This window comes from Streptococcus sp. DD13, assembly GCF_001578875.1.
In the GTDB taxonomy this organism is placed as follows: Bacteria; Bacillota; Bacilli; order Lactobacillales; family Streptococcaceae; genus Streptococcus.
The window spans coordinates 1,132,059-1,188,574 of record NZ_KQ969506.1 but is presented as its reverse complement, the minus strand read 5'-3'; the positions used below and the strand labels follow the sequence as shown (position 1 = coordinate 1,188,574).

Annotated in this window: 48 protein-coding genes; 32 read left to right on the top strand and 16 right to left on the bottom strand. The window is 45.4% G+C overall.

Going from position 1 to position 56,516, the window contains the following annotated elements:
• The 3 genes from STRDD13_RS05515 to STRDD13_RS05505 all read left to right on the top strand — a co-directional run.
• Positions 1-959 (top strand): glutamine synthetase family protein (locus STRDD13_RS05515; protein ID WP_067102852.1); only part of this gene is annotated, 959 nt, incomplete at its 5' end.
• A gap of 240 nt (positions 960-1,199) precedes the next feature.
• The gene (locus tag STRDD13_RS08855; protein WP_156471252.1) at positions 1,200-2,093 is read left to right on the top strand and encodes a spermidine synthase family protein; all 894 of its coding nucleotides are present in this window, start codon (positions 1,200-1,202) and stop codon (positions 2,091-2,093) included.
• An 829-nt stretch (positions 2,094-2,922) separates the two neighbouring features.
• A complete protein-coding gene (locus tag STRDD13_RS05505) occupies positions 2,923-3,378 on the top strand; it encodes a hypothetical protein (RefSeq protein WP_067102848.1) in 456 nt (151 codons plus the stop codon).
• Between the two features lie 216 nt (positions 3,379-3,594).
• Here the strand turns inward: STRDD13_RS05505 and rnjA are convergent, their stop codons facing one another.
• Together rnjA and STRDD13_RS05495 are read right to left on the bottom strand one after the other, a co-directional pair.
• Positions 3,595-5,274: a ribonuclease J1 gene (rnjA, locus tag STRDD13_RS05500; RefSeq protein ID WP_067102846.1), complete on the bottom strand. Its 1,680-nt coding sequence runs from the start codon at positions 5,272-5,274 to the stop codon at positions 3,595-3,597.
• Positions 5,275-5,277: 3 nt separating this feature from the next.
• On the bottom strand, positions 5,278-5,508 hold the full coding sequence (locus STRDD13_RS05495; protein WP_067102844.1) for a DNA-dependent RNA polymerase subunit epsilon: 231 nt from the start codon (positions 5,506-5,508) through the stop codon (positions 5,278-5,280).
• Between the two features lie 274 nt (positions 5,509-5,782).
• Here STRDD13_RS05495 and tsaB point away from each other — a divergent pair, with 274 nt between their 5' ends.
• Genes tsaB through STRDD13_RS05470 form a run of 5 tightly spaced genes read left to right on the top strand, consistent with a single transcriptional unit; the run spans position 5,783 to position 8,933 of the window.
• Positions 5,783-6,469: a tRNA (adenosine(37)-N6)-threonylcarbamoyltransferase complex dimerization subunit type 1 TsaB gene (tsaB, locus tag STRDD13_RS05490; protein WP_067102842.1), complete on the top strand. Its 687-nt coding sequence runs from the start codon at positions 5,783-5,785 to the stop codon at positions 6,467-6,469.
• Positions 6,470-6,474: 5 nt separating this feature from the next.
• Positions 6,475-6,906, top strand: a complete 432-nt coding sequence (rimI, locus tag STRDD13_RS05485) for a ribosomal protein S18-alanine N-acetyltransferase (RefSeq protein ID WP_231852562.1) — start codon at positions 6,475-6,477, stop codon at positions 6,904-6,906.
• The gene (gene tsaD, locus STRDD13_RS05480) at positions 6,896-7,909 is read left to right on the top strand and encodes a tRNA (adenosine(37)-N6)-threonylcarbamoyltransferase complex transferase subunit TsaD (RefSeq protein WP_067102839.1); all 1,014 of its coding nucleotides are present in this window, start codon (positions 6,896-6,898) and stop codon (positions 7,907-7,909) included. The genes rimI and tsaD overlap by 11 nt, the downstream gene beginning before the upstream one ends.
• A 12-nt stretch (positions 7,910-7,921) precedes the next feature.
• The gene (locus STRDD13_RS05475) at positions 7,922-8,620 is read left to right on the top strand and encodes an AzlC family ABC transporter permease (RefSeq protein WP_067102837.1); all 699 of its coding nucleotides are present in this window, start codon (positions 7,922-7,924) and stop codon (positions 8,618-8,620) included.
• Positions 8,607-8,933 carry an AzlD domain-containing protein gene (locus tag STRDD13_RS05470; RefSeq protein WP_067102835.1) on the top strand — a complete coding sequence of 109 codons (327 nt, stop codon included), beginning with the start codon at positions 8,607-8,609 and terminating at the stop codon, positions 8,931-8,933. Before STRDD13_RS05475 ends, STRDD13_RS05470 begins: the two co-directional genes overlap by 14 nt.
• Positions 8,934-9,087: 154 nt before the next feature.
• Here the strand turns inward: STRDD13_RS05470 and STRDD13_RS05465 are convergent, their stop codons facing one another.
• Positions 9,088-10,272 (bottom strand): aminoacetone oxidase, encoded by a 1,185-nt coding sequence (locus STRDD13_RS05465; RefSeq protein WP_067102833.1) that lies wholly within the window; start codon positions 10,270-10,272, stop codon positions 9,088-9,090.
• 205 nt (positions 10,273-10,477) lie between these two features.
• On the opposite strand from STRDD13_RS05465, the gene STRDD13_RS05460 reads away from it, so the two are divergent.
• The gene (locus STRDD13_RS05460) at positions 10,478-10,972 is read left to right on the top strand and encodes a DUF536 domain-containing protein (RefSeq protein ID WP_067102831.1); all 495 of its coding nucleotides are present in this window, start codon (positions 10,478-10,480) and stop codon (positions 10,970-10,972) included.
• Positions 10,973-11,230: 258 nt separating this feature from the next.
• Here the strand turns inward: STRDD13_RS05460 and STRDD13_RS05455 are convergent, their stop codons facing one another.
• The 3 genes from STRDD13_RS05455 to STRDD13_RS05445 all read right to left on the bottom strand — a co-directional run bounded on the left by STRDD13_RS05455 (position 11,231) and on the right by STRDD13_RS05445 (position 14,814).
• Positions 11,231-12,016: an L-threonylcarbamoyladenylate synthase gene (locus tag STRDD13_RS05455; protein ID WP_067102829.1), complete on the bottom strand. Its 786-nt coding sequence runs from the start codon at positions 12,014-12,016 to the stop codon at positions 11,231-11,233.
• Between the two features lie 121 nt (positions 12,017-12,137).
• Positions 12,138-12,437, bottom strand: coding sequence for a YbaB/EbfC family nucleoid-associated protein (locus tag STRDD13_RS05450; RefSeq protein WP_067102827.1), 300 nt, complete (start codon positions 12,435-12,437; stop codon positions 12,138-12,140).
• Between the two features lie 94 nt (positions 12,438-12,531).
• Positions 12,532-14,814 carry a Xaa-Pro dipeptidyl-peptidase gene (locus STRDD13_RS05445; protein ID WP_067102825.1) on the bottom strand — a complete coding sequence of 761 codons (2,283 nt, stop codon included), beginning with the start codon at positions 14,812-14,814 and terminating at the stop codon, positions 12,532-12,534.
• A gap of 97 nt (positions 14,815-14,911) precedes the next feature.
• Here STRDD13_RS05445 and gla point away from each other — a divergent pair, with 97 nt between their 5' ends.
• From gla to STRDD13_RS05425, 4 genes are all read left to right on the top strand, one after another.
• A complete protein-coding gene (gla, locus tag STRDD13_RS05440; protein ID WP_067102824.1) occupies positions 14,912-15,760 on the top strand; it encodes an aquaglyceroporin Gla in 849 nt (282 codons plus the stop codon).
• Positions 15,761-16,055: 295 nt separating this feature from the next.
• On the top strand, positions 16,056-16,784 hold the full coding sequence (locus STRDD13_RS05435) for a CppA N-terminal domain-containing protein (protein WP_067102822.1): 729 nt from the start codon (positions 16,056-16,058) through the stop codon (positions 16,782-16,784).
• Entirely contained in the window at positions 16,775-17,725 is a 951-nt protein-coding gene (locus tag STRDD13_RS05430; protein ID WP_067102820.1) for a serine hydrolase domain-containing protein, read from the top strand. The genes STRDD13_RS05435 and STRDD13_RS05430 overlap by 10 nt, the downstream gene beginning before the upstream one ends.
• Before the next feature lie 151 nt (positions 17,726-17,876).
• Positions 17,877-18,707: a LysM peptidoglycan-binding domain-containing protein gene (locus tag STRDD13_RS05425; RefSeq protein WP_067102818.1), complete on the top strand. Its 831-nt coding sequence runs from the start codon at positions 17,877-17,879 to the stop codon at positions 18,705-18,707.
• A gap of 154 nt (positions 18,708-18,861) precedes the next feature.
• Here STRDD13_RS05425 and pflB read toward each other — a convergent pair whose 3' ends face one another.
• The gene (gene pflB, locus STRDD13_RS05420; protein WP_067102816.1) at positions 18,862-21,198 is read right to left on the bottom strand and encodes a formate C-acetyltransferase; all 2,337 of its coding nucleotides are present in this window, start codon (positions 21,196-21,198) and stop codon (positions 18,862-18,864) included.
• Between the two features lie 248 nt (positions 21,199-21,446).
• Here pflB and dinB point away from each other — a divergent pair, with 248 nt between their 5' ends.
• The gene (gene dinB / locus STRDD13_RS05415) at positions 21,447-22,547 is read left to right on the top strand and encodes a DNA polymerase IV (RefSeq protein WP_067102814.1); all 1,101 of its coding nucleotides are present in this window, start codon (positions 21,447-21,449) and stop codon (positions 22,545-22,547) included.
• A gap of 72 nt (positions 22,548-22,619) precedes the next feature.
• On the opposite strand, the gene recD2 is transcribed toward dinB, so the two are convergent.
• The 3 genes from recD2 to rnhC all read right to left on the bottom strand — a co-directional run bounded on the left by recD2 (position 22,620) and on the right by rnhC (position 26,791).
• Positions 22,620-25,139, bottom strand: coding sequence for an SF1B family DNA helicase RecD2 (gene recD2 / locus STRDD13_RS05410; protein ID WP_067102812.1), 2,520 nt, complete (start codon positions 25,137-25,139; stop codon positions 22,620-22,622).
• Between the two features lie 86 nt (positions 25,140-25,225).
• On the bottom strand, positions 25,226-25,900 hold the full coding sequence (gene lepB / locus STRDD13_RS05405) for a signal peptidase I (RefSeq protein ID WP_067102810.1): 675 nt from the start codon (positions 25,898-25,900) through the stop codon (positions 25,226-25,228).
• Entirely contained in the window at positions 25,901-26,791 is an 891-nt protein-coding gene (rnhC, locus tag STRDD13_RS05400; protein WP_067102808.1) for a ribonuclease HIII, read from the bottom strand.
• Positions 26,792-26,990: 199 nt separating this feature from the next.
• Here rnhC and zapA point away from each other — a divergent pair, with 199 nt between their 5' ends.
• The 9 genes from zapA (at position 26,991) to STRDD13_RS05355 (ending at position 35,827) form a co-directional block, all read left to right on the top strand.
• Positions 26,991-27,311 carry a cell division protein ZapA gene (gene zapA / locus STRDD13_RS05395; RefSeq protein ID WP_067102806.1) on the top strand — a complete coding sequence of 107 codons (321 nt, stop codon included), beginning with the start codon at positions 26,991-26,993 and terminating at the stop codon, positions 27,309-27,311.
• The gene (locus STRDD13_RS05390; protein ID WP_067102804.1) at positions 27,308-27,853 is read left to right on the top strand and encodes a CvpA family protein; all 546 of its coding nucleotides are present in this window, start codon (positions 27,308-27,310) and stop codon (positions 27,851-27,853) included. Before zapA ends, STRDD13_RS05390 begins: the two co-directional genes overlap by 4 nt.
• A 117-nt stretch (positions 27,854-27,970) precedes the next feature.
• Positions 27,971-30,304, top strand: coding sequence for an endonuclease MutS2 (locus STRDD13_RS05385; protein WP_067102802.1), 2,334 nt, complete (start codon positions 27,971-27,973; stop codon positions 30,302-30,304).
• Positions 30,305-30,801: 497 nt separating this feature from the next.
• On the top strand, positions 30,802-31,170 hold the full coding sequence (gene trxA / locus STRDD13_RS05380) for a thioredoxin (protein ID WP_082781184.1): 369 nt from the start codon (positions 30,802-30,804) through the stop codon (positions 31,168-31,170).
• Between the two features lie 53 nt (positions 31,171-31,223).
• Entirely contained in the window at positions 31,224-32,171 is a 948-nt protein-coding gene (msrB, locus tag STRDD13_RS05375; RefSeq protein ID WP_067102798.1) for a peptide-methionine (R)-S-oxide reductase MsrB, read from the top strand.
• 118 nt (positions 32,172-32,289) lie between these two features.
• The gene (locus STRDD13_RS05370; RefSeq protein ID WP_067102796.1) at positions 32,290-33,138 is read left to right on the top strand and encodes a mechanosensitive ion channel family protein; all 849 of its coding nucleotides are present in this window, start codon (positions 32,290-32,292) and stop codon (positions 33,136-33,138) included.
• Between the two features lie 148 nt (positions 33,139-33,286).
• A complete protein-coding gene (locus tag STRDD13_RS05365) occupies positions 33,287-34,231 on the top strand; it encodes a dihydroorotate oxidase (RefSeq protein WP_067102794.1) in 945 nt (314 codons plus the stop codon).
• A gap of 131 nt (positions 34,232-34,362) precedes the next feature.
• On the top strand, positions 34,363-35,175 hold the full coding sequence (locus tag STRDD13_RS05360) for a Cof-type HAD-IIB family hydrolase (RefSeq protein ID WP_067102792.1): 813 nt from the start codon (positions 34,363-34,365) through the stop codon (positions 35,173-35,175).
• Positions 35,176-35,221: 46 nt separating this feature from the next.
• On the top strand, positions 35,222-35,827 hold the full coding sequence (locus STRDD13_RS05355) for an NUDIX hydrolase (RefSeq protein ID WP_067102790.1): 606 nt from the start codon (positions 35,222-35,224) through the stop codon (positions 35,825-35,827).
• Between the two features lie 21 nt (positions 35,828-35,848).
• Here the strand turns inward: STRDD13_RS05355 and STRDD13_RS05350 are convergent, their stop codons facing one another.
• Entirely contained in the window at positions 35,849-36,400 is a 552-nt protein-coding gene (locus STRDD13_RS05350; protein WP_067102788.1) for a TetR/AcrR family transcriptional regulator, read from the bottom strand.
• Positions 36,401-36,531: 131 nt separating this feature from the next.
• Between STRDD13_RS05350 and STRDD13_RS05345 the strand changes: the two genes are divergently transcribed.
• From STRDD13_RS05345 to STRDD13_RS05335, 3 genes are all read left to right on the top strand, one after another.
• Positions 36,532-39,111: a YhgE/Pip domain-containing protein gene (locus tag STRDD13_RS05345; protein ID WP_067102786.1), complete on the top strand. Its 2,580-nt coding sequence runs from the start codon at positions 36,532-36,534 to the stop codon at positions 39,109-39,111.
• Positions 39,112-39,329: 218 nt separating this feature from the next.
• On the top strand, positions 39,330-41,729 hold the full coding sequence (locus STRDD13_RS05340; RefSeq protein ID WP_067102784.1) for a Cna B-type domain-containing protein: 2,400 nt from the start codon (positions 39,330-39,332) through the stop codon (positions 41,727-41,729).
• A gap of 159 nt (positions 41,730-41,888) precedes the next feature.
• The gene (locus STRDD13_RS05335) at positions 41,889-43,736 is read left to right on the top strand and encodes a GbpC/Spa domain-containing protein (protein ID WP_067102782.1); all 1,848 of its coding nucleotides are present in this window, start codon (positions 41,889-41,891) and stop codon (positions 43,734-43,736) included.
• 304 nt (positions 43,737-44,040) lie between these two features.
• On the opposite strand, the gene STRDD13_RS05330 is transcribed toward STRDD13_RS05335, so the two are convergent.
• Positions 44,041-45,411 (bottom strand): MATE family efflux transporter, encoded by a 1,371-nt coding sequence (locus STRDD13_RS05330; protein WP_067102780.1) that lies wholly within the window; start codon positions 45,409-45,411, stop codon positions 44,041-44,043.
• A gap of 124 nt (positions 45,412-45,535) precedes the next feature.
• Between STRDD13_RS05330 and pcp the strand changes: the two genes are divergently transcribed.
• Entirely contained in the window at positions 45,536-46,177 is a 642-nt protein-coding gene (gene pcp, locus STRDD13_RS05325) for a pyroglutamyl-peptidase I (protein WP_067103211.1), read from the top strand.
• A 127-nt stretch (positions 46,178-46,304) separates the two neighbouring features.
• On the opposite strand, the gene STRDD13_RS05320 is transcribed toward pcp, so the two are convergent.
• The gene (locus tag STRDD13_RS05320) at positions 46,305-46,997 is read right to left on the bottom strand and encodes a hypothetical protein (protein ID WP_067102778.1); all 693 of its coding nucleotides are present in this window, start codon (positions 46,995-46,997) and stop codon (positions 46,305-46,307) included.
• A 373-nt stretch (positions 46,998-47,370) separates the two neighbouring features.
• Between STRDD13_RS05320 and STRDD13_RS05315 the strand changes: the two genes are divergently transcribed.
• Positions 47,371-48,129: a DeoR/GlpR family DNA-binding transcription regulator gene (locus STRDD13_RS05315; protein WP_067102776.1), complete on the top strand. Its 759-nt coding sequence runs from the start codon at positions 47,371-47,373 to the stop codon at positions 48,127-48,129.
• 570 nt (positions 48,130-48,699) lie between these two features.
• On the opposite strand, the gene treR is transcribed toward STRDD13_RS05315, so the two are convergent.
• Positions 48,700-49,407 carry a trehalose operon repressor gene (gene treR / locus STRDD13_RS05310; protein ID WP_067102774.1) on the bottom strand — a complete coding sequence of 236 codons (708 nt, stop codon included), beginning with the start codon at positions 49,405-49,407 and terminating at the stop codon, positions 48,700-48,702.
• A 183-nt stretch (positions 49,408-49,590) separates the two neighbouring features.
• Here treR and treP point away from each other — a divergent pair, with 183 nt between their 5' ends.
• The 3 genes from treP (at position 49,591) to STRDD13_RS05295 (ending at position 54,253) form a co-directional block, all read left to right on the top strand.
• A complete protein-coding gene (treP, locus tag STRDD13_RS05305; RefSeq protein ID WP_067102772.1) occupies positions 49,591-51,567 on the top strand; it encodes a PTS system trehalose-specific EIIBC component in 1,977 nt (658 codons plus the stop codon).
• Positions 51,568-51,630: 63 nt separating this feature from the next.
• Entirely contained in the window at positions 51,631-53,253 is a 1,623-nt protein-coding gene (gene treC, locus STRDD13_RS05300; protein WP_067102770.1) for an alpha,alpha-phosphotrehalase, read from the top strand.
• Positions 53,254-53,731: 478 nt separating this feature from the next.
• Positions 53,732-54,253, top strand: a complete 522-nt coding sequence (locus STRDD13_RS05295; RefSeq protein WP_067103209.1) for a ClbS/DfsB family four-helix bundle protein — start codon at positions 53,732-53,734, stop codon at positions 54,251-54,253.
• Positions 54,254-54,402: 149 nt separating this feature from the next.
• Here STRDD13_RS05295 and rpmG read toward each other — a convergent pair whose 3' ends face one another.
• Together rpmG and rpmF are read right to left on the bottom strand one after the other, a co-directional pair.
• A complete protein-coding gene (gene rpmG / locus STRDD13_RS05290) occupies positions 54,403-54,552 on the bottom strand; it encodes a 50S ribosomal protein L33 (protein ID WP_001265622.1) in 150 nt (49 codons plus the stop codon).
• A gap of 15 nt (positions 54,553-54,567) precedes the next feature.
• On the bottom strand, positions 54,568-54,750 hold the full coding sequence (gene rpmF / locus STRDD13_RS05285) for a 50S ribosomal protein L32 (RefSeq protein ID WP_067102768.1): 183 nt from the start codon (positions 54,748-54,750) through the stop codon (positions 54,568-54,570).
• A 250-nt stretch (positions 54,751-55,000) separates the two neighbouring features.
• Between rpmF and hisS the strand changes: the two genes are divergently transcribed.
• On the top strand, positions 55,001-56,284 hold the full coding sequence (gene hisS / locus STRDD13_RS05280; RefSeq protein WP_067102766.1) for a histidine--tRNA ligase: 1,284 nt from the start codon (positions 55,001-55,003) through the stop codon (positions 56,282-56,284).
• Positions 56,285-56,516 lie beyond the last annotated feature (232 nt).

Below are 56,516 nucleotides of genomic sequence, written 5' to 3'. Positions count from 1 at the left end.
ACCTTGGACCAGAACCAGAGTTTTTCCTCTTTAAGATGGACGAGGAAGGCCACCCAACCCTTGAGGTCAATGACCAAGGTGGGTACTTTGACTTGGCTCCAACAGATTTAGCGGACAATACTCGGCGTGAAATCGTAAATGTCCTAACGGAAATGGGATTTGAAGTGGAAGCTTCTCACCACGAGGTAGCGGTGGGTCAGCATGAAATCGACTTTAAGTATGCAGAAGTGTTAAAAGCTTGTGACAATATCCAAATCTTTAAGCTTGTAGTAAAAACCATTGCTCGTAAGCACGGTCTTTATGCGACCTTTATGGCCAAACCAAAATATGGCATTGCTGGTAGCGGAATGCACTGCAACATGTCTCTCTTTAATGAAAATGGGAATGCCTTTTTTGATGCGAATGATCCACGAGGAATGCAGTTATCACAAGATGCCTACTATTTCCTCGGAGGCTTGATGAAACATGCTTATAACTATACAGCCATCATCAACCCAACAGTGAATTCCTATAAGCGTCTAGTCCCTGGCTTTGAAGCGCCTGTTTATATTGCTTGGGCAGGAAGCAACCGGTCACCCCTGGTTCGTGTCCCTGCTTCACGTGGGATGGGAACGCGTCTTGAATTGCGGTCCGTTGATCCGACTGCCAACCCTTACCTGGCCCTAGCTGTGTTGCTAGAAGCAGGATTGGACGGTATTATCAATAAAATCGAAGCTCCTGCACCTGTGGAAACCAATATTTATGGAATGAGTGCGGAAGAGCGGAAAGCAGCAGGAATTATTGATCTACCATCAACCCTTCACAATGCTGTAAAGGCTTTGAGCGAGGATGAGGTGGTGAAAGCTGCGCTTGGAGACCATATTTATACCAACTTTGTCGAAGCAAAACGGATCGAATGGGCTTCTTATGCAAGTTTTGTTTCTCAATGGGAAATTGAAAACTATCTGCATCTCTATTAAGAATGCATGGCCCATCCTTTGCAAGTGAAGCCAAGTGCCGATCGCAAGTAAGGGAATACGAATGTACAGTAGAAAAAAGGGGGCTAAAGCCCTCTTTTTTTATTGGGATGCTGGATTTTAAGATGCGAGAGGATGCTGAAGAATGGCATGAAAGAGGGGTTTGTAAGTTCTGAAAGCGATTGACAAAGAGGAGTTAATAAGATAAAATAGGAATACCTAGAAAAAAGGAGAATTATGAAAATGGATAAACAAAGACTATCGTTTTTGATCACTGCTTTGGTTGGCTTTATCGCGTCACTATTGCCTTGGTCAACTCTTTCAGGTGGATCTTATTACACAGGGTCATATAGAGATCTTTTTGGTTTTGATCGTGATGGAAAATTAACTGTTTTTCTTTTCTTGTTCATCGCGATTATCGCCTTAATTGGCTATATTTCAACTCAAATGGCCGCTAGCTTATTGGTGACAGAGTTCCTCTTGGGACTTGTTATCGTTGTGATTGCGTTTCTGGATATTATTAGTGTGAATAATCTGATGGGATATGCTGCTGGCTTGAGTGTTGGATATGGTCTATGGATTACATTGGTTGCGGCGATTGCTGTTGTGGTGATTCCGTTTGCGCTTCCACCACGTTTGTCAGGGGCTGGTTTTAGCCAATTCTTTGAAAACGTAGCGAAATTGTTTAAAAATCCAAACCCACGTCCGGTGATTCCTCAAGCAGCTTACCCAGGTCAAGCTCCACAGTTTCCAGGCCAAGTACCTCAAGGTCAAGCACCTTATACACAACCTGTACAACCCCAAGCTCAAGCCTATGCACAACCCCAAGCTCAGGCTCCACAATTCCCGGGCCAAGCACCTCAAGCTCAGGCTTACACACAACCAGTACAGCCCCAAGCTCAAGCCTATGCACAACCTCAGGCTCAGGCTCCACAATTTCCAGGCCAAGCACCTCAAGGTCAAACGCCTTATACACAACCAGTACAACCCCAAGAGCCAGTTGCTCCAGTCTTTCCTAACGTAGGGGGACCTGTTCAACCAGTTGCGCCACAGTTCCCAGGTCAAGCAACGACAGAACCAACATCTGAAGGATCAGGCAACCCTGCTTCAGCAGATAGTCAATCTCCTCAAGTATAAAGGATGAAAAAGTCTGAAACAATCGTTTTCAGACTTTTTTGTATAGGAGGAAGAAGTATAAGGAGCTTGGTGGCAGGATTCGGATAGGAAAGAATTTGAAAAGGGCATATTGGACTAAGTCTCATCGGTCTGAATAAGCTGTAAAGTCCTCCCCCAGGGTTCTTAGATGGATCTGAAAAATTCCTTCGAAAAAACGATGGAAAAGGGTGTTCGATCATGTTGACAAGGGGGACAAAGACTGTTATAGTTAAGGAAAATGGCCCATAAGAGGAGTAAAATGTAAAACAACAACGTGTTTTTATTGTTCTTTTGTCCATTTTGGGAGCCTTAACCGTTTGCCTGGAATGGGTACAGATTTATTTAGGAGAATTTGCCCCCCATTTAGGAGTCTCATCTATATCTCATTAAAAGGAATCTGGACAGACGGAAATATTACCGCTGACGCACAGCGTCTTGTTTCAGGGGCTTTCCTTTATTTTCTTACGAGGGGATTTGGTCTGATTGGGATGACCACACTCTTGTTCTATGTTCTAGTAGGAGCTAAAAGGCGAGTGCTACTACTCTAGTAGTTGTAGCGGTTGGTCAGGAATTTTTTTCTGCCAGCTGCGTCGATGCAGATGCAAGAGTTTCCCTCTTATTAGGGGCCTGCATATTGGGAGTTTTATGGTTCTTTATCCCTGTTTTCAATCGCAAACAGACGACTCGAGGAGATGGAGGAGCTGTACATATAGAGGATAATTCCAGGAGTCCTTTATTGGAATCTTCTGGTCGTGGTAGAAGTGGATCGTTTTGAGTGAAAAGGTTTGTTGTTTATTAGGAGGAGATGAAAATGGAAAAACGACGGTTTCTAACGATTATTTGTGGTATTTCTGGACTGGTGTCGGTCTTTTTACCTTGGATTAGTATTGATGCGTTTCAGTTGACGATGAATGTCAATGGATTTGGTAGGGGGGATACGCCTACGGATGCTTTTGTGAGCCTGATTTTATTTGGCTTAATTGTGGCTCTTTCTCTTATCGGAGAACGGAAGGAAGAATTTTCCCCGGTATTTTCTTATTCCATTTGTGGGCTTGCGGTCTTGTCCTTTATATTTGGGCTGGTTGAGTTTTTTGCAGTGCATGGAAAGGTTGCAACGGTGGACGCTCAGTTACGAGCTGTCAGTGAGGCTGCCTACAAAGGTGGCTCAGTTGGCTATGGAGTGTATATCAGTTTAGTTGCCTCTCTGGTAGTGGTTATCCTACTTGGACTTCCGATTGTCCATCATTTTCAAAGGAAGCATCAATAAATTGAAAAAAAGAGAGCGGGACAAAAATCGGTCATTCGATAGAATTCGATTTCGTCGTCCCAGCTCCGCACAGTTGAGTAGGGCTGTAAAAGCTGATGAAATCAGCGTGGTAGAGCCCACTTAACCACTGCGTCTTGCTCGACAATTCAAAAACAAACAAGAGGCTAGGACTTTTGTCCCAGCCTCTTTTGATTTCTATGAATGGTTGTGGTCTTGTTACTCGTCTGGTGTCAAGATCATTGGGATAATGATTGGTTCCCGCTCAGTCCGTTCATAAAGGAAGGGACGTAGAGCATTTACAATCGCTCCGTTGACAGACTGGATATTGGCCTCTTTGTTTTTGAGGGCAATCCGAATGGCGTTAAAGAGGATACGCTGGCTTTCCCGGATTAGTTCCCCGGATTCACGCATGTAGATGAATCCACGGCTCAAGATATCTGGTCCTGCTAAAATCATCTTCGACTGGAAGTCAACGGTTGCAACGGCTAGGACCACTCCGTCTTCGGACAAATCACGACGGTCTTTGAGGACTGCAGCTCCAATTTCTCCGATACGATTTCCGTCTACATAGATATCCTGAGCATTAAAATGTCCAGCTCTCCGTGCAGAGTTAGCGGTCAGTCCTAAGACATCCCCATTTTCCAGGATAAAAATATTTTCCTTAGGGACACCGGTATCCACTGCTAGTCCAGCGTGGATCTTCTGCATCCGGTATTCTCCGTGAACAGGCATGAAGTATTTTGGTTTAATTAAGCGCAACATGAGTTTTTGCTCTTGCTGACCACCGTGTCCAGAGGTATGGATGTTGTTCACTTTTCCGTGGATAACTTCTGCACCAGCCTCTGTCAGGATGTTGATCAACTGGTTGACACCTGTTGTATTTCCGGGGATGGGGCTGGAAGAAAAGATGACCGTATCCCCTGGTTGCAGTTGTACTTGACGGTGAGTCCCATGGGCGATCCGTGAGAGAGCAGCCATGGGTTCCCCTTGACTACCTGTACACAAAATCATCATTTCACCTGCAGGATATTCTTTGATTTCAGAAGGTTCAATAAAGGTTCCTTCTGGAACTTTGATGTAGCCTAGCTCGATTCCGTTGACGATTGCCTTTTCCATGGACCGACCAAAGACGGCAATTTTCCGTCCGGTCCGAACGGCAGCTTCTGCAGCTTGTTGCAGACGGAAGATATTGGAAGCAAAGGAGGCAAAAATAATCCGTCCTGTGATACCTTCGATAATCTTCATAATGGACTGACCAACAATTTTTTCGGAATTAGTGAAGGTTGGAACTTCTGCATTGGTCGAGTCAGATAAGAGACAGAGAACGCCTTCTTCTCCAAGGGCAGCCATTCGATGCAAATCTGCAGGTTCTCCAACAGGGGTGAAGTCAAACTTGAAGTCCCCAGTACAGACAATTTTTCCTTGAGGGGTGTCGATAACGACCCCTAAAGGCTCAGGGATGGAGTGGGTTGTCCTGAAAAAGGAGACACTCAAGTGCTTAAAGGTCAAAACGGTATTGGCATTGATCTCGTGTAAGGTTGCGTCCCGGAGCAGACCGTGTTCTTCTAATTTTCCGCGGATTAATGCTAGGGCAAGGGGACCTGCGTAGATAGGGATATTCGCTTGCTTGAGCAGGAAGGGAATCCCTCCGATATGATCTTCGTGACCGTGGGTGATGACCAGTCCTTTGACCCGATCGATATTTTCAACAATATAAGAGTAGTCTGGGATCACGTAGTCAATCCCTAATAGATCATCTTCGGGGAATTTAATACCGGCATCTACAATGATAATTTCATTCTTGTATTCGATCCCGTATGTGTTTTTCCCGATCTCTCCCAAACCACCGATGGCGTATACGCCGACTTCTTCAGGTTTTAGATTGATAGATGACATGGATTAAAACTCCGTAATTTTAAAATCAGAATGCTCTTTTTCGTAGTTTAAATGATTCTCCGAAAGCAACTCAATAAACTCGATGTTGTAAGAAGTGTTTTGCTCGACCAGCGAGCGAACAGCGATCCGTCCGTCAAGCTCATTTGCGGCGTCTACGTCAACATAGAGCGATTTGGTTTGTTCACGCTTTGGATTTCGCTCTTTGGTTTCCTGATAAAAAACTTTATAAATCATGGCTTTCCTTTCTTTTGCAGACAGACAACTCAAAGTCACATAGTGACAGGGTCATTTATGTAAAGAGATATGGAATTTTTTAGAGTTGTCATTTTCTTTTGAAACGTTGCAATTATTCATATTATATCATAAAAGACTAGTTAGGTAAAAGGGATGGGAGAATTAAGAAGGAAATGTCCGTTTTTTTCAAGATGTTTCAGAAAAGTTGGGAGGCCTTGGATTGAAAAAATGATGAAGATAGCTTACAATAAATAGAGAAAACGAGGAATGAAGAATGAAAATACTTTCCATGGATACGTCCAATCAGGCCTTGAGTGTGGCTTTGGTTGATGGACTAAGCTTGATTGCAGAATTTACCTTGACAGTGCGAAAAAACCATAGTATTAGTCTCATGCCAACGATTGATTTTATGGTCAAGTCTGCCGGTTGGACCCCGAGGGATATTGATCGGATTGTGGTGGCTAAGGGGCCGGGTTCCTATACTGGCCTTCGGGTAGCCGTTGCGACAGCGAAAACGTTGGCCTATAGCTTAGGGTGTGAAATAGTGGGGATCTCCAGCTTGCGCTCTCTTGTCCCAGAAGGATTGGGAGGTACGGTTGTTCCTGTCATCAATGCCCGTCGCAATCATGTCTATGCTGGTTTTTATGTGGACGGTGACCCAGTTCGGGAAGACACCTATATTGACTTTGAAGACTTGTTGCAGGACTTATCTTTGGTAGAGGGGGAGATTTATCTCGTAGGAGAAATTGCGGCCTTTCAGGAACAAATTGAGGCAAGTCCCCTTCACCTCCATGCAATTGAGACCCTCCCGTCAGCTCTGGATTTAGCAATGTTGGGGCAAACCTTACCGACAGAGGACGTTTTGAGTTTTGAGCCCAGTTATTTGAAGCGTGTCGAAGCCGAGGAAAAGTGGTTGGAAAGCCATGAAGAAGGGACCCAACCCTATATTCAACGCCTATGATTGAAATGAGAGAAATAAATGGTCTAGAAGAAGAACAGGTCTCATCTATAGAAGAGCTATTGCGGCTTGTGTATGGGGCGTCTTCTTGGACCAGACAACAAATTCAGTCGAATCTTTCTCTGGAGAGCAGTCGCTACCTTGGGGCTTGGCGAGAGGGGAAATTGGTGGCCCTCTTGGTGCTTCATTTGATGGGGCAAGAACAGGAAATTCTTCAGTTAGTGGTGGATCCGGACTGTAGAAGGCAGGGGTTGGCTCGGTTGCTCTTAGAACAGTTGGAACAATATGGGCCCCAGACCTTTCTGGAAGTTCGTCGCTCCAATCACGCGGCGCGGACCTTGTATCAAAAAATCGGCTTTAAAGAAATTGGAATCCGAAAAAACTACTATCATGCTCCGATAGAGGATGCTTTTGTATTGAGGAGAGAAATTGAAAGATAGATATATTATCGCCTTTGAATCATCTTGTGACGAGACATCTGTCGCGGTTTTAAAAAATGAGGCAGAAATCGTGTCCAACGTCATTGCTAGTCAAATTGCGAGTCATCAGCGTTTTGGGGGAATTGTACCAGAAGTAGCCAGTCGTCACCATGTGGAAGTTATTACTAGCTGTATCGAAGAGGCGCTAGGAGAGGCTGGAATCACAGCAAGTCAACTAACGGCCGTGGCGGTTACAGAAGGACCAGGTCTAGTGGGGGCTCTTTTGGTTGGGATTTCAGCCGCCAAGGCCTTTGCTTGGGCCAACGGCTTACCTATCATACCAGTCAATCACATGGCCGGACATTTAATGGCGGCGCGTGTTGTAAAACCACTCACCTATCCCTTGATGGCCTTGCTCGTGTCTGGTGGTCATACCGAGCTAGTTTATGTCCCTGAGGCGGGTCATTACCATATTATTGGGGAAACGCGAGATGATGCCGTAGGAGAGGCCTATGATAAGGTCGGTCGGGTTATGGGATTGACCTATCCGGCTGGTCGGGAGATTGATGAACTAGCTCACCAGGGGGAGGATCGTTATCATTTCCCAAGAGCCATGATTCAAGAAGATCATTTAGAATTCTCCTTTTCTGGTCTCAAGTCAGCTTTTATCAATCTCTACCATAACGCCCAACAAAAAGGAGAGATTCTTGTAAAGGAAGACTTAGCAGCTAGTTTTCAAGCGGCCGTACTGGATATCTTGCTCGCAAAGACCAAAAAGGCGCTGGCTCAGTATCCGGTCAAGACCTTGGTCGTGTCAGGTGGAGTGGCTGCGAATCAAGGGTTAAGAGAGCGACTCGAACAGGAAATCCAGGATGTTGACATCCTTCTTCCGCCCTTGCGACTATGCGGAGATAATGCAGGGATGATTGCTCTAGCAGCGATTCCCGAACTAGAAAAGGGAAATTGGGCTGATTGGGATTTAAATGCTAGTCCTAGTCTAGCTTTCCCAATGATAGAAGAATAGAAATTGAAGGATATGCAAGAGAAACAATTTTGGATGGGGGTGCGAGATGGTCTGCCAACAGCTTTAGGCTATATCAGCATCGGAGTGGCTTGTGGCATTGTTGCAGCCCCATACTTATCACCAGTGGAAATGAGTTTGATGAGCTTGATTGTCTATGCTGGTAGTGCTCAATTTGTCATGATTTCCATGTTTGCTCTGCACCAAGACATCACCAGCATCACCCTGACGGTCTTTTTGATTAATATTCGCTTTTTGCTTATGAGTTTGCATACGTCGACTAGTTTTCGAACAGCAAATCTATGGCATAATGTTGGAATTGGGAGTATCCTAACAGACGAAAGTTATGGAGTTTTTTTAAACAAACGGGGGAAACAAGACGCTATTTCACCGTGGTGGATGCATGGAAATAATTTACTAGGCTACCTCGTTTGGAATGTTTCTACGGTAGCAGGTGTCCTATTGGGAGCTCTTCTTCCGAATCCTGAACGATTTGGGATGGACTTTGCCTTGATTGCCATGTTCGTTGGGATTTTTGCGGATCAATTTATGGGGATGCAAGCGCTAGGGCTGGGGAAAAAAGTAGCCCTGGTTTTAGGAGCCGTGTCATTGAGTTTTTTCTTCTTGATGCCTTTCCTATCGCAATCACTAACCGTTCTTGTTTCTACTCTTGTTGGCTGTGTAGTAGGGGTGATCATCGATGACAGTAAGTAGCTATGTCTTTCTTTCGATTCTGTGTGCGGGCGCGGTGACGCTAGTGCCAAAGGTTCTCCCCTTTATACTGGTGAAATATCGGGGGTTACCCCCTATCATGTTCCGATTTCTGAAGTACTTGCCGGTAGCCATTATTTTTTCTCTGGTCCTATCGGGGATGTTTCAGGAAAAGGGAGGTCGTGTCATTTCCGTTAAATGGCTGGATTTGTTAGCAGTCATTCCGACGACTTATGTGGCTTTTCGCTACAAGAACCTGCTTGTAACCGTCTTGTTTGGAGTTGTTTGCTTAGCGATATTACGTCAGTTCTTTTAAACCATTCTGCTAGATGATAGGGCTTATACAGAAAAACCATCCCAAGAGGATCGCTTGATGGCGAACGATTGAGATGGTTTTTAAGTGTTTTCCTCACGTGTCAATGAGGGATGCATGGACGGGTATGAGGGGCAGGCGATTTCGAAAGAAGAGATCATTCCTCATAATGGAGGCTTCCAGCCACCCAGCCGGTACATAAGGCACTCGTAATATTAAACCCTCCTGTATGGGCGTTGATATCCAAGACCTCTCCGGCAAAGTGTAATCCGGGAACCTTTTTGCTTTCTAGTGTCTTTGGATTGATTTCCCGTAGGTCTATGCCTCCTTTTGTCACAAAGGATCGCGCAAGCGACATTTTACCTGTAATGTCAATGGGGATTGATTTGACAAAGGTGAGCAAGTGCTCTCTCTCCCGAGGATTGGCCTGCTTAAATTTCTCGATAGTCGGAAATTGCTGGGCCATATACTCGGCTAGGCGCTCGGGAAGAATCAACTTTAAGGCGTTTTTTATGGATTTATCCCGGTGCCTTTCAAGGTGTTGAGCGAGTTCACCTGTAGATAGTTCCGGCAAGGGATCTAAATAAGCGGTCTCTCCTCCTGAGATAAAGCTTGACAAGCGAAGGGCGGCAGGGCCCGATAGACCGAAGTGGGTAAACAGCAAATCATGAGTTACCTGATGTTTGCCACAACGAAGAGTGACATCTTGTAAGGATAAGCCTTGCAGAGTTTTATGAGGGAAATGGGTGAGGATAGGGCTCTCAGCGGCTTCTAGTGAGGTGACGGATAGGCCAAAATGTCGTGCAATATCGTATCCAAATCCAGTCGATCCGGTGGATGGATAGGCTTTCCCTCCTGTGGTAACGATGAGTTGTGGCGCATGGTAGAGCGCATCAGCGGTTTTTACTTGGAAGAGGTCAACTTTTTTTTTGACAGAAACAACTTCACGTCCAGTCTGGATGGAAACGCCAAGTTCTAGCAGTTTGGTTTCTAGAGCTTTGATAATCGTTTGGGATCGGTCTGTCGTTGGAAAGACGCGCCCATGATCCTCCACTTTCAGCTTCACTCCATTGTCTTCAAAAAAACGGATGATATCGTGGTTGTCAAACTGGGAAAAGACACTGTATAGGAAACGTCCATTTCCGGGGATCCCGGCCAACAGTTCATCGAGTGTTCCATTGTTGGTGACATTACACCGTCCCCCACCTGTCCCTGCGAGTTTCTTACCCAGTCGCTTGTTTTTTTCTAATAGTAGGGTCTCTTTTCCCCAAGAAGCAGCAGCTATGGCAGCCATCATCCCAGCTGGTCCAGCCCCGATCACAATTGTTTCAAAAGTATTCATGCCTTTATTGTAGCATAAAAGGATCTTCACGGCTCTTCTATTGTTTTCGGATGTCCTCTACGAATGGAAGGAAAAAGCCCTGAATAAGCTCATTCGTCAAGCTAGGAGAGTCGAGCGATCTAGTAGGGATATTTGACAGGAAAAAGTTCATATGATACTATTTTAATAGCGTGAAACTAGAAAAAAATTGTTCTCTGAGGGAAATATGAAAATCGAAAAAACCGTGAGTGAATTAGCAGAGATCTTAGGAGTGAGTCGACAGGCGATGAATAATCGTGTCAAATCTCTTCCCGAAGAATTTGTGGAGAAGAATGAAAAGGGTGTGACCGTTGTCAATCGTGATGGACTGGTTAAACTGGAGGAAATCTATAAAAAAACAATCTTTGAAGACGAGCCGATCAGTGAAGAAACCAGACAGCGAGAGCTGATGGAGATCTTGGTGGATGAAAAAAATGCAGAGATTGTTCGTCTATATGACCAGTTGAAAACCAAGGATCAGCAACTTCAAGAAAAAGACGAGCAGTTGCGCGTGAAGGACATTCAGATTGCAGAAAAAGACAAGCAATTAGATCAGCAACAACAACTCACTTTAAAAGCTATGGAAGATCAAGAAGTTTTGAAGATTGAGTTGGATGAAGCAAAAGCAGAGGTAGAAAAAGAGCAGACTAAGGGCTTTTTTGCTCGCCTATTTGGCCGTTAAGAAATCATGACGAGGCTGGGACAAAAGTCCTAGCCTCTTTTTTGTTTTTGGATTGTCGGGCAAGATGCAGTGGTTGAGTGGGCTCTACTAGGCTGATTTTATCCGCTTTTACAGCCCTACTCACCTGTGCGGAGGTGGGACGAGGAAATCGAATTCGAACGAATGACCGATTTCTGTCCCCCTCTCGTTTTTATGTGCAAAAGGATCAAAAAAAGAGCCTTTAAGGCTCTTGAGGCTAGAAAACAGTACTTGTCAGGATTAATAATATTCTCCCTGACGATAATTCCAGGAGTTAAAGTGGTCAGATAGGTGCATCATGATTTTGTCAATGTCCAATCCTTTACGGATCACAACGGGACATGTATTGATCGAGCGACTGTCTTTTCCTTGTTCGGGGATCAGCTTTCCTTCGCTATCGACCATGGAGACCATTACGCCTTGTTCATAACGGGTTTCAATGGTCTTGTCTGGCTGGATAGAGGCAACGTAGTCATCGGCTTCGATGACCAAGTCTACCATAGACTCGATTCGCTCACCGATCCCTTCAACTTTTCCGCGATTTCCTTTTCCAGATGGGTTAGCAGAAGATGCGTAGACCATCCGTCCTTCTTTTTCCCACATTTCCTTGGCGATTTGTTCACCTGCTTTTCCAAACTTAATCACGAAACAAGAAGTTCCACGGACATCCGTCATGAGCTCTTCCCGTCCATCACCATAGGCTTTCAACTTTTCAAAAGCTTCTGGTTTCCATGGAAGGATACAACCTAAGAGGATATCTTGATCCCAATGAGTTTGGTAGAAGGCATCGATCTCAGGTGTTAATTGAGCGAGCTCGCGGAGTTCTTCCATGCTACCACAAAGGACTACTCCAGGTTTGTTCCGATTCCGTTCTTTCGCTTCGAACTTCCGTTCCAAACCAGCGCGGTCAGATGTCATGATGATATAGCCGACTTTAGTTGGGCAGACAATCACGCCCCCTTCTCCTCTGACGACATCGAATCCTTCTTGTGATAATTGACCATCCCAGTGAATATGTTTTGTCATAGACAACCTCTTTCATTTTACAAATTTTCTGATAATTCTGATTGTAACATAAATTTGAAAAAAATCAAGTAAAGAAAGAGAGGAAACGTCTTCAAAGGTTTCCTCTCTTAACGGAATGCTTCTAAAAAGGGAGTTTTCCGGCGAAAGCACCCATGACTTTTTTGGTCGCTTCGTCAATTTGGTTGAGCGCATCGTTAATGGCCTGTGTGGTCATATCTTGTAAGGTTTCGATATCCTCTGGATCGACGATAGCTTCTGCATAATCGATACGAATCAGCTTTTTATCGCCAGTAAAGGTCACAACAACCAAATCTTGGGCGGACTTACCTACAAAAGTAGATGCAGCCAGTTCAGCCTGCTTTTGTTCCATTTGCTTTTGTAGTTTCTGGGCTTGTTTCATCATATTTTGCATATTCATCATAGTCGTATAAACTCCTTTGCTTTATAGGGGACTCCTGTTTCTCGCCTCTCCAGTTAAAAGGGTGAGCCTACTGGAGTGCGAAAGGTGGTTGGTTTTATTCTACCATATTTGGGATGGCCAGGCTAGAATGAGCCAAGTCGACAGTCAATTGGTAGTCTGTTTGATCCCGTACGGTAATTTCAAAATCTGTGGTGTAAAGTACGAGTCGTAATTGACTTCCTTTTCTCATCTTGTAGATGGTTGGTTGGAAGTCGAGGGTGATCTCCAGCCACTCATCCGCAGGGACGTCTTCTACTTTGAGAAGGTCGTTTCGGTTTTGTAAATTGAGATAAGCCTTACTGATGACGCGATGGGCGGAAGAGGTGTAAGGAAGTTCAACAAGGTTATCCAGCATGTGATAGCGGCCATTGTCCAACGTTCGGGCAGATAGTACGGTTGGGTGGGTTTGTAGTCGTTTTTCTTCTCCCATATCGAGTAGCTGAGCGGACAATAATCCCTTATTCAGACTAGATTTTAGTCTCAGTTGGATGCGGGCTTTGCCGTTGAGATGAAGATCTTCGGTTATCGGGAGGTCGATCGATAGTTGCTGGGCCTTGTCTTGGTAGAGATCGGTAAGGAAGGTTTGATACGACTTGGAATAGCGCTCAAAGTCAGCATCATTGTATCGGTTTTGAATGACTTTTTCATCCGTCCCCAAGTCAAAATGCTTCCACTGGTCTGCATTTCCAAAGTCAGATAGCGTCTTCCAGGTTTGCTCAGACTGGTTGTCTTGCCAGATGACGTTCGGTAGGGTGTAGTCAGACGGGTAGGCAAGGAGTTTTTGGCTGAGAAGGGCATTCATGCTTTCTCGGAAGTCGATGGACTGCCAGTTGTTCATGTAGACATGAGCTCCATTGTGGAAAAAGAGGTGTTTTTTGACAGTGGTGGGAAGAGCATGATACATATTGTACACATGTAAAGGCTTGACATTCCAGTCTTGGGAGCCGTGCGTAAAGACAACTTCTGCCCGTACCTTGTCGGCTTGTAAGAGGTAATTTCGCTCATGCCAGAATGAATTGTAATCCCCAGACTCCCGGTCCAATTGGCGTTTTAGCTCTTGGAGATGGTCTTGGCGGGCCTGGTTGTGGCGAAGGGAATCCCCAGCAAGTAAATTACGAGAATAGGTAAGCTCATCCAAGGAGTCAAAGTCTTCTCCAGGATAGCCTCCCGGACTTGTCACAAGGCCGTTTTCTCGGTAGTAGTTGTACCAAGAAGAAATACCTGCCTCAGCAATCACGACCTCAAGGCCGTCTACAGCGGTAGTTGCTAGTCCGTTTGAGAGGGTTCCTAGATAGGAGAGACCTGTTGTCGCGACTTTTCCATTGGCCCAGCTGGCTCTTATCTGCCGCTTTCGTGAATGATCAGTAAAGGCTCGGCAACGACCATTAAGCCAATCAATGACGTTTTTAAAGGCTTCTACTTGCTGGTAATCTCCATTGGTCATCTGTCCTTGAGAGTCCTTGGTCCCAACCCCTGAAACGTAGAGATTGGCATAGCCACGAGGAAGGAAATAATCATTTAGGGTGTAGCTAGCATTGATGTGGGTTAGGGTCTCTTCCGTTTTTTCAACAAGTTGGGCTTCTCCGACAGGTTCCACCAGGGTGAGATGAGGTGCGGACAGGGAGATCTGGTGGGCAGGCTTTATAGCTAAGTCCGTCTTCATGTCATAAAGAGCCTGATCACTCGCCTTATCTAGGGTTCCTTGATGGTAGGGGCTAGCCGTCATGAGGACAGGGACTGCCTCTTCCACGTTTGGACGGATAATGCTGACTTTGACTAAGTCGGGGAGACCATCTTGGTCTGTATCCACTCGGCTTTCCACGTAGACAACTTCACGGATAAGATGTGCAGTTGAAAAAGTTGCCAAGCTCTTTCCATTGAAGAAATGGTAGCGATTATCTTCGGGAATCAATCCATCGCTGACCAGCTGGTCTATCAAAGTGTTTCCTTTTTTGGTTCGGGTATTGAGCAGTTGGTAGAGATTGTCGATGATTTCGCCAAATTGGATGGGAAACTGGGTTTCCTTCCGAAAAGCTTGGGCATCCTCAAAGTCGACAAAGTAGCTAAAGCCGAGTAACTGAAAGGCGACCGTGTAGAAGACCGTATCTGTCCATTCTTTGTCGGATTGGAAATAAGTGAGCAGGTCGGTCGTCTCATCCGCTACGAGCATGGAAAGGGGATAATCGGTATCATGGTAGGTAAAAAAAACCCGTCGAACGAAGCGTTCGAAATTGACTTTTGGATTGTTTTTCGGATCCAAGTGAAAACCGAGCGCATGTAGTTCTTGCAGCTGGATATCTTGAGGTTGTGGGAGATAGCTATATTGGTTGAAACGCATAAGAACTCCTTTTTTGAGATTTTTAGAAAAATACCTTTACATTCTTCATTATATAGGATAAAATACAGATTGTCTAAAAATTTTTAAGGAGATTCAAATGGATGTCACATGGACTGTGAAGTATTTCACAGAATTTATCGCAACTGCTTTGCTCATTATCTTGGGAAATGGTGCTGTCGCAAACGTTGATTTAAACGGAACCAAGGGCTTTAAAAGTGGCTGGTTAGTTATTGGCTTTGGCTATGGTTTTGCGGTAATGATGCCTGCTCTCATGTTTGGGAATGTATCAGGAAATCATATCAACCCTGCCTTTACACTTGGCTTGGCAGTTGGAGGCCTCTTCCCTTGGGAACACGTTGCAGCCTATATCTTAGCGCAAGTCCTTGGAGCTATCGTTGGTCAGTTGATTGTCGTAGCGGTTTATATGCCTTACTTCCAAAAAACAGAAAATCCAAACCATATCTTGGGTTCATTTTCAACCATTTCAGCGCTTGATGATGGAAGCAAAGAAAGCCGTATTCCATCGTATATCAATGGGTTTGCCAATGAGTTTGTGGGATCCTTCGTTCTCTTTTTCGGAGCCTTAGCCTTGACCCATAATTACTTTGGGGCTGAAATTTCTAATTTAGCAACTCGAAATTTCATTGACCCTTCTAGTACGGAAGCCAAACTACAAATTGGTCAATTTCTCTTTGCGGGACAAGGAATCGCCCATTTAGCCATCGGCTTCTTAGTAGCTGCTTTGGTCATCTCTCTTGGTGGGCCAACGGGACCTGCCTTGAACCCAGCGCGAGACTTAGGACCACGCTTGGTTCATCAGTTTCTTCCAACTTCTGTCTTAGGAGCGCATAAAGGGGATTCTAAGTGGTGGTATTCTTGGGTGCCGGTAGTTGCTCCAATCCTTGCGGGAATTGCAGCTGTTGCCTTGTTTAACTTTATGTTCTAAGCAAATCATATCTTCTCTTTCATCTAAAGGGAAGCCTAGGAGCCGAAAAGGGCTCCTTTTTTGTGGATAAGGGAGTCAGAAAGGTCAGTTTTTTCAAGTTTTGATCAATATGGAACGGATCTTGAATCCATAAGTGAGGAAAAATCTAGACGAGTTTTCTAAGAACTATATGTGGATCATCACCTCTGCAAATGGTTTAGAAAGGAATCATGAAAGAAACCGATAATCATTTGTCAAATTCATCATTTTTCATTAAAATAGAGTCTAGAGGAAAGAATGGGAAAAGGATAAAAACATGAGTATTATCAAAAAAATTGTACCAACAATCAAAATCAACAACCGCCGACGAAATATTGAATTTGCTACAAATAATTTAGGATTGAAGGTACTAAGTGAAGAAAATGCCTTTGTTTTTCTTGGTGGCCATCGGGATCCGCAAAAGGTACTGGAGCTAGAGGAGGCACCCAGTTACCGTAATCGGGCAGTAAAAGGGCCTAAAAAGTTGGCTCGTCTCATCTTGCGAGTAGGGGATGCCAGAGAAATAGAGAATCTCTTAGCGACAGGAGTGGCCTATGAGCAGCTGTATCAGGGAGATAGTGGTTATGCTTTTGAAGTCCTTTCTCCAGAGGGAGATCGATTCCTCCTCCATGCTGAGGAGGATAGGAACTGCCTAAGTCCATTGGAACATGCGCCTGCTTTTCAAGTTTCCCATGACTTTAAGGGTTTGAGCCAGGTTTCTCTTGAAGGGATCGAGTTGCGTGTTCCGGATCCAGAAGCTACTCAAGCTTTTTATCGAGACTTGTTTTTGGATCTCCCCCTCCTGTTTTTCCAAAAGGGAGAAGGAGAAGACCTTCAGACCAAGGCGGAAGAAGTATGGGATTTATCTGGCCTCACCTTTGAAGTAGAAAAAGGGGAATTACTGTCGCTACGCGATCGAGTTCAGGGACCTTATTTTATGGATAAAAAAGAGCAATTCTTACAAACGGTTGATCCAAACCAACTGGAGTTATGGGTATGCCGATAAGTCCACGGATTTTGGCCTTGCTAGAGGATCAGATGGATCGAGGCCTTTATCAGGGAGCTAGTCTAGCTTTCTATGATAAGGGGAAGTGGACGGATTGTTATCTGGGAGAATTCGAGCCGGGTCAAAAGACCCGGGAAGGTCTGATTTATGATCTGGCTTCTGTCTCCAAGGTGGTGGGGGTTGGGACCCTTCTTATCCGGTTATTGCTATCAGGAGAACTGTCGCTAGATCAGACCTTGCAGTCCCTCTATCCTGCGGTTAAAAATCCCTCTATCACCCTTCGTCAGCTTGTCACCCATACGTCTGGTATTGATCCCTTTATTCCGAATCGGGATGAATTGGATCAGTCCGCTCTAAAAAAAGCTATCCTGAACATTTCTGTCGGGGATCAAAAGGACTTTCATTACACCGATCTGAATCTTATTCTTTTAGGCTTTATGCTAGAGGAGAGGTTGGGAGCGGATCTAGCAGTCCTCTTTCAAAGGTATATTTTCCAACCATGGGGAATGACAGAAACGAGCTTCGGGCCTATTGTTGGTGCAGTTCCTACCCGAAAGGGGCAAAGGGACGGACAAGTTCATGATCCCAAGGCACAAGTCTTAGGGGCTCACACGGGATCTGCGGGCTTGTTTTCTACCTTGCGGGACTTGAAGCGGTTTCTAGAACACTACCTTCAGGATGATTTTGCGGCAAATCTGTATCAAAATGTCAGCCCGGATCCTCAGAAAGCACGCTCTATCGTCTGGGATCTTCAAGGGGATTGGTTGGATCATACCGGCTATACCGGTCCCTTCATCGCCTTTAATCGAAGGTGCCAGCAGGCGGTCATCTTTTTGACTAATCGGACGTATTTTGAAGACAATCGTGCCCTCTGGATTCAGGAACGACGTCGCCTATATCAGGAAGTCCGTCAGGAATTTGCTGCGACGATATCCTTGTAATAAAATCGTTAGAAAAACCTGCTCACGGGAAGCTCTCTGTTAGCAGGTTTTTTGGTCGCTTGACATCAGATTGTAATCTAATCCTAATTTTTGTGACAAATTCGTTTGATAAAATAAAAATCGAAATTAAGACAAAATTTAGGAGAGCATGATGAAACAATATTTGGGAAAAACAGCTGCTGCTGCAGTGGTTGCTGGTTTTGGACTTTTGTCAGGCATTCAAGCGAATGCAGATACCTACACCATTCAGTCTGGGGATTCCTTTTATTCGATCGCAGAGTCATTTGGATTGGACCCGGTTCAATTAGCAGCAGATAATGGAATGACGATCTATGATGTGATTACTCCTGGGCAGCAATTGTCGGTTCCGGGCGTAGCTCAAGTTCCTGAAGCTCCTAAGCCTACGGCGGCTGTAGCTACGACTAGTCAAGCTAGTTACCAGGTAAAGGCAGGAGATTCCTTCTCTAGCATTGCTGCAGCGTATGGCGTGGATATGTACCAGTTGGCAAGTGCCAACCATCTAGGGATTGATGCTCTGATCATCGAGGGTCAAAGCCTGGTGATTCCTGGGAACAGCCAAGTCTCTGAAGCAAGCCCAGCTCCTGTTCAAGATTCGTATAAGATTCCAGGAATGGCCTACGAACCAGGGATTAATTACCCAGTTGGACAATGTACTTGGGGAGTGCAGAAGGTCTCTGGTTGGGCTGGAGACTGGTGGGGAAATGCTGCGGATTGGGCAACGAACGCAGTGAAGGAAGGCTACACCGTAGGTCAAGTCCCAACAGTGGGAAGTATCGCTGTATGGACCCAAGGTGCGGGTGGCTACGGCCACGTAGCGTATGTAACCGATGTCGCTGCAGATGGACGAATCCAAGTATTGGAAGCTAATTATGCTGGAAACCAGACCATCGGAAACCATCGTGGTTGGTTTAATCCACAAAAGACAACCGAAGGAGCGGCGGTTTACATTTACCCACGCTAAGCAAAATAAAAGTCATATTCTGGTCCAACTACGAAAGTGGACCAAGATGCTAAAAGAACCTCTTTGGGTTCTTTTTTGAGCAACTACGTGAGAAGACAGAAAAGCCTCCTATCACAATGGATAGGAGGCTTTATTGTCCACAGATGTGGAAAGATTAATTCCCTGAAAGAGCTTCTGCAGCATCATCCATTGAAAGTACTTCGTGGAAGACACGTTGAGTCAATTCAGTTTTTTGTTCTGGAGTGAGGTATTTGGTGTTAACACAGTATCCAGAGATACGAACAATAACATCTTCACCAGACATGATCTTTTCGTAAACATCTTGAAGGTCCATTACGTTCAAGTTGACGTGTTGGCCACCGTTTTCGAAGTATCCATCTAAGATGGTCACTAGGTTGGTTACTTGCTCATCAAAGGTCTTACCAAGTGCTTTTGGAGATACTTGGGTTGTAAGAGAAATTCCATCAGCAGCGTAAGAGAAGTCAAGACTTGCAAGGGAGTTCAAGTTTTGCAACCAGCCACCTTTAGCCTTGTTAGATGGGTTCGCACCTGGTGAGAAGAATTCCAATTTAGACAAGTTCACAGAACCATCTTCGTTGAGGTAGACTCCTTTATGAACTGGTGAGTTACCAGTTTGTTTAGAGTAAGCTACGTTAGAAGTGATGGTGAGAAGGGATACAGTTGCTTCAGCGTCTTTGTAGAGCTTGTGGCTACGTAGACGAGTTGTATAAGCTTCGATCAACCATTCAGCCAATTCGTTAGAACGAGGGTCATCTTCACCCCAACGTGGGTAATCACCGATGGTTTCATAGTCGTAGATGTAGCCATCTTCGTCACGGATAGGTTTAACTGTAGCGTACTTGATCGCTGACAAGGTATCCACTGTGTTGGCAAAACCACAGATACCAAATCCCATGTTGGCACGTTGTTTGCTTGGCAAGAAGGCCATTTGGACAGCTTCATAGTTGTACTTGTCTGTCATGTAGTGGATGATGTTAAGGGCATCTACGTACGTGTCTGTCAACCAGTCAAGAGATTTTTCGAAGTTGGCTTTAACAGATTCAAATTCAAGAACTTCGTCACGGATAGGGTCGATGTCAAATACCTTGTAGTCTTTATGAACATCGTCATAACCACCATTAAGACCAGTAAGAAGGGCTTTCAAGACGTTTACACGCGCACCGAAGTACTGGATGTTGTGACGTTGTTCTTCGTTTTCTGGGTCAAGTGGAGACACACAGCAAGAGATACAGCTCATTTCACCGTAACCATCTTTGGCCATGGTTGTTACCCCTTCGTATTGGATAGAAGAGTGTTTATGAGACATCTTCATACAATATTTACGGAAGGAGTATGGCAATTTGTCAGTCCAAAGGACAGTCAAGTTTGGCTCTGGAGCGTTACCGATGTTGTCCAAGGTGTTTAAGAAACGGTAGTCCATCTTGGTAACACGGTGGCGACCGTCAGCTCCCATACCAGCCATAGAAGTCGTGATGAAGGTTGGGTCCCCTGAGTACAATTCGTCGTAAGCTTTGGTACGTGCGAATTTAACCGTACGAAGTTTCATAACGAAATCATCGACGAATTCTTGAATCTCAGACTCTGTGAAGGTACCGCGAGCTAAGTCACGTTCTGCGTAAACGTCAAGCACGATTGGCACACGTCCAAGAGAAGTAGCAGCACCGTTGATCACACGGCAGACAGCCATGAAGGCGATGTTGGTCCATTGGATTGCTTCTTTTGTATCGAAGGCTGGGCGACGAACATCTACACCATACAAATCACCTAGGCGAACCACTTCACCCAAGGCTTGGTATTGAAGGTTGATTTCTTCCCGCAAGCGGATTGATTCTTCGTCGATTTCAGTGATAGAGTTCCAGTCTTTTACTTTTTCTTCCATCAAGTAGTCCGCACCGTAAAGAGCCAAGCGGGCATAAACCCCGATGATCCGTCCACGAGAGTAGGCATCTGGAAGACCAGTTACGGTGTGGGCGTGGCGGGCACGACGGATGTTTGAAGTATAGGCACGGAAGATACCGTCATTTACAGTTGTCACATATTTTGTGAAGATTTCATGAACGGCAGGGTCTGGTTCCCAACCATTTTCTTTCATAGCTGTTTCAGCCATCCGGATACCCCCGCGTGGCATAAAGTTCAGCTTGAAGAGTTCATCGTTTTGAATACCATAGATCAGTTCGTCTTCTTTTGAAATATATCCAGCATCAATATCTGCAATGGAAGTTGGACGGCTATCGTATGGGAAACGAGTCGCTTCATAGTTCGCTTTTGTTTCTTCCACGATCTTTTTGATCTTGAGAGAGCGTTCAGTGACAGGTGCCAAGAAGCTTTCATCTCCATCATATGGAGTATAGTTGGCTTGAACAAAGCGTGAGATACTTACTTTTTCTTGCCAGTCTGTACCGTTAAAGCCTTCCCAAGCTTTTGCGAAGACATCTTCGGTAACGTTACGTGTTTTAACTTTAGTAACCATTTGGGTTCTCCTTATTATAGTTAGACCTAGAATTTCTATGTCTTTATGTTTTCATTATAGCACTTGTAAAGCGTATTCACAAGTTCCGGAGACCTGAAAATGCTTGAAAATTAATGAAAATCTAGTTTAAAATGGATGAAAGTTTTCACAAATTTTCAAGTTTCTTTCGAAGCAAGAGTTTTGAGGCCTGTTTTTCAAAAGATTGGACTATAATAGAGCTACAAGAGTGTGCAAGAAAGGAGGAGGTTATGCTGGTCTTTCCACTACTAAAGGATACATCCAAGAAAATCATTCATATTGATATGGATGCCTTTTTTGCGGCCATTGAGGTAAGGGACAACCCAGAGTTGGCCGGAAAACCTGTTATCATCGGCCATGATCCTAGGGAGACAGGTGGCCGTGGAGTGGTCTCTACCTGTAATTACGAAGCTCGTTCCTTTGGGGTACACTCGGCGATGTCCTCAAAAGAAGCTTATGAACGCTGTCCCCAAGCAGTTTTTATCCCGGGAAATTATGAAAAATACAAGCAAGTAGGACTACAGGTACGGGAGATTTTTCATCGCTATACAGATTTGGTAGAGCCTATGAGTATTGATGAAGCCTATCTGGATGTGACGGTCAATAAAATTGGAACCTCCTCTGCTATCAAGGTGGCTAAACTGATCCAATATGCTATCTGGCAGGAGCTGCACCTAACGGCTTCAGCGGGGGTTTCCTATAATAAGTTTTTGGCTAAAGTAGCATCGGATATGGAGAAACCTCGTGGGTTAACCGTCATCCGGCCTGAAGATGCAGAAGAAATTTTGGCGAGACTTCCCATTGAAGATTTTCATGGAGTAGGGAAGAAATCTGTCCAACGTCTTCATGAGCGAGGGATTTACACAGGGGCGGATCTTCTTCAGGTGCCGGAGATGGAGTTGATTGATCATTTTGGTCGCTTTGGTTTTGACTTGTATCGCAAGGTACGCGGCATCTCTTCGAATCGTGTTCAGACGGATCGGGAACGAAAGTCTATCGGAAAAGAGAGAACCTATACGAAACTTCTCTATGAAGAAGCCGATATCAAAAAGGAATTGACGGGTCTTTCTAAGCAAGTAGCCCAGCACCTCAGACGGCAAGAAAGAGTCGGACGAACGGTGGTTCTCAAGATTCGGTATTCCGATTTCACAACCTTGACCAAGCGGATGACCTTAGAGGAGTGGACGGATCAAGAAGAAATCATGGAACGGGCTGCTCATGAGATTTATGATCAATTGGCTGAAAATCCGGCAGGAGTTCGCCTTTTGGGTGTCACGATGACAAGTCTCAAGTCCCCCTATCTCATCCAGCCCCTACTGGGGGAGTTCTAGGATCATTTGGGTCTGGTCTAGTGATATTAAAAAAGACCACGTCAGGTCCAGAGAGAGGACGATGTGGTCTTTTTAGAACTTGAAAAATTGAGCAAGATCGTCAGCTGTGATTCCAATCATGGGATCGATACTTTGGAAGTTTTGAGGGGTCAAGAGAAATGAATTTGTCTTGTCCTGTGTTTGATGAGAAGGCGAAGTGGCAGCTTGGTTTTGTGGTGTTTTTGCTGGATCTGGTGTAGGTGAGAACGCATGTCGATCTTTCGCAAGGGATGGCGCAATCTGCGAATCTGAAGAGGTTTCCTTTCTTTTTACAGGGGGGGAAGGCTCTTTAGTTGGAGATTGTGCGGTCGCCTTTTTGTCTTGTTTATCCTCTTCTGAGGAAGCAAGGAAGCGTTCCTTGAGATAGGTCTGTCGGCTGGTTCCTGTATTGTGGACAGCATAGTCAAAAGCTTGATAGTCACCTAAGAGAATGAGTTTGCTCTTAGCCCGTGTGATAGCAGTATAGATTAGATTGCGTTGCAGCATCCGATGACTAGAGCGGGTAATCGGCAGGATAACCACCTGAAACTCGCTTCCTTGCGACTTATGGATGGACATGGCATAGGCCATTGTAAATTTATACCACTCATTGCGCGGATAGGTAACTTCTCCTCCGTCAAAGACGATGGTGATTTCGTCTTGCTTTGAATCCGTGTATTTAGCAGGTAATAAATCTGTGATATAGCCCAGGTCTCCGTTGAAAACATTGGCCTCAGGGTCATTGACCAGATGGATGACCCGATCTCTTTCTCGGAAGCGAAACTCCTGGTAGGCAAATTCGATTTGCCCGTTTTGAGGCGGATTAAGGAGGGCTTGGGTGCTTTGGTTTAATGTGTTGATGCCCGCTGCCCCTCGGTACATAGGGGCTAGGATTTGGATTTCATCTGATGCAATACCGGAATTTGTAGCGACAGTGACGATCCGCTCTACCATGGCAGGGATTTGATCGCTTTGTGCTTCAAAATAAGAACGATCGGGCTTTCGATCACAAAAGTCATCCGGCAAATAGCCCTGGCGGATTTGATCTGCAAGAGTTACGATGGTTGATTCATTTGACTGACGGTAGATTTTTTCTAAGGTTAAGCTGGGGAGCCTCGAAATCCTTAACAAGTCAGCTAGGACCTGACCGGGACCGACAGACGGCAATTGATTGGCATCTCCGACGATAAGCAATTTGGTATTGGTCGAAATATTACTGAAAAGCTGGTAAGCAAGCCAGGTATCGACCATAGAAAACTCATCCACTATGATAAATTCGCTATCAAGATAATCCTCTCGATAACTTTCTTCCTGCCCTTCGGTTAGCCCCAGATGACGATGGAGGGTGGCGCTTGGCAGTCCCGTCAATTCATTCATTCGTCGGGCCGCGCGACCAGTCGGAGCAGCTAGTAGAAAGGGGGACTCTTCTTTGGTGTTGGTGAGGTCAATCCGGTTCAAAAGGGCATAGACCGCGATAATCCCGTTAATAACGGTAGTTTTTCCTGTCCCGGGACCCCCTGTCAGGATAAAGAGGGGTTCTTGGATGGCTTGAATCATCGCTTCTTTTTGAATCCCGTCATAGGTGATACCAGAGGCTTGTTCGATCGTTTCGATGGCTTGGATGATCGAATCACGATCAATCTCTGAGGGGCTAGCTTTTTCTAAAAGGCGCGTGAGTTGACGGTAAATTCCCTCTTCTGCGTAGTAAAGACTGTTGGAAAAGAGCTTACTTCCGATTTGTTGGATTTTTCCTTCGGCTAGGAGCTGGGTCAGCTCATCGGTCAGAGCCACCGGATCGAGCTCTACTGGGCGGGCCTCTTCGAGCGTTGTCAAAGTCAACTCAAGCAGGTCTCTAGCTTCCACATAGGTGTCGCCTCTATCAATAGAAGCCTGTAGTAGGCAATGGATCAGTCCAGCTCGAAATCGCTCGGAAGACTGGCTTTCAATGCCCAAACCTTCTGCAATCTTGTCCACAATAGTAAAGCCCATCCCTTCGATATCTTCTACTAGTTGATAGGGGTTTTCCTTGATCACAGACAAGGTCTCTTCTTTGTAGTGGTCTTGGATCTTAAAGGCATATTTATTTGGAATGCCATATTCTGCTAGCTTGGCAATAATTTGCTCCGTCCCGTAGTTGGACCTTAAGGTATGGAGAAAGGCTTGTCTTGTTTTTTCAGAAAGTCCTGCGATACTCTTGAGCTGATCAGGCTGGGCTAAGATTTTATCAATCGGATCGTCTCCATAGAGCTCGATAATTTTTTCGGCCGTCTTTCGACCGATTCCCTTAAAATGATCGCTGGAGAAATAGGTGACCAAACCAGCTTGGCTTGGTTTGAGACGCTCGTAACGCGTGAGTTGCAACTGGAGGCCGTACTTGGGGTGAGTAACGAGTTGGCCATAGAAGGTATAGGATTCTCCTTCAAACACTTCGGCGAGCGTTCCTGTGACAATGATTTCGTAGTCTTCTATCTCCGTATTGCTCTCATCGATGTCAATGAGAAGGATTTTAAAGAAATTGCTGGGATTTTCAAAAATAATCCGGTCAATACTGCCGGTGATGTAGATTTCATTCATGAATGGTTGCTTTCTTTTCGATCATGGGCTGTAAAAAAGAGGAGTTAAAAGCCTACTAGCTTTAAACTCCCTTTTAGCATAAAGGACTAGGAAATGCTTCCGACATGATTGAAGGGCCAGAAACGGAATTTTACCTCTCCTAGGATTTCCTCTCGGCTAAAGGTACCGACCGACTGGCTTCTACTATCCAGTGAGACAAGTCGATTATCCCCGAGTAGGAAGTACTGGCCTTCTGGAACCTCTACTTTGAAAGTAGAAGAACCAGTCGGTTTACCATCTTGGTCGGTGGTGACACTGCTCAGTGTGAAATGACTGGCAGCTGCAGCGATAGTCTGGAATTGTTTGGACCGGCTCCCCGACTGACCGTAAATGGTCTGGAGTTTGTCGTTTTGAAAGGCGTCGAGGTATTCTTTGAGATAGGGCTCATCGGTTTGTTGGCCATTGACATAGAGCACATCATCTTTGTACTCAATCGTGTCTCCGGGCATTCCGATCACGCGTTTGACGATTAATTTTTCTTTGGAAGAACCTGCTTCTTTTTCCTTAGCGACCACCACGTCGAAGCGCTGAATACCGGTTGTTTTCAGCATGATTAGCCGGTCTCCATCTGCTAAGGTAGGATCCATAGAATGACCGTCAACCGTGACAGGACTCCAAAAGAGCCAGAGGCTGAGGTAAAAAATAAGAATCACAAGAGCAAAGACTCCCCACTCTCGTAAGAGCCGGAGGAAAAGATTTTCGTTTTCAGTTGATGTGGACATTTAACTTCCTCGATTCGCTATATTTTTTGCCTTTTCGGTATTGGCAAAGTGTAATTTGGCCGTTTCTTCTAGAGCGACCATGCCGTACTGTTTCAACAAGTCCGCGGCAACCAGATCTGATGCGTGTCCAGCGCCGGAGGGGATTCTTTGCCCCAGTTGCTGGCTGATCTCTTCCAGATACTGTAGAAATAAATCCCGAGCAATAATAGAAGAGACGGCGACAGCCAAATACTTACTTTCCGCCTTTTCTTCTAGGCTGATCGGTTGGGAAACGGGATGCCGTTCTTTTTGTACGTATTTTTGATAATTACGTGGACTGGTGAAGGCATCGATCACAATTTTATCTGGATGAACCCCTTGTTGTAGGAGGAGATGAATCGCCTGGTTGTGGAGGGCTACCTTGATGGATACCGCATTGTAGCCTTGAGCAATAGCTTGGTTATATTTTTTCGGAGAGACAGGGAGGGCTTGATGGGGGATTCTCTCGCGTAAAAGAGGAGCGATCGTTCGGATGGTTTGATCCGTTAGTTTTTTGGAATCATCCACTCCTAGAGAGCTTAGGAAAGGATGATCCTTCGGCTCTACATAGCTCGCGACAACATATAATCCTCCAAAGTAAGAACCGTTTCCAACCTCATCTGTTCCAATCATAGGGAAGTCTTGTCCCGTGTGCTCGGGTTTGGACGTTTGATGCCCCCATTTACTTGCTTCTTCCTCAGCTCGCTCCCCCTGAAACATCACCTTACCCGATTGATAGACAGAGATGCTGGCACCCGGCTTCTTGAAAAATCCTAACATGTAGGGCTGGGAATGCTGGACCTGGTCCTTTTGATAATAGCGGATGATTTGCTCCACTTGGCTAGCTGAAGCTTTGATAACTACCGTACTCATTCCCATATTATAGCATAAAGGAAAGGAAAAGGCTGAATTGAAAGAGTCGGCTTGGTAGACAGCTTTCTACAATCGACCGTCTCGCTTTATGTGGAGCGAGAGACATGGAAAATGCTAGGAGGAGAGAAACGAACGCTTCGATACGCTTTAAATGGCAAATTCTAGGAAATTAAGCTATAATATGCCTTGAGGTAATTTTATGACAAATTTGAATCGCTATAAGTTTACATTCGGAGAAAAGCAGCTGACGTTGACGACCGAACATAACAACTTATTTATGGAAGAAATCGAACGCTTGATCCAAGAAAAATACCAAGCCATTAAAGAAAAACTGCCCCATGCAGACGCTGAGACTTTGGCACTTTTGCTTGCGATCAATTCTATGTCAGTTCAACTCAAGCGAGAAGAGGCCTACGAAAAGATGGAAAAGAACTTGGAAGTCATGAGAGGAATGGTCAAAAAGAAAAACGTGACCTTGGTCGATTTAGATAACTTAGACAGCCTTGAGGATGACGAATGATTTCACTTCTAATTTTACTAATACTTGCTTGGGCTTTTTATATCGGTTACATGAGAGGGATTATCTTACAGGCCTACTATACCCTCTCTTCATTGATTGCTCTTTTTGTGGCGGCTAGTCAGTTTCGTGGTTTAGCCAAGCTCTATACGCAGTGGGTTCCTTTTGCCAATGCAACAGAAGGAGCCAAGAATTATTTCTTTGCGAGTCGCTATCTCTATGATTTAGACCAAATTTTTTACGCAGGTTTGGCCTTTCTAACCATCTACCTCGGGGTCTATCTCGTACTGCGAATTGTGGGGATTTTTGTTCACTTTACGGATGGGTTAGCGCCAAATGGTCGTTCGTATCAGATCGGAGCAGGAGTCTTGTCGATCCTAGTGACGTGGGTCTCCCTGCAAGTCTTTTTGACAGTCCTTGCCACCATCCCGATGGACCTGATCCAAGAAACCTTCCGTAAGAGTTGGTTGGTAAATGCCATGGTAGAGTACACACCGTTTACAGGCAGTTTTTTGAAGAATCTATGGATTGCTACGATCAGTTGATGGACTGTTCCGGTCCGTCCGAAGTTCAACAATTATAGAAAAAGAAGGCTTGGGAAATCCTGGCCTTGTTTTCTATTTCATTATTCCTAGGTGATAAGATTATGTATGAGGAAAGCTATGAATCAAAAAATTATCGATAGTCTGGAGTTTCAAAAGGTCAAGGACCTCCTTGCTCCATTTTTGGGGACAGAGCAGGGAGCAAAGGAACTAGAACAGTTAGAGCCGATGGCGGATCGCAAGCGCTTGAACAAATATTTTGAAGAATTACAGGATGTGCAGGCAATCTATACCTACTATCCCCAATTTCAGGTGGGAGCCACCCAGGATATTGCAGGGAGCATGAAGCGACTGGAACTGGATGCGGCACTCAATATGACGGAACTATTGGCAGTCAAGCGCGTGGTGGAGGTCTCCAAGTCTTTGAAAGATTTCTATGAACAACTGGAAAATGTCTCTCTTTCCCAGTTGGACCAGTTATTTGAAAAGCTAGCCCTTTTTCCTCAGCTCCAAGGGGCGCTTCAGGCTGTCAATGATGGAGGCTACCTGGAAGACTTTGCCAGTGAGGAGCTGCTGCGAATCCGCAGACGCATTGTCGCGTTGGAACAGCAAGTTCGACAGATTATGCAAGATTTGTTGAAGAAAAATGCAGACATGCTCTCAGATAGTGTCTTTGCCAACCGTAATGGTCGCAATGTCCTTCCGGTCAAAAATACCTATCGAAATCGCTTTTCGGGCGTGGTGCAGGACATTTCTTCCTCTGGATCGACGGTGTATATCGAGCCCCGTGCGGTGGTGAATCTCAATGAAGACATTGCCAGTGCACGAGCAGAAGAACGCTATGAAATAGCACGGATTTTACAGGAACTCTCGGATAGCCTTCGACCTTTTGCAACAGAGATGGCGAATAACGCATGGATTATCGGTCATATTGATTTTGTTCGCGCCAAGCACCTCTTTGCAAGGCGCTATCAGGCTGTCATCCCGGTCTTGAGTGAGCAAGATGAGATTGCTCTTCTCAATGTGAGGCATCCCCTTTTAGCGCATCCTGTGGCGAATGATCTGATGTTTGGTTCTGATTTGACGGCCATCGTCATCACAGGTCCTAATACGGGGGGGAAAACCTTAATGCTCAAGACGCTTGGGTTGACACAGCTCATGGCCCAGTCAGGCTTACCCATCTTTGCGGATAAGGGGAGCCGTGTGGCTGTCTTTGACGAAATCTTTGCAGATATCGGAGATGAGCAGTCGATTGAGCAAAACCTCTCTACCTTCTCCAGTCATATGACCAACACCGTAGCCATTTTGGAACGGGCAAATGACCATTCTCTGGTCCTGTTTGATGAGTTAGGGGCTGGGACGGACCCTCAGGAGGGGGCTTCCCTAGCCATGGCCATACTGGATGACCTACGTCTTCGCGGGATCAAGACCATGGCGACGACCCATTATCCAGAACTGAAGGCTTTTGGTATTGAGACACCAGGACTTGAAAATGCAAGTATGGAGTTTGATAGCCAGTCCTTACGCCCGACGTATCGCTTTTTGCAAGGAGTACCTGGACGGTCCAATGCCTTTGAAATCGCCCGACGTTTAGGACTTTCAGACTGGATCATAGCCGCTGCTCAAAATTGGACCGATGGAGATAGTGATGTCAATCGGATCATCGAGCAGTTGGAAATCCAGACTATTGAAAGTCGCCGTCGACTGGATCATATCCAAGAAGTCGAGCAAGAAAACCAAAAGATGAACCGGGCCCTTCGGAAGCTCTACAATGATTTCAACCGGGAGAAGGAAAACGAGCTCCGTAAAGTGCGAAATGAAGCGAAGGATCTGATCGACCTAGCTATCGAAGAGAGTGATCGGATACTGAAAAATCTTCATGCAGAAGCCAGCCTCAAACCCCATCAGATCATTGATGCGAAGAGTCAATTGAAAAAGCTGGTTCCAGAAGAGCCGGATTTGACCCAGAATAAAGTCCTCAAAAAAGCTAAAAAAGAACGTCAAGCGCGTGTCGGAGATGATATTGTAGTGATCGCTTATGGCCAGCGCGGGACGCTGACCAAGCAACTTAAAGACGGACGCTGGGAAGCCCAAGTTGGCTTGATCAAGATGAGCTTACAAGCGGATGAATTTACGCTGGTCAAGGCAGAAAAAGAACCGTCGACACAGAGACGGACGGTCATAAAGCGCAATTCTGCAAAAGGTGGACCTCGGGCACGACTAGATCTCCGTGGCAAACGCTACGAAGAAGCCATGCAAGAGCTTGATGCCTTTATCGACCAAGCTCTCCTTCATAACTTGGCCCAGGTCGATATTATCCATGGGATTGGGACCGGTGTCATCCGTGAAGGGGTGACCAAGTACCTTCGTCGCAATAAGCATGTCAAAGATTTCGGTTATGCCCCACAAAATGCTGGGGGTAGTGGCGCCACTATTGTGACATTCAGAGGCTGAGAGTGGGACAGCAATCGGTCATTCCTTAGAATTCGATTTCGTCGTCCCACCTCCGCACAGTTGAGTCGAGCTGTAAAAACGGATGAAATCAGCCTAGTAGAGCCCACTCAATCACTGCGTCTTGCTGCACAATCTAAAAATAATGGAGAGGCTAGGACTTTTGTCCCAGCCTCTTTCTTTCGTGTACAGACAGAGCGCAGTTCGTTTTCTTTAGCCTTCTAGACCGGATTTTTGTCCACTGTTTTCACAGTAGATCCTATCAGGGGAGGAGCCGTTTTGTTTGTGCTGACTGTTCCAACAGGGGATTCCTCCCCTCGTCTTGCAGGACCATCCCTTGCTTGAAGCAGAGCTTGTGCCTTCTTTTATAAAAGTGCTAAATAGCCGATGGTTCATACATCGATAAAAGACGCTCCAACTCAAGAGTAGAATAGAGCTCCCTGCCAGCCTTTTAGAGCGTCCGTATCAAATAGTGGCTTTCTCCCTTTTTTTAGTGTAGAATGAGGGCATATCAACCATCAGAGGAAGCTCTGAGTTTAGAGGAGGTAGTAGAAATGGAAGCTATTACAGATCAAAATTTTGTAGAAGAAACCAAAGACGGTCTTGTCCTGATTGACTTTTGGGCAACATGGTGTGGTCCATGTCGCATGCAAGCTCCTATCTTGGAGCAGCTGGCGGAAGAGGTAGACGAAGATGAGCTTCGAATTCTGAAAATGGATGTAGATGAAAATCCAACTACAGCTCGTGAATTTGGAATCATGTCTATTCCAACCCTGATGTTCAAGAAAAATGGTCAAGTAGTCAAGCAGGTGGCAGGAGTTCATACCAAGCAACAGTTGCTAGACATTGTAAAAGAATTGAACGCATAGAATAAAAGGTGTTGGATCTCCAACACCTTTTTGCTTAGAAAATGGAGTGATTCATGAATGAGATTTATTTAGCTGGTGGTTGTTTCTGGGGTTTAGAAGAGTATTTTTCTCAGATTGAGGGAGTTCTTGCGACGCGGGTTGGATATGCCAATGGTCAGGTTGAAACCACCAATTACGAACTATTAAAACAGACCGATCATGCAGAGACTGTGCGTGTGACATATGACTCGAATCAAGTGGGGTTACGGGCAATCCTCCTTTATTATTTCCGCGTGATTGATCCATTTTCTGTCAATCAGCAAGGGGCCGACAAGGGTCGGCAGTATCGGACAGGAATATACTATCAGTCTGATACAGACAAGGCAATCATTGACCGGGTAGTGAAAGAACAGGAAGAGCAGTTCGGAGGTCGTAAACTTGCCGTAGAAGTCGAAGCGCTCCGTCATTTTATCGATGCGGAAGAAGGTCACCAGGACTATCTGAAGAAGCATCCAGGTGGCTATTGTCATATTGACCCATCACTAGCTCATGTCCCTCTTATCGACGCCGACGCATATCAGGTGCCCTCTCAGGAGCAGTTAAGAGAAGAACTCAGCCAACTCCAATATGCTGTGACACAGGAGGCTGCAACGGAGCGCCCTTTTGCTAATGAATTTTGGGACTCCGATGAAGCTGGGCTTTATGTCGATGTCACGAGTGGAGAACCGCTCTTTTTATCGACAGACAAGTTTGATTCGGGCTGTGGCTGGCCGTCTTTTACTCGGCCGATTTCAAAGGAAGTAGCCCAATATGCCCGTGATACTTCGCTAGGACGGGAGCGAATCGAGGTCAGAAGTCGGGTTGGACAGGCGCATTTGGGGCATGTCTTTGATGATGGCCCTAAGGAGGCAGGTGGTCTTCGCTACTGTATCAATTCCGCGGCTTTGCGTTTCGTCCCTCGGGATCAAATGGAATCACAAGGTTACGGAGCCTTCTTGGCTTTGCTCGAGAGGAAAAGGTGAAACGTCTTAGCGATTGGTCTTAAAATCCATTTCCTTCTCTCCTTTCGAAGTAAACGATCAAGGGGAGGCAAGCAGTCTGCTATCGAAAGATAGCGGGCTTTTTGGTATAATAAGGGTTATGAACCAATTTTTTAAAAATTACTTGGGACAGTTCAATTTCGAACGTCTCCTGATCGAGTTGCTCAACAAGGCCTTGTCCTTGGTGCTAGTCTACATCGTTTTTCTTATTTTGAACCAGCTTCTGACGCGAATTGCTCAGAAAACGATGCGTTCAGCTTTTCGTTTTACTTCTCAAAATGTAGGACGGCAGAAGACCTTGATCCGCCTGGCAGAAAATGTGATCCACTATACCCTGTATTTTATCCTCTGTTATTGGGTGCTGACCATCTTTGGCTTGCCCGTTTCGAGTCTCTTGGCAGGTGCTGGAATTGCAGGGGTGGCTATCGGATTGGGGGCGCAAGGTTTTTTGTCCGACTTGGTCAATGGCTTTTTTATCCTTCTAGAGCGTCAATATGATGTTGGCGATAGCGTGAAAGTGACCAACGGTTCCATTCGGATGGCAGGGACGGTGGTCAGTTTTGGGTTGCGGACTACGCAGATCCGCGATGTAGACGGCACCCTCCACTTCATCCCCAATCGCAATATCCTCGTCGTCAGCAATCAGTCACGAGGGGATATGCGGGCTCAGATTGACCTTCCGCTTGGAGCTAATGCCGATCTGAATCAAGTCAGAGAGGTCATTGAAGGAGTGAACCAAGCCTATACCATGCAGTATCAAGCCATCAAAGGGGTCACCATCCAGGGCCCTCAAGTGCTAGCAAGCGGACGCTTTGTCTATCGGGTGGATTTGATTGTTGAAAATGGCCAGCAAACTGCTTTGTACCATACTTTTTATGGCCTTTATCAAGAAGCACTGGTTCAAGCAGGGGTGGACTTGGCAGAAGCTCCGATTTTCCCGACGACTTAAGAGGGACAATGACGGTCGCTGTTTAGAATCAAAGGAAACGCCACTGATTTTATGGTATACTATAGAAGTGAAGTTCCCTTGGGGGAAAGCGCCTCAGCCTGTCTTTTGGGAGTCGGGCGTGGTAGATGGAAAATAGCAGGAGGAAACGATGGTTTCAACGAAAACAACTTTAGCAGGCTTTACCTTTGACAACTGTCTGATGAATGCAGCAGGTGTTTACTGTATGACCAAAGAGGAGCTCGAAGCGGTTAAGAACTCAGCAGCGGGGACCTTTATCACCAAAACAGCGACGCTGAACTATCGAGCAGGCAATCCGGAGCCTCGCTATGTGAACGTTCCCCTTGGCTCCATCAACTCTATGGGCTTGCCCAACCAAGGTTTACAGTATTATTTAGATTATTTGTTGGACTTGCAGACGTCTGAACCAGAACGGACCTTTGTCCTGTCCTTAGTTGGTTTGTCACCAGAAGAGACCTTGACCATTCTTGAAATCGTCGAAAAGAGTGACTTCCGTGGGATTACCGAGCTCAATCTTTCCTGCCCCAATGTCCCTGGAAAACCTCAGATTGCCTACGATTTTGAAACGACAGAGGACATTTTGACCAAGGCTTTTGCCATCTTTACCAAACCACTGGGGATTAAGCTACCGCCTTACTTCGATATTGTCCACTTTGATCAGGCCGCGGCCGTCTTTAATAAATTTCCATTGAAGTTTGTCAACTGTGTCAACTCGATTGGAAATGGCCTTTATATCGAAGACGAGTCGGTCGTCATTAAGCCTAAAAATGGCTTTGGTGGTATCGGCGGTGAGTACATCAAACCGACTGCTTTGGCCAATGTTCATGCCTTTTACCAACGCTTGAATCCAGAGATTCAAATCGTAGGGACAGGAGGGGTCTTGACTGGAAGAGACGCTTTTGAACATATCCTTTGCGGAGCTAGCATGGTGCAGCTCGGGACAACCCTTCAGAAAGAAGGCGTCGCAGCCTTTGAACGGATTACCACTGAGTTGAAAGCCATTATGAAAGAGAAGGGCTATGAAAGCCTGGACGATTTCCGTGGGAAATTGCAGTACCTCTCTGATCAAGCGTAGATGGGGGCATACAGCTCCTACATAAGCACTCGAAAAGGCTGGGCACCATTGCCCAGCCTTTTCATATAGGCTTTTGTCCTTGTCGCGGCTGTATGTTATAATGGATAAGACAATGTGTGAAAGGAAAGACGATGATTAAACTTGTAGCTTTTGATATGGATGGAACCTTCCTTAATGACGAGAATGACTATGATCGTGAACGATTTGAGCGGGTGTTTCAAGACTTGATGGCGCGTGGGATCAAGGTGGTAGCGATTTCGGGGAACCAGCATGCTCAGATTCGCTCCTTTTTCAAGGATTATGTGGATGAGATGACCATTGTTTCAGAAGGGGGTGGTCAGTTTTATGAACAGGGTCTTTGCTTTCGGGAGGAGCATTTTGAACCAGAACTGCTTGAAGAGCTGCTCTCTATGATTGAAGAAAAAGGCTTGTCTAACTGTACGTCTTTGTCAGGCTTAGAGGCGCGCTATATCCTGTCATCCGCAGACCAATGGTTTAAAGAAATGTTTGCCAAATATAGTTTCTCCTTGGTAGAGGTCGGCAAATGGACAGACCGACCCCAAGACCCGATTTGCCAGATTACTCTGAATCTAGGGGAGCAGGATGTTCTTCCCATCGTAGAAGAGTTTAACCGTCATGGGAAGGGGAGGGTGCGTGCAGTAACCAGCGGCAATGGCTTTATGGACTTGACTTTGCCAGATGTCAACAAAGGAACCGCTATGGCCTACCTAGGAGAGCGATGGAGAATCCAGCCAGACGAGATGATGGCCTTTGGGGATAGTGGCAATGATTTAGAGATGTTGCGCTATGTTGGGTATTCCTATGCGATGAAGGGCTCGCCTGACTATGTGTATGAAGCGGCTAAGTTTGAAGCTCCTTCCAATCAGGACTCCGGAGTTCTGGCGGTGATTGAGGAGCGAATCTTGCATCAGAAGAAAGCATGAAAAGACGGATCTGCTTCATTTGCTAGGAAAAAAGAAAGAGTTAATCATGACCTCGTTAAAAGAAATCTTTCAAGACTACCAACCACAAGCTCTACATCCGACGACAGAGTATGCTGTCTTCCTTCCCTTGCTCTGGATCGATCAAAAATGGCATCTTTTATATGAAGTACGCAGCGATTGGATCTCACAACCAGGGGAAGTTTCTTTTCCAGGTGGAAAGATAGAAGCAGGGGAGTCACCAGCACAGGCAGCTCTCCGGGAAACGGTAGAAGAACTGCGCCTGAATGAGGAAGTGTTAGAGCTCTGGGGAGAGCTGGATTATTGGGAGTTTGAAGGGCGAAAAATCCATGCTTTTGTAGGGGAACTGAAGCTCCACCAGTTGAAAGATCTTCATCCTAATCAAGAAGTGAAGCGAATTTTTAGCGTTTCGCTTTCTGATTTGATCCAGCATCCTCCGGTTTACTATGAGCTTCGATTTTTCGTAGACCAGCAGTCGGCTTTTCCTTTTGAGCGCATCCGGGGTGGAGAAAAGTATCCTTTTCGATTGCAGTCCCGCCAGATTCCTTTCTACGAAGATTTGGCAGAGCCTATTTGGGGCTTGACGGCTCAATTTACAGAGCGCTTGGTCCAACTGATAAATGAAAAAAACTAGTTTTCCTGATAGATAGGAAGACTAGTTTTTTGTTTGGACTTCATCTGGTAAAAGCTTGAGGATGAAATCTGTCAACTCATCGGGGCTTTCCCTCTTTCCTCTTTCGAGCCAATGTCGGAGGATCCCAAAAAAGGCATAAGCGAAATACACGGAACTATACTCTTTGACAACAGGGTTCGAATTTTGACGGACAAAATAGTCAGACCACTCCTGATCGATAAAGAGGCGAATCTTATGGATGAAATAAGATTGGATTTCACGAGTTCCGTTTGGACCGAGAAGGGCGGTGAGGAGTTGCTCTTCCTGTAAAAACGAGAGGATATCAAAAAAGGCCTGACGGATATTGTGTGGATTCCGATCAAAGACTTGCTCCAGACTAGAAAATAAGTCGCGCTGGTAAAACTCAATCAACTCATACTTATCACGGTAGTGGGTGTAAAAGCCTGCGCGACTGATACCAGCTGTCTGTGCAATTTTGCTCGCCGTAATCTGATCAAACTGGTCGTGTTGTAGGCATTCCACCATGGCCAAAAGGAGGGCGTGTCGGGTTCTTTCTTTTCTGTTATCTTTCATTCTTTTTTCACCTTATTGTACAAAATTAGACATAGTGTCTAAAAACGATGCTTTTACATTGCTTTTGAAATGGAAGTCTGTATAATGACAGTATACCAGAAATTAGACATAGTGTCTAAAAGGAGAAAAGAATGCTTGTTCAAAAATTGAAGAAAACGTTAAAGAAACCGATGTTTTGGGTCACCATCCTCGGTGTATCCTTGGTGCCAGCTCTGTATAACTTAAGTTTTTTGACCTCCATGTGGGATCCCTATGGAAATGTTAAAAACCTGCCTGTAGCGGTCGTCAATGAAGACAAAGCAGCTAGTTACAGAGGCCAAAATTTTACGGTTGGTCAAAATATGGTCGACAACCTAAAGGACAATTCTAGTCTTGATTTTCACTTCGTTTCAGAAGCTGAAGGGAAAAAAGGCCTGGAAAGAGGGGACTATTATATGGTTATCACACTGCCTTCGGACCTCTCGCAAAAAGCTACGACCCTCTTGACAGATCATCCGGAAAAGATGATGATTGAGTATGAGACCTCAAAAGGTCATAGTTTTGTAGCCTCCAAGATGGGGGAATCCGCGATGACCAAGATAAAAGAACAAGTCTCAGAAACCATCACAGAGACCTATACGCGAACTGTCTTTTCGAGCATGCGCCAGCTTCAAGGCGGATTGAACCAGGCGGTGACGGGAACACAGAAATTACAAACGGGGACAGAACAACTCCAAGCTGGCAGTGCTAGTCTGACAAATGGACTCTCTACCTTCAAAAATGGTTTGGGCACCTATACTAATGGGGTAGCACAAGCATCTAGTGGAAGTCAAACGCTTAATGAAAAGTCCACTTCGCTAGCAGGAGGGACCAGTCAATTGGTTGGAGGAGCACACCAACTTTCAGATGGGTTAGGGATGCTACAAGACAAGACGCTTCCACTAACGAATGGGCTCTCACAGTTAGCGCAAGGGACAGGTCAATTAGATGCCCAATCCTCCAATTTGCTGGCTGGCTTAGACCAATTCCAGGCTGGTCTCCCTAGGGTCAAAGAGCTTGCAACTGGACTTTCTAATCTTAGAGTTGGTTTAGAAACATTATCACAAAAAACGCAATTGTCTGATCAGCAAAGCCAACAACTGGCTACGCTGACTGCCAGCTTGCCTCAGTTACAAGAAGGGATCCAGCAACTGAATCGTCGTGTTTCACAACTGGATGTGTCCGGTTTGGCTAACTTTGACTTCTCCCAAGTAGAAGGACAGCTAGCGACTATGCGCAGTCAGCTGGAAAGTCTCAAAGCACAAATCGCGTCTGATCAGGCTGCTTCCTTGGCTGCAGTCCGAGCAACAGCTGCCTATCAGTCTATGACAAGTGAGCAACAAAGTGAGATTGAACACGCTTTGACAAGCAGCCCCTCGAGCGCAGATAGCCAACTCCAAAACACCTTATCCAATCTAGAAACTCTCGGGACCATTCTGTCCCAGGCGCGAACGAGTCTAGGCGCTTTACAAGGACAGGTCAATGCTTTGCAACAATTGAAAACTTCTCTTGGGACGATGCAAACAAGTGCTGATCAGCTTCTTCCAGGGGCTCTTCAAGCCCTTACAAATTTGCGAGATGGGTTTGCTCAAGTCCATCAGGGCATCGACCAACAACTCCTACCTGGAGCCAGTCAAGCGTCCTCTGGTGCAGACTTGCTCTACTCAAGTTTCTCAAGTGGGGCAAGTCGTTTGTCGTCCGGATTCCAACAATATGCATCTGGAGTTTCCCGTGTTAATGATGGTCTCCAAATGATCCATAGCCAAACTGGGAATCTGACGAGTGGGGTTGCGACTCTGAGTGCAGGAGCTGAGACTTTACAGAGCGGACTTGGGCGCTTGTCCACTGGGCTTGGGCAATATACGAATGGTGTCGCTCAACTAGATCGTGGTCTCCAACGACTCGCTCAATCTTCTAGTTCCTTAAGTTCAGGTTTAACCAGGTTATCTGATGGCTCTCAAACCATCACAACCAATCTAGCGACGGTTTCCCAAGCTCAAGGGCAACTTCATGATTCCTTACAAGCGGGTTCCAATCAGCTCTCCACCGTTACACTACAAGAAAAAAATGCAGATACGGTCGCTAGTCCGGTAGCGACTTCTCATGTGGACCAAGACCGAGTGGCTACAAATGGCGTCGGGATGGCTCCCTATATGATGGCCGTTTCTCTCATGGTCGTTGCCCTTTCTGCAAACGTCGTTTTTGCCAAATCGATCGATGAGGAAGAGTATACGGACCGCTGGGAATGGGCGAAGAGCAAGTTGGTCCTAAATGGAGGGATAGCGACGCTTGCAGCCATCCTTCTCTATGGGACAGTACGTCTGGTCGGAGTAGACTTTGCGCATCCTGGTGCAACTTTTGGATTGACCCTTTTATCTTCCTGGGTCTTCATGGCCTTAGTGACTGCTCTGATAGGGTGGAACCAACGGTTTGGATCGTTCGCTTCCTTGCTCCTGCTTGTCCTTCAATTAGGAGCTAGTGCAGGGACCTATCCAATCGAACTCAGCCCTCGCTTCTTCGGATGGATTCAGCCCTTCTTGCCGATGACCTATGTGGTCTCAGGTTTGCGGCAAACCATTTCGATGAGAGGCGATATTCACCTTCAACTATCTGTATTGAGCTTCTTCCTCTTCCTCTTTACGGCTCTTGCTGTGCTGATCTTCCAACCGGGACAGACAGAAGTGGAGGGATAAACGAGATGACACTTGTCAGGTGACAAGTGTCGTTTTTTGATTTGAAAAAACAAGCGTTTTGAAGAATAGAATAACTTTAAAAATAAAGTTAAGCAAGACTATCAGAAAATTCTGACTTTATTTATTATCTACTAAAAAAGCTTGATGTAGAGAAAAATTTAATGTAAAATATAACTTGAAAACGTTTAATGTTTGATAGAAAGAAAAAGGAGAATAACATGAAACAACGTTTCAATATGTTAGGAAATATTTTAGGAATCCTTGTGATTTTATTCCCAATACTGTTTACGGCTACTCTATATCGTGGTGAGACAGTTCATGCGACAGTTCGCAATGATTTCATCAAAAAATTAACGGTTACGGATATGGAAGGGAATCCTTTCACAAGCACTAGTCAAGTTGGGATGTACATTCCTTTTCGTGTCAATGCAGAGTTTGAAGTAGCACCTGATGCCAAGGCTGGGGATACGGTGACCGTCCAACTCCCAAACAACCCATCTAATTTACAATTTTCAACAACAGAGAATTTTTCTGTCCGTGATGGGGCGACCAATGAAGTGGTCGGAAATGCCACCTTTGATGAAGCGCAAAAACTGTTTACGCTTACCTTCACAGACTTTGTGGAGACCCATTCAGATATCAAAGGGAGCTTCTATTTCTACTTAAAAGTTGACGAGCAGACGATTACTACCGATCAGACCGTTCCGATCAATATCAGTGTCAATAATGAAGTAAAGAATGCAGGGGAAGTGAATTACCATCCTGTTCCGAATACGACGGTTTCAGACATGTCTAAGACCGGATGGCGCAATATTGAAACAGATGGATCCATTGTGTTTAAGTATCGGATCTCCCTCAATCGTTCACAATCGAACTTTGAGAATACAGTCATTCACGATTTCTTCCAAACACCAGGCCTTCGCTATGTAAGTGGAAGCTTCCGGATCGAAAAAGGGACTTGGGGGACCAATGCGCAAGGATGGATTCTGCAAAACACGACAGACGTGACAGATCAATTCACTTTTACCACAGCAGACTCTGTAGATGCCACGACGACTCCAGCGCTCAAGCAATTTGTCGTGTCCAGTGACAATCGCTCGTTTGCTGTTAACTTTGGATCGGTTGCAAGTAACGAAGGCTATCAAATCCTCTATCGCAGTTTACCAACCGCTGGAACATCATTTGTAGACGGTCAAACCTACTCCAATACAGCGACGTTGACCGCAAACAACATCAGCAAAGAAACGAAGGTGTATACGGATTATTACCGTCGTTCAGGTGGATCTGCGACGGGAAATACCTACCAGCTGAACCTGAAGAAAACAGCCGAAGATGGCTCGACCCCACTTGCGGGAGCTCGGTTCAAAATCACCAATAAAGAGACCAATGAAGTTGTCAAATCTGCGGATGGCTTAGACTATTTTGAGTCTGCAGCGGACGGTTCGATTCTTGTCAACTATCTCTTGAGAGGGGATTATCTGATCAAAGAAATTCAGGCCCCAGAAGGCTATGTCGCTAGTCAAGAAGAGTATACGGTGACCGCGGCAGACTTTGTGGACCAGGGGAATGGCATCCTTCTTGCGAACCTGAATATCACCAATAAAAAGGCCAACACTCGTGAGTTGAAAGTCGTCAAAAAATGGTCGGATGACCAAAATCGTGATGGTCTTCAACCATCTTCTGTTACGGTTTATCTTTTGAAAGACGGTGTCCGTGTTAAGGATGACCAAAATCAAGATCGATCGGTGCAACTGTTAGCCTCCAACAACTGGACAGCTAGCTTTACAGGGCTAGAAGAAACAGGTAATTATACAGTAGAAGAGGCGACTGTTCCAGGTTATACGGTCACTTATGGTACCTTGACGGATAACCAAATCACAATCACGAACACTCACGATATCGAAACAACCAGTGTCACAGGAACCAAAACTTGGGACGACAAGAACAACCAAGATGGGCTCCGACCAGAAGCGATTACAGTGAACTTACTAAAAAATGGAACAAAAGTTGACAGTAAGTCAGTCACCGCTGCGGAGAATTGGTCTTACAGCTTTAGCAATCTTCCAAAATACGAAAACGGACAAGAGATTGTCTATACTGTGACAGAAGATGTGGTGACCAACTACACAACGAGCATTGAGGGATACAATATCACCAATAGCTATCAGCCTGGGAAAACCAGCTTAACGGTCACAAAACGTTGGGAAGACAAAGACAACCAGGATGGTTCACGTCCAACGAGTGTGAAGGTTCAATTGTATGCAGATGGTCAGGCAGTTGGCGATGTCGTGGAATTGACCCAAGACAATCGATGGACTTACACCTTCTCCGAACTGGATGAAAAAGCCAAGGGCAAAACCATTGTCTATAGTGTCCAAGAAGTAGATGTCCCAGCAGGCTATACCTCTCAGATTATCGACGAGGGAGCAGGAAATGTCACTGTAGTCAACACCCACACACCTACTACGCCACCTGTTACGCCCCCAACGAAGCCGAACAAACCAAAGGAATTGCCAAAAACAGGTTCTAAATGGACAGGATACGCCCTTCTTGCAGGTCTACTCCTCTTTGGAACAAGCCTTTACTTCCTCGCAAAAAATAAAGCTTCTAAGGAATAAGGCCATAGAATCGCCCTAGAAAGGACGGATTAGCCCTCTAATTCGTCTTTTTCTGAGAAGGAAGAAATGTCTGAAAATGCTTTTGTTTGAACAGAATGACATCAAAACTTTGACTCTGCCAAAACATCAACGAGCAGAAGTCGTTTAAAGGAGAAAACGTTGAAAGTTACAAAGAAAAATATTACGCTATTTAGCGCACTTGTGTTGGGAGTCTTCTCTATCTCTCCACAAGTCTTAGCAGATGAAACGATCGATACAGTATCTGAGGTTAGCGATGCTGATCGCACGACACAAGCAATCGCAACTCCTGTCTCAACTGAAACAAAGGGGACGCACATCCTCACTCGCTCAGAAGTCACCTCACCGGCATTGGAAACAGCAAAAAAGGATGCTTTGAAGGAAGAAGCCGGTTCGCAAGCGAACCTAGCAAAGGCACAAGAAGAAGGTCTGAAAGAGGCCAACACCGCGATTCAGCAGAACACGACGTTGACTCCAGCAGAACTTGAAACTGCTCAGCAAGAAGCTCGGAAAAATCTTAGCTTGACAGAAAAAGAGGGGTATCACCTAAAAGAATCAAGGGCTCGAACCGTTTCGTCAGTAGCTGTTGCCCATCAAGATAACCTGAGCCAAGCATCAGCGATCCGTCAGTCTCTGGTGGATTACCAGGCTGCGTTGACCCAGTATCAAAAAGACGTGACCCAGTATTTTAAGGATTATATCGCCTATAAAGCCTGGGAAAAAGCTTATCAAACCTATACCAATGGGACAGGCGATCGTGTCTTGACCAAGAAGATGCTAGAGAGCGCACAAGGATTGATCTATCAGAACGAGCCAAATGCTCGGATGACAGTCACCAGCAGCCAAGGGTCAGTCAGCTATTTATCAAAGACCATCCGCGAAGCGCATGCAGGAGATGAAATCTTACAACAGTTTAATACAGACGCCTACACAAATGATGATTTTGCAGCAGGAAATGGCGCTGGCTATAGCCAAACAGGCGGTACCTTTACAGAAGATGTCTGGCTGAAGATGCAGGAGGGAGAAACCCTTACGGTCACTTATACGAATCTCCAAACTTCCTCTTATAATCGAACTCCCATCAAAAAGATCGTGGCCAGCTATACTCTGGTACAGGCTCCGACAACAAATGGGACGGCTCTTGTGGAGCTTTTCCATGATCCGACAAAGACTTTCTTTGTAGGATCTCAAACACAAGACGCCTCAAAAACTATTCACGTAAAGATGAAGTTGGACTTTTATGATGCAGAAAGTGCGACAAGTCCAATCGATCTGTCAGGGAACAACTCTATCATGAGTATTTCTTCCTTGAACCATTGGACGGTGGAAGGACTTGGAAACCACATCGAGAAAGTCGCTTTAAACGGCAATGAATTTATCAAAATCGATGGATCTTCGGTGGATGTGCAGGCAGATGGTTATGTTTATTCCAAGAACGACAATCAATACCGTTCTCATGGGGCTCTTTTTAACGGAGATGCGACCTACGATGCCAATGGGAACTTGATTGACGAAGGTTGGGATGCGATCAATCCTGATGGAACCCCTCGCTCAGCGAAGGCCTATTATGGAGCGGGGGCAATGATTTATAAGGGATATGAGTTGGATCTCGTAGCCCAAGGAAATGATATTGGACTTCCAACTGCTTTCTGGTTTGCAACCAATTCAACCATTGCCACTCCTGAAATCCCAGATGGAAAAGATAAGCCGACAGCGCCTCAAGCTCCATCTGTACAAGTCGCTTGGCACAAAAACTATGTGGAGACAGAAGAAGCGATCCCGCAACCAACTCCGGAAGTGCCTGGTAAAAATGGAAAAAGACAACCAAGTCCTGAACAACCGAATGTACCGAAGGAATCGCCGGCTCAATTGCCTGAAACAGGTCAAGCATCAGAAACCGCAAGTCTGGCTTTAGGTTTGAGTTTAGCAATTGCTTCGTTGTCCCTCCTAGCAGGTGGTAAGCTCACAAAAAAAGACGATAGCTTATAAGGATAGCAATCGGATTTGGCACCCCATAAAAGGATCGGATAAAGGAAAAGGAGAGTGGGACAGAAATCGGTCATTCGTTAGAAGTCGATTTCGTTGTCCCGCCTCCGCACAGTTGAGTCGGGCTGTAAAAATTGATGAAATCAGCCGAGTAGAGCCCACTCAACCACTGCGTCTTGCTCGACCATCCAAAAACAATTAAGAGGCTAGGACTTTTGTCCCAGCCTCATTTTTTAAAGACCTGGTAAAACACAATTGTGTCGGCTAAAATGCTCTCTTTTTGAGGGCAGACTCAGGGGATACGAGTTTACCTACCCGATGAAGGGATCAAGTCCCCCTTTTGTGCCATCTTAATGAGTGGATGGTGGCGGAAGGTCCAATAAAGTTGAATCGTCATAGGAATCCAGAGAAAAGGCTCACAGAGGATGACCCCAAGATAGCCTAAATATGGGATAATGACCCAGACAAAGAGAATTTTCCCGGTTAACTCAATGAAACTGGAAATCAAGGGCGTCATTTTTCGTCCCAAGCCCTGCAAACTGTTGCGAAGAATCAAGAGAACCGCTAAAACGGGGTAAAAGATGGATGTAATCCGAAGGTAATCCGATGCACTGTGAATGAGAAGAGGGTCCGTCGAACTTGAAATCAGCTGATTGAGCGCAGGACTTGCGAAATATAAGATCAGTGAAGCTAGAAGGGCCCAGCTGACACTTAGCCCCACAGCAATTCGGATACCTCGAAGGATCCGGTGAGCTTGCTTGGCACCAAAGTTTTGGGAAGTAAAGGTAGTGATTGCTGTTGCAATGGCTGTAATCGGAAGGACCATAAAGGACATCACACGTCGCGCAGTTGTTTGGGCGCTGATGATGGTGGCTCCTAAGGCATTGATAGAAGACTGGAGGATGACTGTCCCGATGGACACGATAGAGGTCATCAAGCCCATGGCCAGCCCCTGCTCAACTAAATCCACATATAGGCTCTTATCCCATACAAAGTGGTGGGGGGTTGGGACCAAGAAGCTCATTTTTTTTCGGATATAAAAGAAGCAAAGAAGAGCTGAAAGAGCTTGGGAAAGAATGGTTGCGATAGCGGCAGATTGGATCCCGAGCTGTAATTGAGTGATAAAATAAAGATCTAAGACAATATTGAGGAGGGCTGAAAAGATTAGAAAGGAAAGAGCAGCCAAACTATCCCCAACAGCCCGTAACAAGCCTGCAGCAAGATTGTAAGCAAAGGTCACAGCCACACAAAGAACGATGAGGGAGATATATTGATAAGACTGGTCAATGATAGCAGAAGGGGTCCCGAGGAATTCGAGTAAGGGATAAAGCCCAACATGCCCAAGGAGCATGACTGCGCCACTCAAACCCAGTCCGATTAGCAAGGAAGCAGCGACAGCTTTTTTGAGCTGGTCCTCTTCTTTCGCTCCGTAAGCCCGTGCAATGACGATTCCCATTCCATTCCCGACGCCCAGGGCAAATCCAATAATCAGATCGAAAATCGCTGCAGTTGCACCGACCGCAGCCAGAGCATCTGATCCCAAAAAGCGACCGACGATCATGATGTCTGCTGTATTATAGAGTTGCTGAAAAATATTGGATAGTAGTAGGGGCCAGGCAAAAGCCAGCAATGAAGAGACAATCGGCCCGTGGAGTAAATCAATAGAAGTTCTTTTCATTCCTTCATTATAGTACAGCTACCCAGAAAAGAAAAGACTCTTTTTCGATCGATCAGTCCCGCGTCAGCAAGGAGATATGGTACAATAAAGTGAAAAAATATCGATGAAAGGATCCATCCATCTTATGAAGATTTTAGTCACCGCCTTTGAACCTTTTGGAGGAGAGGCAATCAATCCAGCACTAGAAGCTGTCAAACGTCTCCCTCAAACCATCAAGGGAGCTCAGATTTCTTGGTTACAAGTGCCGACTGTATTTGGAGAGTCAGCTGAGATCTTGGCCCAAGCGATATCGGATCAAAGGCCAGATGCGGTCCTTTGTGTAGGCCAAGCTGGTGGTCGCATGGGCTTAAGCCCAGAGCGCGTGGCCATCAATCTGGACGATGCACGTATCCCGGATAACAAGGGGCAACAGCCTTTGGATCAGCCCATCCAGCCAGACGGACCAGCCGCTTATTTCTCTACCCTTCCGATCAAGGCCATGGTACAAGCTATCAAAAAAGCCGGAATTCCAGCTTCAGTCTCTAACTCAGCGGGGACATTTGTTTGCAATCACTTGATGTACCAGGCCCTATACCTAGCGGATCAAGCTTATCCAGAGATGCGAGCAGGCTTTCTCCATATCCCCTACCTCCTAGAGCAGGTGCTAGAGAAATCTCAGACTCCTGCTATGGGTCTGGAAGATATTATCCGTGGATTGGAGGCTGCGATTGGAGCGATTGTCACCTATTCTAAAGATCTCCAAATAGCTGGAGGAGCCCTCCATTAAGGAATCGGATTTTTGAGAAGGCTTGTCTTTGGTCGTGTTCCCTATTGAACGAAAAACTCCCTCTGTTTGCTGCAAGGGATAACCGCAGCAAATAGAGGGAGGATTTTTGTTTACTTAGCTTAGACGATTAGTTAGAGGATGACTCAGTTTTAGTCTTGTTTTTCTTGGATGATTTCTGTTTGTTTTTGCTTGTACTGGATTTTTGGTCACCTTTTTGTGCTTGATTGCGGTTTTCTTGGTTGTTTGCAGAAGGTTCTCCCTGCTCATGACCAGGGCCGCCTTGTCCAGGGCCGCCTTGTCCGAAGCCTGCTTGCTCTTGTCCAGGGCTATTTTGTCCTTGTCCGAAGCCTGCTTGCTCTTGTCCAGGGCTATTTTGTCCTTGTCCGAAGCCTGCTTGCTCTTGTCCAGGGCCATTTTGTCCTTGACTAAAGCCTGCTTGTTCTTGCCCAGGCCCGCCTTGTGTCTGATTGCTATTTCCCTGGGCACCTGGAGGCATTCCCTGGGTTTTCTCTTGATTATTCCCGGAAGTAGGAGCCTGTTGTCCTTGTTTGTCCGGAGTTGCGTTGCTGTTTGTGTTAGAGTTGTTCTGTTTGTTTGTGTTTGTTTGAGCGTTTAAAGCTGTGCTGGCTTGGTTGGCCACGCTTTGGTTGTGCCCGGTCTGTGCCAGTACGCCCCCAGCAAATCCAGCAGCAAGCCCTAGGGTGACGGACCCAGCTGCAACAACGCCCATCCACCATTTGGGACTACGGGCTAGGAGGATTGTCTTCTCCTGATTGTTCTGATTTTCTTCTGTAGCATGATGATTTTGTCCTTTAGACATGATACGATTCCTTCTTTCTTTCCTAAAATAATGAGGATTTCCTCTGTCGACGATTGTATCATATCGAGTGAGCCTTAAACCGAGCTAAAATTTTTCTGAAACAGAGCTTAAAAACATCACGGTATATTGTAAAACGCTTTCAAAACGAGTATAATAAAGGTAGCTTAAAAGAACTGAAAGGGTCGTCAAACGCTATTTCAGTCTGGAAATCTCCCAACCTAGGCTAGAATTCTGTTTTTATTTTTTAAAATGCTGAAATAGCCCAAACCATTTCTATTATTTGTTCGGATTCCTATTTCTTTCTAGAAAAAAGTGTCAAAATATCTTATAATAAACATGTGTGTGTTGTTTTTGAGACAGGAGGAAGGATGAAATGATCAAGCATGAACGGCTGGATGCGATTACCAGGATGGTTCACCAGTCTGGGACCGTGAAGGTTTCTGAGATTATGGAGGCTCTAGGTGTTTCAGACATGACGGTGCGACGGGATTTGACAGAATTGGAAAACCAAGGAATCTTGACGCGGGTGCATGGAGGAGCCAAGAGTAATCGGGTTGTGAGCTTTCGTGAGTTGAGTCACGAGGAAAGTCATCAACAAAATATGGAGGCCAAGAGGCAAATCGCGAAACGCGCAGCTGCCCTTATTGATGAAGGGGACACGATTTTTCTGGGTCCAGGTACAACGATTGAATTGTTGGCAGATGAGATCAAGCATGAGAAACTTCAGGTAGTTACCAATTGTTGGCCGATTTTCAATCAGCTCTACCGTCGGAAGACCGATCAATTCAAGGTTTTTCTACTAGGGGGCGAGATGCGGGCCAATACACAGGCTTTTACCGGTGAGATGAGCCAGCGAATCATGGACCAGCTTTATTTTTCAAAGATGTTTTTTAGTTGTAGTGGTGTCAAGGATGGTCTGGTCTTGACTTCTTCGATTGAAGAAGCTCATACGCAACAACTGGCCCTAGAGCGGTCCAAAGAGCGCTTCTTGTTGGCGGATAGCAGTAAGTTGGGAAAGACTTCTTTTACTCAGATTTGTCCTTTATCTCAGGTGAGTCTGGTTTTGACAGATCAGGAGTATAGTCGCCATATCCAGAAGGAATTGGGGCCCTATACTTCTTATGTGGATTAGAGTGGAACTTGCTGGGCTGTCCTTGCTAGATTTGTTGCTACTAGAGAGGGGGACAGAAATCGGTCATTTCTTAGAATTCGATTTCGTCGTTCCACCTCCGCACAGTTGAGTAGGGCTGTAAAAGCGGGTGAAACCAGCGGAGTAGAGTCCACTCAACCACTGCGTCTTGCTCGACCATCCAAAAACAATGGAGAGGCTAGGACTGTTGTCCCAGCCTCTTTTGTATGCTCTCCTAACGGGCAGCTGGCCGAAAAGCAGTCCTGCTGCTTCCTAAGGATACAGGTGAAGCTCTTGCAGTGGTTTGAAGAAGTGGAGTTTATTCGGAACGATGATTTGTGTGTGACGAGAGAGTGTGCAGGAAAGAGAGAGGGCTGTGTTACTGTTCATGGAAGCGATCGTAAAGGTTGCTTTAAATAGTTGTTGGATAAAGAGCGATCCGAGAAATCGTATGGAAAGCGGAAGCGACGGATAAAGGGAAGCATAACGATCAGATGCCTCTCGTAAAGTATCTAATCTGGTGTATCGGAATAGAATTAGGTTCAATAAAAGGACCACCTGGAAAATGGCCCTTCATCTTCGTCTGGCGAAGTCTACAAAGCGAAATTTTTCCAACTTATGGCGACTTTCGGTAAATTGAAATTGGCGTCCGTCTCGAAGATAGACCTTGGACTTGACTGAGACGACAAAAGGATCCTTTCCGATATCCATGAGGATTTTATCTCTGTCTTGGCTTGTATCAATAGTGATTTCTTTCTCCGCGTAGTCAATACGGAGCTTTAATTCCTGTTCGATATAGGCATAAATAGACTTTTCGGCAATATCTCGCTGTAGATTAGGGACGAGCTCCATGTCCAGGTAGTCGGTATCGAGAACGGAGACGAGATTGTCCACGATCCGTTGACGCACGACCTTCCAGACCCTCCGGTATTCAGGAAATCCTGTTAGACGAGCGGTTTTTTGGTCGATGATAATCTTATCCAGGCGGACCACATTTGTCTTAGAGTCGAGTCCCAATTCTTGGACCAGCTCTTGGTAGCTGGTCAATTTAGAAACTGGAAAATTAACCGTCTCTTCTTTTATGACTTGGGATCCCTGTCCTTGAACCTTTCGAATCAAGCCCTCTTCTTGTAGAAGGGAGAGGGCTTTTCGGATGGTATCTCGACTATAGTGGTACTCCTCCATCAAGTCATGTTCACTGGGTAAAAAACTTCCGACAGGATAGATGTCATTTTGGATTTTTTCTTTCAGTTGGCGCAATAAATGCTGGTATTTTTTCATAGTTCTCTCCTCAAACGGTCGATGGTAAAGCCAAAAATAAAGATTTGTTTTTATTTTACCATACAAGTGGCCTCTTTTTTTAAAAAAAAGACCCAAAACGGACCAAACATCTTGCAGACATGCTTGCAATCGGTTACACTGTTCTTAACAAATTACTATTAGATGGATAAGAAGGAGACTCAAATGAGTAAATTCGAACAAGAAGCCAAGGATCTGCTAAAAGCTATCGGAGGTAAGGAGAATATCACGGCGGTCAGCCACTGTGCGACGCGTATGCGTTTTGTCCTTGCTGATGATCAAAAGGCTGATGTGAAGGCCATTGAAGCCATTCCTGCTGTAAAAGGAACCTTTACCAATGCTGGGCAATTCCAGGTGATCATCGGGAACGATGTACCAATCTTTTATAACGATTTCACTGCTGTATCAGGGATTGAAGGTGTTTCTAAAGAAGCTGCCAAATCAGCTGCTAAGAGCAACCAAAATCCAGTGCAGCGGGTTATGACAACCTTGGCGGAGATCTTTACACCGATTATTCCTGCCTTAATCGTTGGGGGATTAATCCTTGGTTTCCGTAATGTCCTTGAGGGTGTGCATTGGTCAATGCTTGACGGTAAGACAATTACCGAGGTTTCTCAGTTCTGGTCAGGAGTGAATCACTTCTTGTGGTTACCTGGTGAAGCTATCTTCCAATTCTTGCCTGTCGGGATCACTTGGTCTGTTTCTCGTAAGATGGGAACCAGCCAAATCCTTGGAATTGTTTTGGGGATCTGTCTGGTGTCACCACAATTGCTAAATGCTTATTCCGTTGCTTCAACACCTGCTGCAGAAATTGCAACCAACTGGGTGTGGGACTTTGGATTCTTCACGGTGAATCGGATCGGTTACCAAGCGCAGGTGATTCCAGCCTTGCTTGCTGGTCTGTCCCTCTCTTACCTTGAAATCTTCTGGCGCAAACACATTCCAGAAGTGGTCTCCATGATCTTTGTTCCTTTCTTGTCCTTGATTCCAGCTCTTATCTTGGCCCATACGGTTCTTGGTCCAATTGGTTGGACTATTGGCCAAGCTCTGTCAACCGTTGTTCTTGCTGGTTTAACAGGACCTGTTAAGTGGCTCTTTGGTGCTATTTTTGGAGCTCTTTATGCGCCGTTTGTGATCACAGGTCTTCACCACATGACCAATGCCATCGATACCCAATTGATTGCGGACGCAGGTGGCACAGGTCTCTGGCCAATGATTGCCCTTTCAAACATTGCTCAAGGTTCAGCTGTTTTGGCTTATTTCCTCATGCATCGTCAGGATGAACGAGAAGCTCAGATTTCTCTTCCAGCAACCATTTCAGCCTATCTCGGTGTAACAGAACCAGCCCTTTTTGGGGTCAATGTCAAATACATCTACCCATTTGTAGCAGGCATGATTGGTTCTTCGATCGCTGGTCTTCTCTCTGTTACCTTTAACGTTACAGCAGCTTCTATCGGGATTGGTGGGCTGCCAGGTATTCTATCTATTCAACCACAATATATGTTGCCGTTCGCAATGATTCTGGTTGTAGCTGTAGTAGTTCCTATAGCTTTGACTTTCTTCTTCCGTAAGGCTGGTCTCTTCACAAAAACAGAAGATAACACAGAACTTCAAGCAGAATTTGCGGCTCAAGAAGAAGCTGAATTTGCAGTTCATGCGGAACCAACAGCTCTCGTGAATACAGTCCAATTGGTGAGCCCACTTGCTGGTCAAGTGAAACCACTCAGCCAAGCCACAGATCCAGTCTTTTCATCAGGTGTGATGGGACAAGGTGTCGTGATCGAACCAAGCCAAGGTGAACTTTCTTCACCAGTCAATGGGACAGTGACAGTCCTCTTCCCAACCAAGCACGCAGTCGGTATCGTTTCTGAAGAAGGTGTTGAAATGCTAATGCACATTGGTATGGATACAGTTAGCCTTGATGGGCAAGGTTTTGAAGCTCATGTTGTCCAAGGGGATAAAGTAAAAGCCGGTCAAAAACTGATTACATTTGATATGGATGCTATTAAAGGAGCTGGTCTAGTGACAGAAACACCTGTCATCGTGACCAATCAAGATGATTTCCAAGCAGATGTGGAAGGGGCTCTTCCACGGGATATCCAACGTGGCGATGTTCTCATGATTGCTCATCGAACAAAATAAGCTAAGGGGTGGAGACGTTACGCTTCCACCTCTTCCTATAAAGAACAAAAGAGGAAAAATCACATGGCATTAGATAAAACAAAGGTTGTATACCAAATTTATCCAAAATCATATAAGGACACGACAGGAAATGGAATCGGTGATTTCAGAGGAATCATTGAAAAGATTCCTTATCTAGCAGACTTGGGTGTGGATATGGTTTGGCTCAATCCTTTCTATCCAAGCCCACAACGTGACAATGGTTACGATATTTCAGACTACACCGCCGTCAACCCTGTCTTTGGAGACATGGCTGATTTTGAAGAAATGGTCCGTGTCGGGAAAGAGCACAAGATTGACTTTATGCTAGACATGGTGCTTAACCATTGCTCAACGGAGCATGAGTGGTTCCAAAAAGCATTGGCTGGTGACAAGTATTACCAAGATTTCTTCTTCATTCAGGATCAACCAACTGATTGGTTGTCTAAATTTGGTGGTTCTGCCTGGGCTCCTTTTGGAGATACAGGGAAATACTATCTGCACCTCTTTGATGAAACACAGGCAGACCTCAATTGGCGTAATCCCAATGTCCGCAAGGAGTTGTTCAAGGTGGTCAACTTCTGGCGTAACAAGGGTGTCAAAGGTTTCCGCTTCGATGTGATCAATTTGATTGGGAAAGATGAAGTCTTGGTAGATTGCCCTGAAAATGAAGGGAAACCAGCTTATACGGATAAACCAATCGTCCATGACTATCTTCACATGATGAATGAAGCGACCTTTGGTTCTGATGAGAGCTTTATGACAGTTGGAGAGATGTCCTCAACAACCATTGACAACTGTGTTCTCTATTCAGCACCGGAGCGCCACGAGTTGTCTATGGCCTTTAACTTCCATCATCTGAAAGTCGACTATGAAGAGGGTCAAAAATGGACTATTACTCCCTTTGATTTTGAAGAGCTCAAGCGTCTCTATCATACTTGGGGCAAGGAAATGAGTGAACGTGGTGGTTGGAGTGCCCTTTTCTGGAATAACCATGACCAACCTCGTGCCTTGAATCGCTTTGTGGATATCAAGAACTTCCGCAATGAAGGAGCGACCATGCTCGCAGCTAGCATTCACTTGTCACGTGGAACTCCGTATATCTACATGGGCGAAGAGATTGGCATGATTGATCCAGACTATGATTCGATGGCAGATTATGTGGATGTCGAGTCCATCAATGCTTACCAGATGCTTTTGGACCAAGGCAAGTCACCTGAGCAAGCCTTCAAGATTATCCAAGCGAAGTCACGAGATAATTCACGTACGCCCATGCAATGGGATGCTTCTCTAAATGCAGGTTTTTCAACAGGCACTCCATGGTTGAAAGCCGGTCAATCTTACAAAGACATCAACGTTGAAAAGGAAATGGATGGACCAATCTTTACATTCTATAAGAAATTGATTCGCCTGCGTAAAGAAATGCCGATTATTTCAGAAGGCAGCTATCAGCCAGCACTGGAAGATAGTCAAGAAGTCTACGCCTTTGAGCGTCATTTAGACGGTCAAAAACTCTTGGTACTCAACAATTTCTATGGAAGTGAAGCTGAAGTGGCGATTCCAGAAGAATACCAGTCAGGGCGCGTGCTCTTGTCCAACTATGAGGATGCAGAGCTTGCTGAAAAGGTAAGTCTTAAGCCTTATCAAACCCTAGCAATCTACAAGTAGATAATTTCTTATCCGTGCACCCTTGAGGGATCCTATCAGACTCAAGGGTGTTTTTTCATAAAATATAGCCCCAAAAGGGGGAACGATTCACAAGTGACGAGGATAGGCAGGAAATGCCTTACTGGATGATTCCAGCCAGTACAAGTAGAGCGGATGAAACATTCAACAGAATCATAAAAACAGACTTCAAACCTTGAAGTAGGTAAAAAACGCATTTCTTCCTCCATTGACGATAGGATCATGAAACCGTAAAACGAAGGGGAGGCCTATAGGACTTCAGCTAATGGAGGGATGAGAAATGATTGGAAAGGTTGGACCATCCAACATACAAAAAGAACCCCATGAGGAGCGATTGAAAAGCTAGAGAAGTTGATTGAGCAAAATTCATTATGGTCTATAGAATGATAAAAGCTGTACTCCTTAAAAAACAGAGAAAAGATATGATACAATGAACTTGGCTCAATTAAAGGGGAAAGAAATGAGAACGTATGCAGATAAAAACGAACTGAAGGAAGAAGTACTAAAATCATATAAAAAGTATATTACTGAATTCAATGAGATTCCTGAGGAGTTGAAAGATTTAAGAATTGATGAGGTTGATAGGACACCAGCGGAGAATCTAGCCTATCAGGTTGGATGGACTACTCTGATACTAAGATGGGAGTCGGAGGAACAGAGTGGCTTAGAGGTTAAAACACCAACTGAGATGTTTAAATGGAATCAACTTGGAGAGCTATATCAGCATTTTACTGAGACCTACGCTAGTCTAACCATCAAAGAACTTATGGCTCATCTCCATGATAATGTAGATGCTATAGGGAACATGATTGATTCAATGGGCGATGAAGTCCTATTTAAACCTCATATGAGAAAATGGGCTGATGATGCGACGAAGAATGCAGTCTGGGAAGTCTATAAGTTTATTCATATTAATACGGTAGCTCCTTTCGGAACATTTAGAACGAAGATTCGCAAGTGGAAAAAAGTTGCTTTAAAGTAATGCCATGAAAACTTGGAAGTATGACGATACACGAAGAGTGTTATAGGAGATGTTTGAATAGATAATATATCTTCTAATCAGACAAAACCACATTTTAAGCAAGCAAAAAAGCCTTTGAAACATTGATTTCATAGGCTTTTTTATCTCAATTATTTCACTTCAGTAAAGACAACATGCTTCCGAAGTTTTGGTGAATACTTCTTCAATTGAAGGCGGTCTGGGGTGTTCCGTTTGTTTTTAGAAGTAAGGTACAAGCGTTCACCAGATTCTTTGTGTTCAAGTGTGATATTTACGCGCATGATAGCTCCCTTCTATTATTCTGCTGCTGCAGCTTTAGCGATTTTACGTCCTTTGTAGTATCCTTTCAAAGATACACGGTGAGAACGTGAGTAATCTCCAGTTGCTTCATCAAATTTCACAGTTGGAGCTGTTACTTTGTAGTGTGTACGACGTTTGTTTTTCTTCGCTTTTGAGGTGCGACGTGCAGGTACTGCCATTTCGATTTTCTCCTTTTAAGATATAAATTCAATTGGGTTTGATTTGCATCAACTGTACTAGTATAGCAAAACTTTTTTGTAAAGTAAAGTTACTTGACAACTTTTTTGTAAGCTTGCTCGATTATTTGGCAACCTGATGAGACAGGAGGCAAAAATTTCGCGGTATTTAACGCCCAAGAGTTAAACTTGTGGTAGAATAAGAGTAGGTAAATTGCAGAGAAAGGTGGAGTTTTGACTCCGGGGACATGCTATGAAATTACAAAGACCTAAAGGAACCCAGGATATCCTGCCACAGGAGGCTGCTCGCTGGCAGTATGTGGAAGGATTTGTACGCGAGATGTTCGGTCGCTACAACTACGCTGAGATACGGACGCCCATGTTTGAGCATTACGAAGTGATTTCTCGCTCCGTCGGCGATACTTCGGATATCGTGAGCAAGGAGATGTATGATTTCTATGATAAGGGAGATCGCCACATTACGCTCCGTCCGGAAGGGACAGCTCCTGTCGTTCGTTCCTACGTTGAAAATAAACTCTTTGCACCAGAGATTCAAAAGCCTCTAAAGCTCTATTATATGGGACCGATGTTCCGCTATGAACGTCCACAGGCGGGGCGCTTGCGTCAGTTTCACCAGATTGGAGTCGAATGCTTTGGCTCACAAAATCCAGCATCGGATGCAGAAACCATCGCTATGGCAGCACAATTTTTCGCTGAGCTAGGTATTACAGGTGTCAAGTTGCATCTCAATACTCTGGGAAATACGGAAAGTCGCAAAGCCTATCGTCAGGCCTTGATTGATTATCTGACCCCCCTGAAAGAGAGCTTGTCGAGCGATAGTCAGCGTCGTTTGGAAGAAAATCCTTTGCGGGTCTTGGACTCGAAGGAAAAAGAAGACCAAGCTGCCGTTGCGGGTGCTCCTTCGATCCTGGACTATCTAGATGAAGAAAGCAGTAGCTATTTCGAGGCTGTCAAAGCCATGCTGACGGCTCTTGGGATCCACTACACTATCGATTCCAACATGGTACGGGGATTGGATTACTACAACCATACCATTTTTGAGTTTATGACAGAGGTGGGAGGAAGTGAGCTTACGATCTGTGCCGGAGGGCGCTATGATGGCTTAGTAGCCTACTTTGATGGGCCAGAAACACCAGGTGTCGGCTTTGGGATGGGGATTGAACGTCTCTTGCTGGTCCTTGAAAAACAAGGGGTTGCCCTCCCTCTAGAAGAAGGACTGGATGTCTATATTGCCGTGCTAGGTGACGAGGCGAATCTTCCAGCACTTGAACTCGTACAGAGCTTACGGGAGCAAGGTTTTAAGGCTGAGAGAGACTATCTAGGTCGCAAGCTCAAGGCTCAGTTTAAGACAGCAGATGCCTTTCAGGCAACGGTCCTCATCACCTTGGGAAGCAGTGAAGTCGAAGCAGGAGTCGTCACCGTACGAAACAACCAAACGCGAGAAGAAGTATCTGCGAACTTGGAGGACATCAAAAAGGACTTTGCCCGAGTCCTAGCAACCGTTGTAGAAAAGTAACAGAATAAAAAGACTTGTTCGTTTTGAAAAGACTCCTAGCGAGCAGACAGAGTGAGTTTGAGGCCGTCAAGCCTCAGACTCTTTTTTGTTGATTCTAACGAATCAGAATGGGATTTCTTTCGTCTTAGCACGAAGGCAATATCGCCAAAAAAAAGAGCAAGGGTGAAAAGACACCAAACGGAGAAATAACCTCGAAAATCATGTAAAACCAGTTGACAGTCGGGGGGGGGTA

Bases quoted from the DNA above. Each gene is read 5' to 3' on its own strand.
- STRDD13_RS05425 (WP_067102818.1), top strand. From the start codon at position 17,877: ATGAAACAATATTTGGGAAAAACAGCTGCTGCTGCAGTGGTTGCTGGT.
- msrB (WP_067102798.1), top strand. From the start codon at position 31,224: ATGAATGAGATTTATTTAGCTGGTGGTTGTTTCTGGGGTTTAGAAGAG.
- zapA (WP_067102806.1), top strand. From the start codon at position 26,991: ATGACAAATTTGAATCGCTATAAGTTTACATTCGGAGAAAAGCAGCTG.
- STRDD13_RS05350 (WP_067102788.1), bottom strand. From the start codon at position 36,400: ATGAAAGATAACAGAAAAGAAAGAACCCGACACGCCCTCCTTTTGGCC.
- recD2 (WP_067102812.1), bottom strand. From the start codon at position 25,139: ATGAATGAAATCTACATCACCGGCAGTATTGACCGGATTATTTTTGAA.
- tsaB (WP_067102842.1), top strand. From the start codon at position 5,783: ATGAAAATACTTTCCATGGATACGTCCAATCAGGCCTTGAGTGTGGCT.
- STRDD13_RS05430 (WP_067102820.1), top strand. From the start codon at position 16,775: ATGCCGATAAGTCCACGGATTTTGGCCTTGCTAGAGGATCAGATGGAT.
- STRDD13_RS05495 (WP_067102844.1), bottom strand. From the start codon at position 5,508: ATGATTTATAAAGTTTTTTATCAGGAAACCAAAGAGCGAAATCCAAAG.
- treP (WP_067102772.1), top strand. From the start codon at position 49,591: ATGAGTAAATTCGAACAAGAAGCCAAGGATCTGCTAAAAGCTATCGGA.
- rpmG (WP_001265622.1), bottom strand. From the start codon at position 54,552: ATGCGCGTAAATATCACACTTGAACACAAAGAATCTGGTGAACGCTTG.
- STRDD13_RS05370 (WP_067102796.1), top strand. From the start codon at position 32,290: ATGAACCAATTTTTTAAAAATTACTTGGGACAGTTCAATTTCGAACGT.
- gla (WP_067102824.1), top strand. From the start codon at position 14,912: ATGGATGTCACATGGACTGTGAAGTATTTCACAGAATTTATCGCAACT.
- STRDD13_RS05470 (WP_067102835.1), top strand. From the start codon at position 8,607: ATGACAGTAAGTAGCTATGTCTTTCTTTCGATTCTGTGTGCGGGCGCG.
- STRDD13_RS08855 (WP_156471252.1), top strand. From the start codon at position 1,200: ATGGATAAACAAAGACTATCGTTTTTGATCACTGCTTTGGTTGGCTTT.
- STRDD13_RS05360 (WP_067102792.1), top strand. From the start codon at position 34,363: ATGATTAAACTTGTAGCTTTTGATATGGATGGAACCTTCCTTAATGAC.
- STRDD13_RS05345 (WP_067102786.1), top strand. From the start codon at position 36,532: ATGCTTGTTCAAAAATTGAAGAAAACGTTAAAGAAACCGATGTTTTGG.
- rnjA (WP_067102846.1), bottom strand. From the start codon at position 5,274: ATGTCATCTATCAATCTAAAACCTGAAGAAGTCGGCGTATACGCCATC.
- rnhC (WP_067102808.1), bottom strand. From the start codon at position 26,791: ATGAGTACGGTAGTTATCAAAGCTTCAGCTAGCCAAGTGGAGCAAATC.
- STRDD13_RS05390 (WP_067102804.1), top strand. From the start codon at position 27,308: ATGATTTCACTTCTAATTTTACTAATACTTGCTTGGGCTTTTTATATC.
- STRDD13_RS05315 (WP_067102776.1), top strand. From the start codon at position 47,371: ATGATCAAGCATGAACGGCTGGATGCGATTACCAGGATGGTTCACCAG.
- lepB (WP_067102810.1), bottom strand. From the start codon at position 25,900: ATGTCCACATCAACTGAAAACGAAAATCTTTTCCTCCGGCTCTTACGA.
- STRDD13_RS05435 (WP_067102822.1), top strand. From the start codon at position 16,056: ATGAGTATTATCAAAAAAATTGTACCAACAATCAAAATCAACAACCGC.
- STRDD13_RS05475 (WP_067102837.1), top strand. From the start codon at position 7,922: ATGCAAGAGAAACAATTTTGGATGGGGGTGCGAGATGGTCTGCCAACA.
- STRDD13_RS05330 (WP_067102780.1), bottom strand. From the start codon at position 45,411: ATGAAAAGAACTTCTATTGATTTACTCCACGGGCCGATTGTCTCTTCA.
- pcp (WP_067103211.1), top strand. From the start codon at position 45,536: ATGAAGATTTTAGTCACCGCCTTTGAACCTTTTGGAGGAGAGGCAATC.
- STRDD13_RS05385 (WP_067102802.1), top strand. From the start codon at position 27,971: ATGAATCAAAAAATTATCGATAGTCTGGAGTTTCAAAAGGTCAAGGAC.
- STRDD13_RS05505 (WP_067102848.1), top strand. From the start codon at position 2,923: ATGGAAAAACGACGGTTTCTAACGATTATTTGTGGTATTTCTGGACTG.
- STRDD13_RS05450 (WP_067102827.1), bottom strand. From the start codon at position 12,437: ATGATGAATATGCAAAATATGATGAAACAAGCCCAGAAACTACAAAAG.
- STRDD13_RS05460 (WP_067102831.1), top strand. From the start codon at position 10,478: ATGAAAATCGAAAAAACCGTGAGTGAATTAGCAGAGATCTTAGGAGTG.
- rpmF (WP_067102768.1), bottom strand. From the start codon at position 54,750: ATGGCAGTACCTGCACGTCGCACCTCAAAAGCGAAGAAAAACAAACGT.
- STRDD13_RS05355 (WP_067102790.1), top strand. From the start codon at position 35,222: ATGACCTCGTTAAAAGAAATCTTTCAAGACTACCAACCACAAGCTCTA.
- trxA (WP_082781184.1), top strand. From the start codon at position 30,802: ATGAGGGCATATCAACCATCAGAGGAAGCTCTGAGTTTAGAGGAGGTA.
- STRDD13_RS05365 (WP_067102794.1), top strand. From the start codon at position 33,287: ATGGTTTCAACGAAAACAACTTTAGCAGGCTTTACCTTTGACAACTGT.
- dinB (WP_067102814.1), top strand. From the start codon at position 21,447: ATGCTGGTCTTTCCACTACTAAAGGATACATCCAAGAAAATCATTCAT.
- STRDD13_RS05320 (WP_067102778.1), bottom strand. From the start codon at position 46,997: ATGTCTAAAGGACAAAATCATCATGCTACAGAAGAAAATCAGAACAAT.
- treC (WP_067102770.1), top strand. From the start codon at position 51,631: ATGGCATTAGATAAAACAAAGGTTGTATACCAAATTTATCCAAAATCA.
- STRDD13_RS05455 (WP_067102829.1), bottom strand. From the start codon at position 12,016: ATGACAAAACATATTCACTGGGATGGTCAATTATCACAAGAAGGATTC.
- STRDD13_RS05465 (WP_067102833.1), bottom strand. From the start codon at position 10,272: ATGAATACTTTTGAAACAATTGTGATCGGGGCTGGACCAGCTGGGATG.
- STRDD13_RS05340 (WP_067102784.1), top strand. From the start codon at position 39,330: ATGAAACAACGTTTCAATATGTTAGGAAATATTTTAGGAATCCTTGTG.
- pflB (WP_067102816.1), bottom strand. From the start codon at position 21,198: ATGGTTACTAAAGTTAAAACACGTAACGTTACCGAAGATGTCTTCGCA.
- treR (WP_067102774.1), bottom strand. From the start codon at position 49,407: ATGAAAAAATACCAGCATTTATTGCGCCAACTGAAAGAAAAAATCCAA.
- rimI (WP_231852562.1), top strand. From the start codon at position 6,475: ATGAGAGAAATAAATGGTCTAGAAGAAGAACAGGTCTCATCTATAGAA.
- STRDD13_RS05295 (WP_067103209.1), top strand. From the start codon at position 53,732: ATGAGAACGTATGCAGATAAAAACGAACTGAAGGAAGAAGTACTAAAA.
- hisS (WP_067102766.1), top strand. From the start codon at position 55,001: ATGAAATTACAAAGACCTAAAGGAACCCAGGATATCCTGCCACAGGAG.
- STRDD13_RS05445 (WP_067102825.1), bottom strand. From the start codon at position 14,814: ATGCGTTTCAACCAATATAGCTATCTCCCACAACCTCAAGATATCCAG.